This is a genomic window from Frigoriflavimonas asaccharolytica, from assembly GCF_013294015.1.
Taxonomy (GTDB): Bacteria; Bacteroidota; Bacteroidia; order Flavobacteriales; family Weeksellaceae; genus Frigoriflavimonas; species Frigoriflavimonas asaccharolytica.
The window spans coordinates 1-57,671 of the sequence record NZ_JABSNO010000015.1 but is presented as its reverse complement, the minus strand read 5'-3'; the positions used below and the strand labels follow the sequence as shown (position 1 = coordinate 57,671).

The 57,671-nt window shown below is 33.7% G+C and carries 41 protein-coding genes (1 of these 41 running past the window's edge); 21 read left to right on the top strand and 20 right to left on the bottom strand.

The features are described from left to right. The 6 genes from HNQ03_RS10425 to HNQ03_RS10400 form a co-directional block, all read right to left on the bottom strand. On the bottom strand, positions 1-129 hold the beginning of the coding sequence (locus HNQ03_RS10425; RefSeq protein ID WP_173779623.1) for a YdcF family protein. It extends 438 nt beyond the left edge of the window; the window shows 129 of its 567 coding nt (coding positions 1-129); it begins with the start codon at positions 127-129; its stop codon lies off the left edge, out of view. Between the two features lie 394 nt (positions 130-523). After that, on the bottom strand, positions 524-1,888 hold the full coding sequence (locus HNQ03_RS10420; RefSeq protein ID WP_173779622.1) for a M20/M25/M40 family metallo-hydrolase: 1,365 nt from the start codon (positions 1,886-1,888) through the stop codon (positions 524-526). 158 nt (positions 1,889-2,046) lie between these two features. Next, a complete protein-coding gene (locus tag HNQ03_RS10415) occupies positions 2,047-3,288 on the bottom strand; it encodes a DUF1015 domain-containing protein (RefSeq protein WP_173779621.1) in 1,242 nt (413 codons plus the stop codon). Continuing rightward, the gene (locus HNQ03_RS10410) at positions 3,289-4,254 is read right to left on the bottom strand and encodes a D-2-hydroxyacid dehydrogenase (protein ID WP_173779620.1); all 966 of its coding nucleotides are present in this window, start codon (positions 4,252-4,254) and stop codon (positions 3,289-3,291) included. A 33-nt stretch (positions 4,255-4,287) separates the two neighbouring features. Next, a complete protein-coding gene (gene serC / locus HNQ03_RS10405; RefSeq protein ID WP_173779619.1) occupies positions 4,288-5,343 on the bottom strand; it encodes a 3-phosphoserine/phosphohydroxythreonine transaminase in 1,056 nt (351 codons plus the stop codon). Between the two features lie 79 nt (positions 5,344-5,422). Continuing rightward, entirely contained in the window at positions 5,423-5,773 is a 351-nt protein-coding gene (locus HNQ03_RS10400; protein WP_173779618.1) for a 4Fe-4S binding protein, read from the bottom strand. A 60-nt stretch (positions 5,774-5,833) separates the two neighbouring features. On the opposite strand from HNQ03_RS10400, the gene HNQ03_RS10395 reads away from it, so the two are divergent. Continuing rightward, positions 5,834-6,868, top strand: coding sequence for an acyl-CoA reductase (locus tag HNQ03_RS10395; RefSeq protein ID WP_173779617.1), 1,035 nt, complete (start codon positions 5,834-5,836; stop codon positions 6,866-6,868). 64 nt (positions 6,869-6,932) lie between these two features. Here the strand turns inward: HNQ03_RS10395 and HNQ03_RS10390 are convergent, their stop codons facing one another. From HNQ03_RS10390 to HNQ03_RS10375, 4 genes are all read right to left on the bottom strand, one after another. Next, the gene (locus HNQ03_RS10390; RefSeq protein ID WP_173779616.1) at positions 6,933-7,181 is read right to left on the bottom strand and encodes a DUF6952 family protein; all 249 of its coding nucleotides are present in this window, start codon (positions 7,179-7,181) and stop codon (positions 6,933-6,935) included. A 63-nt stretch (positions 7,182-7,244) separates the two neighbouring features. After that, the gene (locus HNQ03_RS10385) at positions 7,245-7,553 is read right to left on the bottom strand and encodes a thioredoxin family protein (RefSeq protein ID WP_173779615.1); all 309 of its coding nucleotides are present in this window, start codon (positions 7,551-7,553) and stop codon (positions 7,245-7,247) included. A 4-nt stretch (positions 7,554-7,557) separates the two neighbouring features. Next, a complete protein-coding gene (locus HNQ03_RS10380; RefSeq protein WP_173779614.1) occupies positions 7,558-8,202 on the bottom strand; it encodes a peroxiredoxin in 645 nt (214 codons plus the stop codon). Between the two features lie 192 nt (positions 8,203-8,394). Then, positions 8,395-9,588 carry a pyridoxal phosphate-dependent aminotransferase gene (locus HNQ03_RS10375; RefSeq protein ID WP_173779613.1) on the bottom strand — a complete coding sequence of 398 codons (1,194 nt, stop codon included), beginning with the start codon at positions 9,586-9,588 and terminating at the stop codon, positions 8,395-8,397. A 267-nt stretch (positions 9,589-9,855) separates the two neighbouring features. On the opposite strand from HNQ03_RS10375, the gene rsmG reads away from it, so the two are divergent. After that, a complete protein-coding gene (gene rsmG / locus HNQ03_RS10370; protein ID WP_173779612.1) occupies positions 9,856-10,491 on the top strand; it encodes a 16S rRNA (guanine(527)-N(7))-methyltransferase RsmG in 636 nt (211 codons plus the stop codon). A gap of 217 nt (positions 10,492-10,708) precedes the next feature. Further along, positions 10,709-13,414, top strand: a complete 2,706-nt coding sequence (locus tag HNQ03_RS10365) for a PD-(D/E)XK nuclease family protein (protein ID WP_173779611.1) — start codon at positions 10,709-10,711, stop codon at positions 13,412-13,414. Between the two features lie 107 nt (positions 13,415-13,521). Here HNQ03_RS10365 and HNQ03_RS10360 read toward each other — a convergent pair whose 3' ends face one another. The 5 genes from HNQ03_RS10360 to HNQ03_RS10340 form a co-directional block, all read right to left on the bottom strand. Then, positions 13,522-13,731 (bottom strand): hypothetical protein, encoded by a 210-nt coding sequence (locus HNQ03_RS10360; RefSeq protein ID WP_173779610.1) that lies wholly within the window; start codon positions 13,729-13,731, stop codon positions 13,522-13,524. 1 nt (position 13,732) lies between these two features. After that, positions 13,733-14,914 carry an acyl-CoA dehydrogenase family protein gene (locus tag HNQ03_RS10355; RefSeq protein WP_173779609.1) on the bottom strand — a complete coding sequence of 394 codons (1,182 nt, stop codon included), beginning with the start codon at positions 14,912-14,914 and terminating at the stop codon, positions 13,733-13,735. Between the two features lie 111 nt (positions 14,915-15,025). Next, positions 15,026-15,829: an enoyl-ACP reductase FabI gene (locus HNQ03_RS10350; protein WP_173779608.1), complete on the bottom strand. Its 804-nt coding sequence runs from the start codon at positions 15,827-15,829 to the stop codon at positions 15,026-15,028. 100 nt (positions 15,830-15,929) lie between these two features. Then, complete coding sequence (locus tag HNQ03_RS10345; RefSeq protein WP_173779607.1) at positions 15,930-16,196, bottom strand: hypothetical protein; 267 nt, start codon at positions 16,194-16,196, stop codon at positions 15,930-15,932. Positions 16,197-16,301: 105 nt separating this feature from the next. Further along, positions 16,302-16,643 (bottom strand): hypothetical protein, encoded by a 342-nt coding sequence (locus tag HNQ03_RS10340; protein WP_173779606.1) that lies wholly within the window; start codon positions 16,641-16,643, stop codon positions 16,302-16,304. 82 nt (positions 16,644-16,725) lie between these two features. On the opposite strand from HNQ03_RS10340, the gene HNQ03_RS10335 reads away from it, so the two are divergent. After that, positions 16,726-17,283 carry a DNA-3-methyladenine glycosylase I gene (locus HNQ03_RS10335; protein WP_173779605.1) on the top strand — a complete coding sequence of 186 codons (558 nt, stop codon included), beginning with the start codon at positions 16,726-16,728 and terminating at the stop codon, positions 17,281-17,283. Positions 17,284-17,321: 38 nt separating this feature from the next. Then, positions 17,322-18,143, top strand: coding sequence for a hypothetical protein (locus tag HNQ03_RS10330; protein ID WP_173779604.1), 822 nt, complete (start codon positions 17,322-17,324; stop codon positions 18,141-18,143). 13 nt (positions 18,144-18,156) lie between these two features. Here the strand turns inward: HNQ03_RS10330 and HNQ03_RS10325 are convergent, their stop codons facing one another. The 3 genes from HNQ03_RS10325 to HNQ03_RS10315 all read right to left on the bottom strand — a co-directional run bounded on the left by HNQ03_RS10325 (position 18,157) and on the right by HNQ03_RS10315 (position 20,329). After that, positions 18,157-19,011, bottom strand: coding sequence for a mechanosensitive ion channel family protein (locus tag HNQ03_RS10325; RefSeq protein WP_173779603.1), 855 nt, complete (start codon positions 19,009-19,011; stop codon positions 18,157-18,159). A gap of 2 nt (positions 19,012-19,013) precedes the next feature. Further along, positions 19,014-19,868 carry a nucleoside phosphorylase gene (locus HNQ03_RS10320; protein WP_173779602.1) on the bottom strand — a complete coding sequence of 285 codons (855 nt, stop codon included), beginning with the start codon at positions 19,866-19,868 and terminating at the stop codon, positions 19,014-19,016. A 125-nt stretch (positions 19,869-19,993) separates the two neighbouring features. Further along, a complete protein-coding gene (locus HNQ03_RS10315) occupies positions 19,994-20,329 on the bottom strand; it encodes a translation initiation factor (RefSeq protein ID WP_173779601.1) in 336 nt (111 codons plus the stop codon). 193 nt (positions 20,330-20,522) lie between these two features. Between HNQ03_RS10315 and HNQ03_RS10310 the strand changes: the two genes are divergently transcribed. The 7 genes from HNQ03_RS10310 to HNQ03_RS10280 all read left to right on the top strand — a co-directional run bounded on the left by HNQ03_RS10310 (position 20,523) and on the right by HNQ03_RS10280 (position 29,662). Further along, positions 20,523-22,361, top strand: a complete 1,839-nt coding sequence (locus HNQ03_RS10310) for a cytochrome-c peroxidase (protein WP_173779600.1) — start codon at positions 20,523-20,525, stop codon at positions 22,359-22,361. Positions 22,362-22,480: 119 nt separating this feature from the next. Continuing rightward, positions 22,481-24,631: an alkaline phosphatase PhoX gene (locus tag HNQ03_RS10305; protein ID WP_173779599.1), complete on the top strand. Its 2,151-nt coding sequence runs from the start codon at positions 22,481-22,483 to the stop codon at positions 24,629-24,631. 55 nt (positions 24,632-24,686) lie between these two features. Next, positions 24,687-25,586: a leucine-rich repeat domain-containing protein gene (locus HNQ03_RS10300; protein WP_173779598.1), complete on the top strand. Its 900-nt coding sequence runs from the start codon at positions 24,687-24,689 to the stop codon at positions 25,584-25,586. 80 nt (positions 25,587-25,666) lie between these two features. Next, positions 25,667-26,290, top strand: a complete 624-nt coding sequence (locus HNQ03_RS10295; RefSeq protein WP_173779597.1) for an ABC transporter ATP-binding protein — start codon at positions 25,667-25,669, stop codon at positions 26,288-26,290. Between the two features lie 2 nt (positions 26,291-26,292). Then, positions 26,293-27,084 (top strand): ABC transporter permease, encoded by a 792-nt coding sequence (locus HNQ03_RS10290; RefSeq protein WP_173779596.1) that lies wholly within the window; start codon positions 26,293-26,295, stop codon positions 27,082-27,084. A gap of 301 nt (positions 27,085-27,385) precedes the next feature. After that, a complete protein-coding gene (gene gpmI / locus HNQ03_RS10285; RefSeq protein WP_173779595.1) occupies positions 27,386-28,915 on the top strand; it encodes a 2,3-bisphosphoglycerate-independent phosphoglycerate mutase in 1,530 nt (509 codons plus the stop codon). A 63-nt stretch (positions 28,916-28,978) separates the two neighbouring features. Beyond that, complete coding sequence (locus HNQ03_RS10280) at positions 28,979-29,662, top strand: HupE/UreJ family protein (protein ID WP_173779594.1); 684 nt, start codon at positions 28,979-28,981, stop codon at positions 29,660-29,662. Positions 29,663-29,732: 70 nt separating this feature from the next. Here HNQ03_RS10280 and HNQ03_RS10275 read toward each other — a convergent pair whose 3' ends face one another. Beyond that, complete coding sequence (locus HNQ03_RS10275) at positions 29,733-31,028, bottom strand: tetratricopeptide repeat protein (RefSeq protein ID WP_173779593.1); 1,296 nt, start codon at positions 31,026-31,028, stop codon at positions 29,733-29,735. A 162-nt stretch (positions 31,029-31,190) separates the two neighbouring features. Next, entirely contained in the window at positions 31,191-33,260 is a 2,070-nt protein-coding gene (locus HNQ03_RS10270; RefSeq protein ID WP_173779592.1) for an alpha-ketoacid dehydrogenase subunit alpha/beta, read from the bottom strand. A gap of 189 nt (positions 33,261-33,449) precedes the next feature. On the opposite strand from HNQ03_RS10270, the gene dnaE reads away from it, so the two are divergent. From dnaE to HNQ03_RS10225, 9 genes are all read left to right on the top strand, one after another. Next, positions 33,450-38,057, top strand: a complete 4,608-nt coding sequence (gene dnaE / locus HNQ03_RS10265; protein WP_173779591.1) for a DNA polymerase III subunit alpha — start codon at positions 33,450-33,452, stop codon at positions 38,055-38,057. Between the two features lie 294 nt (positions 38,058-38,351). After that, positions 38,352-41,816, top strand: coding sequence for a fibronectin type III domain-containing protein (locus tag HNQ03_RS10260; protein WP_173779590.1), 3,465 nt, complete (start codon positions 38,352-38,354; stop codon positions 41,814-41,816). A gap of 509 nt (positions 41,817-42,325) precedes the next feature. Then, positions 42,326-46,381 (top strand): fibronectin type III domain-containing protein, encoded by a 4,056-nt coding sequence (locus HNQ03_RS10255; protein WP_173779589.1) that lies wholly within the window; start codon positions 42,326-42,328, stop codon positions 46,379-46,381. Positions 46,382-46,583: 202 nt separating this feature from the next. Next, positions 46,584-49,292: a fibronectin type III domain-containing protein gene (locus HNQ03_RS10250; protein WP_173779588.1), complete on the top strand. Its 2,709-nt coding sequence runs from the start codon at positions 46,584-46,586 to the stop codon at positions 49,290-49,292. A gap of 133 nt (positions 49,293-49,425) precedes the next feature. Next, the gene (locus HNQ03_RS10245; RefSeq protein WP_173779587.1) at positions 49,426-50,028 is read left to right on the top strand and encodes a TetR/AcrR family transcriptional regulator; all 603 of its coding nucleotides are present in this window, start codon (positions 49,426-49,428) and stop codon (positions 50,026-50,028) included. Position 50,029: 1 nt separating this feature from the next. Then, positions 50,030-51,361 (top strand): TolC family protein, encoded by a 1,332-nt coding sequence (locus HNQ03_RS10240; protein WP_173779586.1) that lies wholly within the window; start codon positions 50,030-50,032, stop codon positions 51,359-51,361. A 20-nt stretch (positions 51,362-51,381) separates the two neighbouring features. Next, the gene (locus HNQ03_RS10235; protein WP_173779585.1) at positions 51,382-52,632 is read left to right on the top strand and encodes an efflux RND transporter periplasmic adaptor subunit; all 1,251 of its coding nucleotides are present in this window, start codon (positions 51,382-51,384) and stop codon (positions 52,630-52,632) included. Positions 52,633-52,961: 329 nt separating this feature from the next. Continuing rightward, positions 52,962-56,510 carry an efflux RND transporter permease subunit gene (locus tag HNQ03_RS10230; RefSeq protein WP_173779584.1) on the top strand — a complete coding sequence of 1,183 codons (3,549 nt, stop codon included), beginning with the start codon at positions 52,962-52,964 and terminating at the stop codon, positions 56,508-56,510. A gap of 326 nt (positions 56,511-56,836) precedes the next feature. Beyond that, entirely contained in the window at positions 56,837-57,349 is a 513-nt protein-coding gene (locus HNQ03_RS10225; protein ID WP_173779583.1) for a hypothetical protein, read from the top strand. The last annotated feature ends 322 nt before the right edge of the window (positions 57,350-57,671 follow it).

Genomic DNA, 57,671 nt, shown 5'->3' with positions numbered 1-57,671 from the left:
AACAATCGCAACATCCGCTTTTGTATTTTTATCGTGCAAACCGTCGCAGATTATGTAGATAGAGTGCAGACTGAACCAGAGGAGCAGAAATAATAATAATGTTTTTAGTATTTTTATAAAGGCTTTCAATTGATATTTTTTAAAATTTTATGTCTATCCGTAATTTATCATCTGAAGCTATTTATACAGTTTTTTGTCATTCCATAGGAATCTAGCGTTCTGTTTGACAATGCGTTGAGATTCCTACGGAATGACAAAATTGTGTTGATTTAGTAATGTTATTGCTAAAAACGGGCATACATGAAAATTTTAAAGGCTAACCTTAATATTTCATAAGCTCACCTAAATATTTGATAGGTGCGCCTAAACATTTCATAGGCTCACCTAATCATTTGGTAGGTACGCCTTAATATTTGGTAGGCTCACCTTAACATTTGGTAGGTCGACCTTACTATTTGGTAGGCTCACCTTAACTTTTGGTAGGCTCGCCTAAACATTTGGTAGGCGATCCTAATTTAAAAATCTACCACCTTTGATCAATCATGTAAACAATCTGCGCAATAGAAACTGCACCCAACATTAATTCTCGTCGGTTTACTTTATCAAAAGTATCTTCTGAAGTATGGTGAATGTCAAAATATCTTTGCATATCCGGTACCAACTCTGCTAGCGGAACGCCAAGCTTTTTGAGAGGAACAATGTCTTGTCCGGCATATTCTTCATCAAAATTATACACGCCATACGGTAAAAATAAATCTTTGAAAGCAAAAATCAATCTTCGCCTTTGTGCTACCATATCCAAAGAAATACCACGAGGTGCAAATCCTCCTGCATCACTTTCTATCGCGAATAAATGTTTTTCGCCTTTCTTTTTTACTTCTTCGGCATATTTTTCGCCACCATGAACTCCATTTTCTTCATTGGCAAAAAGTACAACTCTTATGGTATGTTTATTTTTATAGCCCATCGCTTTGAAGGCGCGCAAAACTTCTAGACAATGCACAACGCCAGCTCCATTGTCATGCGCTCCTTCAGAAATATCCCAAGAATCTAAATGTGCACCTATTAAAATAACGCTTTTATCTAAAGTTCCAGGGATTTCTCCAATTACATTATGGTTGATGGCTGTTCCTTTTGTGCCAGAAGTTGTGTTTATTTTCGCAAAAACCTTCTGTGTTTTTAAGAGTTGTTCTAGTTCGTCTGCACTTTTTGCTCCGATGGTAATTGCAGGAACCTTGTTTAGTTCATCTTTATCATAATACATACTTCCCGTGTGCGGTACATCGTCAAAAGCGGAAGTTGCTGATCTTGTGATTACTGCTTTTGCGCCTTTTCTGCTTACCAAAGATGGTGTAGTCCATCGGTATTTTCCTGCGATATTATAAGCATCTGCTGGATTTACGATAGATTGATCAAACGCGAAATTGAAAAAAACGATTTTATCTTTTACATCATTGGAAAATAGTTTGTTGAACTCCGTTAGGTCTTTCACAAAGAGGATTTCTCCCGTTAAATCTTTGCCATTTGTACCTTCGGAACCACCTAAAGCAAGCATTCTTATGTTTTTATAATTTCCTTTTTCGGTTTTTATTTGCAGAGATTCTCTTCCTCTTTTCCAAACGGGAACTACAACTTCTTGTTTGTAGATATTTTGAGCTCCGTATTGTTTCATTTTTTTTTCTGCCCAATCCGTTGCTTTTGCATAACCTGGTGTTGCGCTAAAACGTGGGCCAACATCTTTGGTCAATTCTCGCAAATCTTCGTACACTTTGCTATTCAGTAGTATTTCTGTGGAAATAGTTTTGAACATATCTGCATCGCTGATGGTCTTTTGTGAAAATAAAATTCCACCCAAAAAGAGCGGAATGATGGTAAAGAGTTTTGTCATTTATTTAAATTTTGATAAAATGATCATCAATAAAAGTTAATTTTAATATTGAATATATCTTTTGAAAATGCGATAATTTGCAGCCCGACTTGAGTGGAATTCCTTTTTTTGCAAAAAAAGAATGGGAACGGAAGGCGGATTTTGCTGCCCAAATAAATCTATTTCATATCATACATTAGCAATGCCGTAATCAGTTTTGGTTCTATATAGGTGCACTTTGGTGGCATCGTAATTTTATTATCAGATATTTGTAGAATTTCCTTAAAACTCACGGGATATACTCCAAAACCTGCTGCAAAATCGTTTTCGTCTACAAATTCTTTTAATTTTACGATCCCATCTACGGTAGAATTTCCTTTTAGATAGGTAATATCTTCGCTTGCATCTGTGTTTTCTATACCGTAGATATTTTTAAAAATTAGCGTATCTAATAAATGATGATCTAAATGATTGATGTCTATTTCTTCTGATCTCAACTCGTGTTTTACGTGCAAAGAGTAGAATTTGCCTTCTAAGTACATAGAAATGTGAAACTTTTTAGACGGGAAATAAGGAGTTTCGCCTTTGTCGTAAATATTGAATGATGTTTCAAGCTTTTTCAAAAATTCTGCGGCAGTGAGACCGTGTAAATTTTTTGCAATTCTATTGAAATCGTTTATTTTAATAGATTGATTGGAAACGATAAAACTATAGACAAAATTGTAATGTTCTTGCCCTGTATGTTTTTTATTTTTCTCTTTTTGAAATTTTGCGTTGAGTGCAGTAGAGCCAATTCTGTGGTGTCCGTCTGCAATATAAAAAGCATCAATATCTGCTATTGCTTCTTTCAACTGTTGCATTTTCAGTCGATTATCTATTTTCCAAAGTTTGTGCTTAATGTTTTTACTATCTTCATAACTAAATAATGGAAGATTTTTTTCTTCATGATTCATCAATAATTCTACCCGAGAATTAGATTGATAAGTGAGTAAAACTGGCTCCGCTTGAAGGTTGACCTTCTCTAAATAGTGCGCTAGTTTCGCTTTCTTTTTCTTAATAGTGCTTTCGTGTTTTTTTATTTTTCCGTCGATAAATTCTTCAACACTCGTCAATCCAAGTAAACCGCGAAAAACCGTTTTGTTGGGATAAATTTGTTCATAGAGATAATAGGAAGAATTGTCTTGCATCAATTTTTTATCAGCTACCAATTCTTCATAATTAGTTCTGATTTTGCGCAAATTTCTATCTACATCTTTAGATTTACTTACCACATAAGGTTTTATCATCTGCACATAAGAAGAATCTTGTTGTGCTTTTTTGTTGATTTCTAATTGGGAATAATTATCCAGCGGATGTGTAGGAAAAATATCTATATAATTTTCCTGCGGTCTAACTCCACGAAATGGCTTGAAAATAGGCATTTAATTCTGTAATTTCTTATTTATTGCAATGATTTGTTCAGCGAGTTCTAGTCCAATTTTTTCTTGAGCATCCAATGTATTACCGCCCAAATGTGGGGAAAGCGAAAGGGAAGGATTCATTAATAATGCTAATTCTGGTTTCGGTTCGCTTTCAAAAACATCTAGAGCAGCACCTGCAATTTTCCCATTAGATATAAAATCTACCATAGAAACTTCATTGATAACGCCACCTCTTGCGGTATTAACGATGAAAACACCATCCATCATTTTTTCAAATTGTGGTGTATCCAGAATATACTCGTTCGTTTTTGGTGTGTTTAAGGTAATGAATTGGGTATCTTTCAAAAATTCATCCCAATTATTGGTAGAAGTTATCTCGAAATTTACCTTTTGTCCGTCAAAAAAGTTCAACGTTAAAGTTTCAGTTTTAGGGTTTCTTGTTAATACTTTAACCTTCATTCCTAATGATATACCGATTTTCATCACTTCTTGACCAATTGGGCCAAAACCAATAACTCCTAAAGTTTTACCTTCTAATTCTACAGCATTGCTGAATGCTTTTTTTAACTTTTTAAAGTCTGTATCTCCTTCTAATGGCATCAATCTGTTGCACTCGTGCAAATTTCTTGCAAGTGTAAAGAAGTGCGCAAATACCATTTCTGCTACAGATCTGCTAGAAGCTAAAGGTGTATTTATTACATGAAGACCTTTGTTTCTGGCATATTCTACATCTATATTATCCATACCAACACCACCACGTCCAACAACCTTCAAAGTAGGGCAAGCGTTGATCAAATCTTCTCTTACAGTAGTTGCGCTTCTTACTAGAAGAACATCTACCTGATTTTCGTTGATAAAATTTGCTAATTGCTCTTGAGCTACTGTATTATCTAGAAATTCAAAACCTGCATCTTTCAATGCATTTTCACCAGCTTTAGAGATTCCATCGTTTGCTAAAATTTTCATTTAATTATTTTAAGAATTAATCTTCAATTTTTATTAAAGAGATTTCATCACATTTACCAAAACTTCTACACTTTCAATTGGCAATGCATTATACATACTTGCTCTGTAACCGCCCAAACTTCTATGTCCGTTTAATCCATTGATGCCTGCTTCTTTCCAAGCTGCATCAAAAGTTTCTTTTTTAGATTCATCTATTAATTTGAAACCAGCATTCATTGTAGATCGATCTTCTTTTGCGCAGAAACCTTCAAACAACGGGTTTCTATCTATTTCATCATAGATTAATTTAGCTTTTGCATTATTTTTAATTTCTGCTGCTGCAATCCCACCATTATTTTCTAGATGCTGCAACGTTAGTAGCGTAGCATATACTGGAAAAACTGGTGGCGTATTGAACATTGATTCTTTTTTGATGTGAACCTCATAATCCAATATGGATGGTATATCTCTACCAGACTTACCTAGAATTTCTTTCTTCACAACGACTACAGTTACACCTGCAGGTCCCATATTTTTTTGTGCACCAGCATAAATAAGATCAAATTTTGAGAAATCTAACTGGCGAGAAAAAATATCTGAGCTCATATCGCAAACCATCAAAGTATCCACTTCTGGAAAATCTTTCATTTGCGTTCCATATATTGTATTGTTGGATGTACAATGGAAATAATCATATTCCGAACCTACAGAATAATCTTTCGGGATGAAAGAGTAATTTTCTTCTTTAGAACTACCTACTACATCTACATTTCCAAATCTTTTGGCTTCTTTTATAGCATTTGCTGCCCAAGTTCCTGTATTTGTATAAGCTGCTTTTCCGTTTGTAGAAAGCAAATTGTAGGCAACCATCAAAAATTGCATGCTTGCACCACCACCTAAATATAGTACTTCATAATCGTCATTTAGGTTCATCAATCTTTTTACGATTGCTCTGGCTTCATCCATAACGGCTACAAAATCTTTGCTTCTGTGAGACATTTCCAAAAGAGATAGCCCACTTCCGTTGAATTCTAAAATTGCATCTGCAGATTTTTGGAAAACTTCTTGTGGCAAAATACACGGACCTGCACTAAAATTATGCTTTTTCATGTTTAGTTTTTATTATATGAATTAAAATTGAAAAATTTTTGATTGATTTTTAAAAGAATAGTCAAATTTGTAAAAAAATTTATTCTTGATGCAAAAATTGTTTTTTTGCTAGCAAGCTTTCTTCGGTTTCTACATGATCTTCATCAGGAATACAGCAATCTACTGGGCAAACTGCCGCACATTGTGGTTCTTCATGAAAGCCCATGCATTCGGTACATTTATCTGCAACAATGAAGTAAACATCGTCACTCACGGGTTCTTGTGGAGTATCTGCATCGGTTGTTAAGCCAGATTTCAAAGTTACCATTCCCTTCAATGCGGTACCTTCGGAAGCCTTCCAATCTACTGCACCTTCATAGATGGCGTTGTTCGGACATTCTGGTTCACATGCACCACAATTAATACATTCGTCTGTTATTATAATAGCCATTGCTAATTATTGTTTTAAATTTACACAAAATTACAAAAATTAAAGCAAATTCTGACCATAATGAGCACTAAAAATCAAATTTCTGGCTTGGTAAAACTAGGAAACTACATCAATTTATTTTTAAATGGAAAAAATGAAAATTTCACAAAAGATGAAGAAGAATTTCAATCAAAATTAAACCGTGCTGAAGTAGAAAATAGATGGTTTTCTCAAGAGAATTTAAGATTTTGTTTGAAAAATTGGGCAGATCTTTTCACCCAAGAAAATTTAGAAAATTGGATTTCTACCTATGAAATATCTAAAAATCCTAAAAAAGTTGGGTTGATTTTGGCTGGGAATATTCCTTTAGTGGGTTTGCATGATGTGCTTTCTGTTGTATTTAGTAACCATATAGCGCTCATCAAATTATCTTCAAAAGATAAAGTGCTTCTGCCTTTTTTATTAGAAAAATGGGAGGCTTTCTCTGCAGAAAAATTGCAAATAGAATATGTTGAAAGATTGATAGAGAATGACGCTGTAATTGCAACCGGCAGTAATAATACAGCGAGGTATTTAGAATACTATTTTAAAGATAAATTGAGCATTATCCGTAAAAACAGAACTTCGATCTCTGTCTTGAAAGGCGATGAAACCAATGAAGATTTGCAGCTTTTAGCAAAAGATATATTTAAGTATTTTGGTTTGGGATGCAGAAATGTAACTAAATTATTTATTCCAGAAGATTTTAAACTCGATAGGTTGTTTGAAAATTTTTTCGAGTACAGCGAAATTATTAATCATAATAGTTATGCCAATAATTACGATTATCACAAAGCAATTTTATTATTGAATCAAGATGTTTTTTGGGATAATAATTTTGTAATGCTGAAAGAGGAAACTTCGCTTTTTAGTGCGCTTTCCATAATTCATTTTACCAGATATAAAAATATTTCAGAAGTTGAAAAATTTATTGCTGAGAATAAGGATCAAATTCAATGCATTGTCGCGCAACCAGAATTAAACTTAGATTCTATTAATTTCGGTGAAGCACAATATCCAAAATTAGACGATTATGCAGATAATGTAGATACGATGAAGTTTCTGGAAGTTATTTAAAATAATATAATAGAAAAGCAGTACCTCACGATTCTGCTTTTTCTTTTGTATTTCTGAGTGATAATTATTTATCTATAGATCCCAAAACTTTCTGTGCAAAACCATTCAAAGCATCTTTCTCTGCCATTCCATTGGCAATACTTGCATGAACTTCCATTGCTCCCAGCATATTTGTAATCAATTCTCCAGCTACATTTAAATCTTCTTCCGACGTTCCTCTAAACTCTGAAAAGCTCTCCAAAACTTCTACTGCTTTTTCTAAATTTTCTACAGATTGTTCTCTCACAAACTGTCTAATAATAGGTATTTTCATTATATTTATTTTAAAAAAAAACCTTCCAGTTTTTTCTGGAAGGTTTTCAATAATTTAATTTATTTATTGTGCATTATTGAACAAGTTGTTCAAAACTTCCGCCTGATTGGTTTGTGCTTGCTCTACCAAAACTCCATTTTTGAATACTGCAAAGGTTGGTAAATTATCCACTTTTGCTAATTTTCTACTTTCTGGTAATTTTTCGGCATCTACATAATAGAAAGGAATGCTTTCGTGTTCTGCAGCCAATTTTTTAAATTTTGGCTTCATTATTCTGCAGTTTCCACACCAAGTTGCCCCGTATTGAACAATGACCTGATTATTTTCTGCCACAATATTTTGCAAAGTATCTTCTGCTAATTCTTGGTACATACTATTAATTTTTTGCTGCGGTGGATTGTAAATATTCTGCAACACCTTTTCTATCTGCATTCATGGCAGTTTTTCCTTCTTCCCAGTTAGCTGGACAAACTTCTCCATTTTTTTGAACGTGGGTGTAAGCATCGATCAGTCTCATGAATTCTTGTACATTTCTACCAAGAGGCATGTCATTCACAGATTCGTGGAATATTTTTCCATCTTCATCTATTAAATATGTTGCTCTGTAAGATACGTTAGATCCAGTATAAATTTCGTTGCCTTCATCATCGTAATCGAAATCTTGATCTAAAATTCCTAATATGTTGGATAATTGTCTATGCGTGTCTGCTAAAATTGGATAGGTAACACCTTCAATTCCACCATTGTCTTTCGGCGTGTTCAACCATGCAAAGTGTACTTCATTGGTATCACAAGAAGCTCCGATTACGATGGTGTTTCTCTTTTTAAATTCTGCTTGAGCTTCTTGAAAAGCGTGTAATTCTGTTGGACAAACAAAAGTGAAATCCTTTGGATACCAGAATAATAATACTTTTTGTTGATTGTTTTTCGCTTCTTCGAAAATGTTAATTTTTAAATTGTCTCCCATTTCAGAGATTGCATCTACTGCGATGCTTGGGAATTTTTTTCCTACTAATGACATAATGTTTTATTTTTTTTTGAATATTTATAGTGCAAAGATACAATATTTCATCTATCAAAAAAAAATTCATGATTTATAAAATCTATTAAACTTCTACTTAGTTTCTATTGATCAATTGTTCAATCATTAAATAACTACTAAAAATTGTTTTTCGTTATTATCTTAGAAATAATACCTTAGAAAAATTTAATTTTATACAAACTTATCCATTAATTCTTTAATTCTGCGCATTGCTTCTACTAAATCTTTTTGAGAAGCTGCGTAAGAAAACCGAATGCATTCTGGACTGCCAAAAGAGGTTCCACCAACACTACCAACGTGTGCTTTCTCTAGAATAAACATAGAAAAATCGTCTCCATCTTTTATAAAGGTGCCATCTAATGTTTTGCCAATGTAATGAGAAATATCTGGAAATAGGTAGAACGCAGATTTTGGTAAAGTGATTTTAAATCCAGAGATTTCTTGCATTAATTTAAAAGTAAGATCTCTTCTTTTTTTAAATTCATTAGTCATGTATTCGTAATGAGATTGATCTTCCTGCAATGCAGTTATTGATGCTTGTTGAGCAATGGTATTGGCACCGCTTGTAGTTTGTCCTTGTATCTTTTCGCAGGCTTTTGCCAACCATTCTGGACAAGCAGAATATCCAATTCTCCAACCAGTCATTGCAAATCCTTTGCTCATTCCATTTATAACCGCTACCTGATCTTTAATTTCTGGAAATATTGCTATCGAAGCATGTTTTGATTCGTAATTGATATATTCATAAATCTCATCTGAAATCACCGTGATTTTAGGATATTTAACAATAATATTTGCAATTTCTCGCAATTCTTCTAGAGTATAATAACTTCCGGATGGATTGCAAGGCGAACTAAAAAGCAATGCTTTTGTATTAGGAGTAATTGCAGCTTCTAATTGTGCAGCCGTCATTTTGAACTCGCTTTCTATAGTAGTCGGTATTAAAACAGATTTTCCGCCTGCCATTTTCACCATTTCTTCGTAGCTTACCCAAAATGGAACGGGCAAAATTACTTGATCGCCGGCATTCAAAATTGAATACAAAATATTGCTGATCGCTTGTTTTGCACCATTAGAAACGCAAATTTGGGTAGGTGCGAAATCTAAATCGTTATCGCGTTTTAATTTACTAGCAATTGCTTTTCTCAACTCCAAAAATCCCGGAACTGGCGAGTAATGGCTAAAGTTTTGGTCGATAGCAGTTTTAGCAGCTGCTTTTATATTATCTGGTACATCAAAATCTGGTTCGCCCAAAGTGAGACTTATAACGTCTATTCCGTTGGCTTTCATTTCTCTAACTTTGTTTGACATTACAAAAGTTTGTGAAAATCCTAAATTTTTAACTGTGTTTGATAATCTTTCCATGAAAATATGTTTAAAAACAAAGATAAAATTTTATTAACATTCTGTTCATATTATAAGTAAATAATAAAATTTTTTTTCCATTTCGTTTACTTTTAGGAAATAAAATCTATTAATGTTTGGTGACTAAATTTTAAATTTTACTGCAATTGCATATTTTACTGTATTTTTTTTTATCATCTTTCAAATCTTCATTGTCAATTTGAATTTTAGTAATTCAATTTTGAAATCACTCTAAAGAAAAGTATTTTTGTAAAATACAATCCATCTATGAAAACCGAACTCATTTTAAAATATTTCCCAGAAATAACTGAATTTCAAAAATCTCAATTCGAAAAATTAGAAGCCGTTTATACAGAATGGAACGAAAAAATAAACGTAATTTCTAGAAAAGACATGGATTTTTTATACGAAAAGCACATTCTGCATTCGCTAGGAATTGCAAAAATTATGGAATTTGCTCCAGGTACAAAAATTTTGGATGTAGGAACAGGTGGTGGTTTTCCGGGAATTCCTTTGGCAATAATATTTCCAGAGGCACATTTTACCTTGATAGATTCTATCGGAAAAAAAATAACTGTTGTAGAAGCAGTTGCAGAAGAAATAGGTTTAAAAAACGTCAAAGCAATTCACGGAAGAGCAGAAAAAGTGAAAGACAAATTTCATTTTGTGGTAAGTAGAGCTGTAACCAGAATGCCAGAATTTCTATTTTGGTTGCGAGGAAAGTTTGAAAAGCAACAAATTAATACAAAACATAACGGAGTTCTATACTTAAAAGGCGGAGATTTAGGAGATGAATTAGCAGGATTGAAATGCGAAATTTTTAATTTAAAAGATAATTTTGAAGAAGAATTTTTTGAAACCAAAAAGGTGGTATATTTATCCAAAGGGAATTTTAATTCTTAATTTTATGTAACATAGTTTTGTCATTCCGTAGGAATCTCACGCCAGAATTTCCTTATGTTGAGATTCCTACGGAATGACAAAGTGGGTGTTTTTTTTACTTCGAATATAAAAAATTTTTAAATAAACTTAAACATTATTCTTCAATAAATCAAATCGAAGATTCGACGAAATCAAAAATTTCTCTCGTCCAAAAGACGAGATTTAAAAACACAATAAGATGAAATTCCTCAATAAAATAATCACCGAATTACTTTCTCAAAACGAAGATCTTTCTGCGTTCAACATTATTCTGCCCGGAAAAAGACCAGTTGTTTTTATTAAAAGAATTTTGGAACAAGAAAATTATTCTGGTTTTTTGCCAAATTTTTTCACCATTGAAGAATTGATACAGCAAATTGCGGAAAAGCAACAACTGCAGGGAATTTCATTGTGGTTATTTGCCTATTCTATCTACGAACCGCTTCCTTTAATACCAAAAGACGATTTTGCTAGTTTTTTAAAATGGTTTCCCACATTATTGAAAGATTGGGACGATATGATGAAGTTTGCCAATGATGATCAGGAAGTTTTGGAGTACATGTTCAAAGAGGAGCGCATCAAAGATTGGGCGCAAGATTTGGGAGATGAAGAAGATACACCTCGGAAAAAATACCTCAATTTTTGGAGAAATATGAGCGAATTTTTGCCCATTTTGAAACAAAAATTGCAAGAAAAAAATTGGGCAACTGCAGGAATGATTCACCAAACTGCGCGAAAAAATTTAGAAAAATTTGTAGAAAATACTTACGGAAATTATGTTTTTTGCGGCTTCAACGCGCTAACTTTAGTTGAAAAAAAATTGATGAGAAGCTTGTTGCAAGTTGATAAAGCGCAATGTTTTTTTCAAGCAGATGAGTACTACATCAATGATAAAAGGCAGAAAGCGGGAGAGTTTTTAAGAGAAACCATTTTATGGAAAGAATTCAACGAATATAGAAATTTCCACTGGATAGAAAATGATTTTGTGAAGCCGAAAAATATTCAATTGTATGAAGTGGCGGGCAATATTTCGCAGACAAAAATTTTACCAGAAATTCTTAAAACCAACGATTCTGAGCAAGATTTATCTGATACGGTAGTTGTTTTGCTAGATGAAAATCTTTTGCCAGCAAGTTTGGATGCTTTGAATTTAGTAGAAAATATCAACATTACGATGGGATTTCCTTTGGGAAATTTAGGTTTTAGCAATGCGATAAAGCATTTATTTAGACTTCAAAAACAGTTGGAAAAAAGTTCGTCTTCTTATTATTACAAAGATGTGCTTGCAGTTTTGGAAGAATTGCCAAATGATGAAGCCGATGCAGAAATAGTTTCCAATTTCAAGGCCTATTTGGAAGAGTACAACATTGTTTACATCAGCAATAAATATTTGAAGGAGCAACTTTCATCGCTTTCTTATTATTATTTATTACTAAAACCAGAAAACGTACTTTCATTTTTAAATGATTTACAAAATTTCTGTTACCAATTAAAATTCAGAGAGTTAGATGATATTTTGTACGAAAATATCTCTCATTTTGAAAATGCTTTTCGCGTCATAAAAAACCAAATCTCACTTTATACGGTTAATGTTTCAATCGAAATTTTGGAAGTATTGTTGAGTCAGTCAATTGGTTCAGAAACAATTGATTTTCAAGGAGAACCATTGCAAGGTTTGCAAGTAATGGGACTTTTGGAAACTAGATTATTGAATTTTAAAAATGTAATCATGCTTTCTGTGAACGAAGGAAAATTGCCACTCGGAAATTCGCAGAACACTTTTCTTCCTTTTGATGTAAGAAATTATCATGATATCCCAACTTTTCTAGATAATGATAGTATTTATGCCTATCATTTCTACAGATTGCTGCAAGATTCTGAAAATATTTCGATGATGTTTAATGCTTTGAGCTCTGGCGCAAATACTGGCGAAAAGAGCAGATTCATCACACAATTAGAAATAGAAAGTCCGCACAATTTGGAACATACGATTATTGAAAATACCTCGGATCCAATATTGGAAAATTTAATTACGATAGAAAAATCGCCAGAAGTTTTGCAGAAATTGGAAGAATGGAAAGGCAGAGTTTCGCCTTCACATTTAACGTCTTATTTATACGATCCGATTCAGTTTTATCTTCAAAAAATATTGGGAACTAGGGAAGGAGCGGAAGTGGAGGAAGAACTATCTTCCCGAAATTATGGAAATTTGGTGCATTATTCTTTAGAATTTCTATATAAACCGTTTTGCGGAGAAATTTTAACTGCAAGTAATTTAAAATCAGCTTTATTAAAAGTAGACGAAGCAATTGCGCATGCTATTGAAAAATTAAAACATCAATCTGAATATTACGACAAAAGCATGAACTACATCCACAAAGCGATTGCAAAAAAGGTGATAGAAGATATTTTGACTTTTGACTTGCAATTAGTTGCAGATGGAAACTCTTTAAAGTTAATTTCCGTAGAATCTAATTTTGAAAAAATTCCTTTCTATTTGGATGAAGAAAAGACGAATAAAGTTCAGTTTTTCGGCTACATCGATAGAGTAGATGAATTGAATGGCGTAACAAGAATCATTGATTTTAAGACCAAAAAAGTTGATAATTTAAAAATAAATATTACGGAAAAAAACATTGAAAGTTATTTTTGTAATGTTTCTAATATCATGCCGATGCAATTGTGCATTTATCAATATGCTTTAGAAAATTCGCCGGAATATAAAAATAAAAAGATAGAAACCGGAATTTGGAGTTTCGCTGGTGCAAAAAATGGAGTAGTGCCTTTGGAAATTACCACAGGAAGCTTGGACGATGCTATGGTTTCCATTAAAAATTTGATTTTGGAAATGCTGAATCCGGAGTTGGAATTTTCTGAGAAAGTGGTTTTTAAAGTGGATGTGTAGTAAATATTATTTCTAAATTGTTGCACAAATTTTTCACATAATTTTGTCATTCCGCAGGAATCTCACACTGCTAGATTCCTGCGGAATGACAAAATGATGTGTAAAAATTACTTATTTAAATTCTTATTTCTAAAAGTAGCAATCGCAGTTCCGTAACCCATTAAAAAATAAATTACAAAAAATACGATATAGTATAGAATAGGTCTTTGCAAAGAATCATCAATAACAAAATCGTAAAATAAGGAAAGACCAGCGAACAATGTTCCAGATAATAAACCTATAAATAGTGCATTTTTATTTTTTGATAGAAAATTCATTTTAATTAAAAGCATTAATCCCAGTAATATCCATACCGGTTATCAGCAAATGTACATCATGTGTTCCTTCATACGTAATTACAGACTCTAGGTTTGCAGCGTGGCGCATCATTGGAAATTCGCCCATTATTCCCATTCCACCAAGTATTTGTCGGCTTTCGCGGGCAATGTCGATCGCCATTTTCACGTTGTTTCTTTTTGCCATAGAAATTTGTGCTGGCGTAGCTTTGTGAGCATTTTTCAAATTTCCTAATTGAAGACAAAGCAATTGTGCTTTTGTGATTTCAGTAAGAAATTCTGCCAATTTCTTTTGCTGCAATTGAAATCCTGCGATCGGTCTTCCAAATTGTTTTCTTTCTTTTCCGTATTGTAAAGCAGTACAATAGCAATCTATGGCTGCACCAATTACGCCCCAAGAAATTCCGTAACGTGCAGAATTTAAGCAAGAAAGCGGTCCTTTTAATCCAGAAATATTTGGTAGAAGGTTTTCTTTTGGTACTTTCACATCAGAGAAAACGAGTTCTCCAGTTTTGGAAGCTCTTAAACTCCATTTGTTGTTGGTAGTTGGCGTGGTAAATCCTTCCATTCCACGTTCTACAATTAATCCACGTACTTTTCCTTCTTCATCTTTTGCCCAAATAACGGCAATATCGCAAACTGGGGAATTGGTGATCCACATTTTTGCTCCATTCAATAAATAATGATCGCCTTTATCTACAAAATAAGTTTCCATAGAACTCGGGTCTGATCCATGATTTGGTTCCGTCAATCCGAATGAACCTATCATTGTTCCAGCAGCTAATTGTGGTAAAAATTTCTTTTTTTGCTCTTCAGAACCGTATTCGAAAATAGGAAACATTACCAAAGAACTTTGTACAGAAGCTGCAGAACGAACTGCGGAATCTCCACGTTCTAATTCTTGCATGATGATTCCGTAGGAAATTTGATCCAAACCTGCACCTCCATATTCTTCTGGAATATAAGGTCCTAAAGCTCCAATATTTCCCAATTCTTGCATCAAGTTTGGAATATCTGTATGGTTTTGTGCGTGCTCATCAATTACAGGCATTACAAAACTTTCTACCCAAGATCTTACAGATGCTCGTATTAATAAATGCTCCTCAGAGAGAAGCGCATCCATATTGTAATAATCTGGTATTGTGGTAAGTGGATAGTAGGACATATATAATTATTGATAAATAAGGATTGATAATTGATTTTGAATGCTAGAAAAATATTAAAATTAAATTTCAAAAAATTAAATTAAAGATTTCCAACTTTGAACGCTTGATTTTTATTCGAATTTTTCTATAATTTTATTAGAAACACCTGTATTACTAAATCCACCATCGTGGAAAAGATTTTGCATGGTCACCTTTCTGGTAAGATCTGAAAACATACTTACACAATAGTTTGCGCAATCTACAGCATCTGCATTTCCTAAGGGAGACATATCGTCTGCAAAATTGAAAAATCCTTCGATGCCTTTCACACCTGCACCAGCTTTTGTCATCACTGGAGATTGAGAAATAGTATTTACACGAACTTTCCTTTCACCCCAGAAATAGCCGAAACTTCTTGCAATACTTTCTAGATAAGATTTATTATCTGCCATATCGCTATAATTTGGGAATGTTCTTTGTGCAGCAATGTAGGTAAGCGCTAAAATAGAACCCCATTCATTCATAATATTTTTGTCCCAAGCAGTTTTCATCACTTTATGGAAAGAAACAGCAGAAACATCCCAACCTTTTTCTAGAAAATCGTAATTAAGATCTGTATATGCTTTTCCTTTTCTAATATTCACAGACATTCCAATAGAATGTAGAATAAAATCTAGTTTACCAAATTTTTCTTCTGCACGAGCAAATAGTTTTTCCAAATCTTCCATAGATGAAGCATCTGCAGGAATTATTTCTGATCCTGTTTGTGCAGCCAAATCATCTAATTCTCCCATTCTCATCGCGATTGGAGCGTTGGATAAAATAAATTCTGCACCTTCTTCATGGCATCTTTCCGCCACTTTCCAAGCGATGGATTGGTTGTTTAATGCACCGAAAATTATTCCTTTTTTACCTTTGAGTAAACCGTAAGACATAGTATTTGTTATTTAAAAACAAATATAAGCAAAATCTTGTTTTAGGCATAAAAAAAAGGGAACTGATTTATCAATTCCCTAAATTTTAAAAGTACAACTATTAATTTGTGGCTTTTTTTACTTCTGCTTCTGCATCTACAGCTGCATCTTTTGTTCCTTCCCACGCGTTGGAAACTGCATCTTTCGTATCTTCCCAAGCATCTGCTACATTGTCTTTTGCACGTTCTAGCCAACCTTCGTGGGTTGCTTCTTCGTCGTTATCTCTTTTTTCGTTAATGTAAGCTTTTGCTCTATCTGCTAAATCTTCAGCTTTCCATTTTACTTTGTCTACTGCGTTTTCTGCTTTGTTGTAATCTTGATTGTCCATCTTGTAAATATTTATGTTATTAAACTATTGTAAAATTACTTTACTTTACACAAAATAGTTTACAGCATTTTTGTAAAATTTAATATTTTTTTATTCTGATAATCATTAATCTTTGGTAATGTTTTTCTCGTCCCAAGATTTTTTCACGTCTTCCGCTGCATTTTTTGCTTTTTCTGCAACTTCACTTGCTGCAACTTTGGTTTTTCCCCATATTTCCTGCGATTGTTCTTTAGTTTCGTCTGCAAGATTTTCTGCTATATGTGCAGCATCTTTTGCCACAACTTTGGTTTTTTCCCATACTTCGCCAGATTTTTCCATGGCATCGTCTGCGAAAATTTCTGCTTTGTCTTTCAATTCTTCGGCAACTACTTTAGCTTTATCAAAGGTTTCTTCCGCTTTGTCTTTCAGTTTCTCAAAAAATGATTTTGATTCTTCACTTGTGCTCATAATTTTGTATTTTTAAATTATTAAAAAATAAATTTACGATATTATATTGTAATTTTAATATTAAATCTCTTGTAAAAAAAATATGGATGTAAAACGCTGTTCTTGGTGCGAAAAAGATGATCTCTACAGAAAATATCATGATGAGGAATGGGGGAAACCGGTTTTTGATGATGAAACCTTGTTTGAATTTTTAGTTTTAGAAAGTTTTCAAGCGGGACTTTCTTGGTATACTATTTTGGTAAAAAGAGAAAATTTTCGGAAAGCTTTTGATCAATTTAATTATGAGAAAATTGCAGATTATAATTTTGCCAAAGTGGAATCATTAATGCAAAATTCTGGAATTATTAGGCATCAATTAAAAATTCTAGCAAGCATCAACAACGCGAAACAATTTTTAAAAGTTCAAAAAGAGTTTGGCAGTTTTTCTAAATATTTGTGGAATTTCGTAGATGTAAAACCAATTGTAAACCAGCCGAAAACAATGAAAGATGTTCCTGCAACTACAGAATTATCAGATTTAATATCAAAAGATTTAAAGAAGAGAGGTTTCAAATTTTTGGGTTCTACTACTGTTTATGCTTTCTTGCAAGCAATAGGAATGGTAAATGATCATGTGCATGATTGCTTTTGTAAATATTAGTTTTAAAAACTATTTTTGATGAAATTTAATATATTAAAATGAGAACAAGTTTATTTTCTTTATTACTAATGTTTGTAACTTTTAGTAGTGTTTTCGCTCAAAAAAAAGATGAATACAGAAAAGCGGAAATATTTATGAATGATGGTACCAAATTAAATATCCTTTTTGTAGGTTACACTTATCCGAATGGAAATTTTTTAAGCAATTTTGCCACATCAAACGTATACAAATTTGAATATAAGCTTACTGAAGATTCTAAAATTGAAAAGGTAGATGCAAAAGACGTACAATCATTAACTATATTTGATGATTCTGGCGATGTAACTTCGAAAATATATAAATTAGATTTGAAAGCAATCAACACAAAGGGAGAATTGGTAGATAAATCTCGAGATTCATTTCAGCCAATTTTGTATGATGGGAAATTACAGATTTATGGTTCTAACATTTTTGCTTGCGAAGGTAATGGAAAATCCCTTTGTAGGTATGCATATTCTGTTTTTTACATTAAAAATAGCAAAGAGCAATATGGTATTATGCCAGTAGATTTTGATCGAATAAACTTATTCAATCTGGGATCTATTCCAGAAAAAATGGTAGAAGCATTTAAGTATGTTGGTAAAGATTGTCCAGAATTTCAACAGTATTTAAAAGTTTTTGAAGGGAAAGTGGTAGAAAAATCTTATCAAAAAAAAATGAAAGAGGATTATAAAAATCTTTACAATAAAGCAAATGAAGAAGCAAAAAAATCTGGAAAAAGTTTCGGAGAATCACAACAACTTTTTGGAGATTATATGCTAGAATATTACTTGGACTTCTACAAAGGAATAGTAATGGAGTATGAAAAAAACTGTAAGTAAGAAATAAAATTTATTATCCCTTGTCAACATTTGTTAAAGCAACTTCCACAATATCAGAAGGCAATCTGTAGCCTTTGTCTAAAATTGTTTTATAAACTTTAAACATAATGTTGCTGCGCAATTTTAATCCTGGTGCTCGTACATCGGTGGTCATTATCCAATATTGAGCTTTCACATTTACGGTGCTAGTTGCCAATTCTTCAATAAAAACCAAAGGTTCTGGATGTTTTTCTACCTGCTCAAATTGTTTGATGGTGTTTTCAATTAATACAATAATATTGTCTACATCGTCGTTATAATCCAAACCGATCAAAAATTCTTGACGAATATAATTATCAATGGTGAAATTTTGCAGCGGATTTTTTAGAATTAAACCATTTGGAATGTAAATATCTCGTCCGTCTAAAGATTTTATCGTAGTTTCTCGCAAAGACATTTTGATTACACGACCGCGCAAACCTTCTATTTCTATCAAATCACCGGTGCGAAATGGTCTGCTAAATGCCATTAAAATTCCTGCAAGAAAATTTTCGCCGATATCTTTTAAGGCAAAACCAATCACGAAAGTTCCCAAACCTGCTCCAGCAAGTATTTTATTGGTCAAACTTCCCCAACCAATCACACTTAAGCAAAGCACCATAAGAAAAATACTTAAAATGATGGAAAGCATATTTACCAAAAAACTGCTTACCAAAGGATCTTTAGATTTGGAATCTATTATTTTGTATGCATTTTTGCTGATGAATCTGATGACAATAATTCCAACAATTCCTATCATCATCGCTAAAAGGATAGAGGGCAAACTTTCTAAAAAATTTGCCCAAGAATCCGTCAAAATTTGTCCGATATCTTTTACCTCTGTTTCCATTTTTATTTTATGATTCTATCTAAAACCCATTCAATCATCATTTTTTCGGATGTGTGATGGTCTGCAGAAAATTCCCCACGTCTTCTGTTGGCGATTACGCAATTTACTGTCAATGGTTTGTGTCCCAATAATTTAGAAAGTGCATATATTGCAGATGTTTCCATTTCAAAATTAGAAACTCCTAAATCATTTAAGGTTTCTAGAAATTTTTCGTCGATGGCTTTCAAACGCAATTGTCTTCCTTGTGGCGCGTAGAAACCAGGGAAAGTTGCGGTGTTTCCAAAATATTTTGCGTCTTTATAATAATCCGAAATTTCTTCTGCCCAATCTGAGAAATAGAGCATAGGTTTTACTTTTTCGTAAGGGAATTTTGCCAAGAAATTTCTAGAAAATTCATTTTCAAATTCATAGTCTGAATAGAAATGCAACAAGCCATCTAAACCAACCACATTTTGTGTTACCAACATCTGATCTACTTCTATATCTGGATTCACGCTGCCGCAAGTTCCCATTCGGAAAAGTTCTAAAGACGTTTTTTCATCTTTAAATTCTTTATTTTTTAAATCTATGTTTACCAAAGCATCAATTTCGTTCATCACAATATCGATGTTTTCTGTACCAATTCCGGTGGACATTACCGTGATTCTCTCTCCACGTAAAATCCCTGTATGCGTATAAAATTCTCTTTTATTTTTCTTTACTTCAATCTTATCAAAATATTTAGAAACTTTTGGAACGCGATCTGGATCTCCTACCAACATTATTTTGTGCGCCAATTCTTCTGGCAAAAGATTGAGGTGATATACACTTCCGTCTGGATTTAGCACCAATTCTGATGCTGCTAATTTATTGATCATAGTTAAATGTTATTGATTATTGATGAATGATAATTGATTGAGTTGAATGGCGCATAGATTTTTTGTAGATCAATAATTGAAGAAGTTTTTATATCAATCATCAATGATCGTCTATCAATTACTTTTCAACCACCAACTCGTTTTGTTTTATAGCCCATTTCTTTCAAAATCAGCATTATTTTATCGCGATTATCGCCTTGTATAATGATGATTCCATCTTTCTCTGAGCCACCAATTCCTAATTTTATTTTAATTTTTTTCGAGATCGATTTTAGTTCTTCCGCATTCCCCTCAAAACCTTCTATTATCGTTACAGGTTTTCCGTTTCTGCCTTTTTTTTCAAATTTGCAAACGAGCGGTTCTATTTGCTCAAATTTCTCTTCCCCAAATTCTGAAGGCAATTCAAAATCTTGCTCTTCGTGTGTTGGAAATAAATTTTGAAGTTGATCTCTGATATCCATATCTCAAAAATAATACTTTTATATTAAATACAATCAAAAATTTAAAACTTAAGCGCTTTTTAAAAATTAAAACTGCTTATGATAATGGAATCAGCAGATTTTTTTTATAAAACATCGCTAATGAAATGTAAAAATTAATTAATCCATTGTTCAAACTCTCGTAATATCTAATCTATACTTTCGTAGAAAAAAAATGACCTTCAAAAATATTTTTATTCTTCTCATCGTATTTGCATTGGTTGCGATGTCTTTTCAATCTGTGGATAAAGGTTTTAAAGCAAAAAGTACTGTATTAAGCCAAGGTTTGCTTCACTTTAAAAAAGAGGTTGAAAATTTAAAAATTGATGCCTATCTTTTTTCAGAAGATAAAATCTCTATCTCAACATTACAAAATACATTAAAAACAACTAGAAATTCTTACAAAGAAATTGAGTTTTACATCGCATATCATTATCCAGAATTTGCAAAAACCAATCTAAATGCAGCGCCATTATTCCATATAGAAGCTGCGGGAACTTCTGCTTATACACTTCCACCAGAAGGTTTGCAGGTTTTGGATGAATTGATTTTTTCGGAAGATGCAGCAAATGAAAAAGATAAAATCATAGAAATCACAGATTTTCTTTTTAATAGTTACAACAATTTTTTTCTTAGCACTTTGCAAAACGGAATAAGTGATGGCAAGAATAAAACGCTACCATTACGAATAGAATTGATAAGGATGTATACGCTTGGTGTAACGGGTTTTGATACTCCTGGTTCATTAAATGTTTCTGAAGAAGCGAGCCACGCTTTTCTAGGGATGAAAAAATATGTAAATGATGACGCTTTCTTCAAAAATTTCAATCTGCAGAAATCTAATGAAATTTTAGATAATGGTATCGTTTATCTTTCAAAAAATAAGGATTTCAATACATTTGATCGCATAGAGTTTTACAAAAATTACATTCAACCTTTATATGAAGAGTTTGGAAATTGGGACAATAGTTCAGATGATCTTAAAAATTTTTCTGGGTGGAATGTGGATAGTAAAAATCTTTTCGATAGCGATTTTTTTAACCCTTATTTCTACACCATTTTAAAAGCTGAAGAAGATAGTAAACTCTTGCAAAAATTGGGTGAAGACCTATTTTATGATCAAAATGTGAGCGATAACGGAAAAATGAGTTGCGCAACATGCCATTTGCCAGAAAATGCTTTTACAGATCATAAACAAAAATCTTTGAGCAATGTGGAAGGTAAAAATGTTTTAAGAAATTCTCCTTCTTTATATAATGCTGTTTTTGCAAAGAGATTTTTCTACGATATGAGAGCATTTTATCTAGAACAGCAAGCCGAACACGTAATCTACAACGAGCAAGAATTTAATACGAGCTATGAAAGAATCATCAAAAAACTAGAAACAAAGCCGGAATATAGAATTGGTTTTAAAAATGCATTTAAAGATGGCAAAATTTCTAAGCAAAATTTCTCGAAGGCGTTAAGTTCTTATGTAGCTTCTTTGTATTCTTTTAACAGCGATTTTGACCAATTTATGAGAAATGAAAAAGATATTTCTGCCGAAGCTAAAAGTGGATATAATCTATTCATGGGAAAAGCAAATTGTGCGACTTGCCATTTTGCGCCGCTTTTTTCTGGTTTGGTTCCTCCTTTTTTTAATGAAAATGAATCTGAAGTTTTGGGTGTAACGAAAAATCCTATCCAAATTTTGCCATTAGAAATTGATGCCGATAAAGGAAGAATTAACAGCAATGTAACAAAAGAAAAATCCTGGATTTATGAAAATTCGTTTAAAACAATGACCGTCAGAAATATTGCATTAACGAAACCTTACTTTCATAATGGGGCTTTTAATTCTTTGGAAGAAGTTTTGGAATTTTATAATGAAGGAGGAGCGGAAGGTCTAGGATTGAATATTAAAAACCAAACGCTACCCGCAGATAAATTGAACTTAACACCAGTTGAAATAAAACAGCTGATTGCTTTTTTGAACACGTTAACAGATATAAGTAAAGTGAAAATTAACAAATAGTTCATAGCTTAACGTTGAGTTAAAAATTTGTTAATAGTGCGCAAAGTATTATTAATACTCGCTTAATAGAATTGCTTTTTTAAAAAAATAGTTTTGCAGTGTTGATTTAAAACAATAAAATGAAAAAACAATTACTTACAATCGCGGCTTTAGGATTAATGATTAATTCATTTTTCAATGCACAAACCACAATTTTTGATCAAGGTTCTTCTTGGAGCTATGAAGACAGCAATGTAGCACCTGTTAGCACTTGGAAAAGCTCTAACTTTGATGTTTCTACTTGGTCTGTAGGAAACGGGCCATTAGGATATGGAGATCCTGTAACAACTACTATAAATAGTGGTTTGCTTACAGCTTATTTTGCAAAAGATTTCACTGTAAATCTTGCAGATCTTACCACCACAATGGATTTGGGGATAAGAAGAGATGATGGTATTATTGTTTATCTAAACGGTGAAGAAATAGTAAGAGATAATATGCCAACAGGAACTGTAACACACGGCACTTTCTCTAATACAACTATAGACGGATCAGATGAAACTACATTTAATATTTTTTCTATTCCAAAAAGTAAATTTGTACAAGGAGTGAATAGAATTTCTGTAGAATTGCACAATAGAAGTGCAGGTAGTTCAGATTTATCGATAGATGCTTATCTAAAAAATACAGTAGTTATCACGCCACCAGTTTCTACAACCTGTACAGGAACTCACATCAGCTGTTTTACATCCATTATTCCTACTTCCCAAACTTCAAAATTAATTATTCCTGCTGAACATAAGTTTCAGATGATTTTGAAAGAAGGGGATAATTATACAGATGGTGGAGGTTTAGTAGGTGGACAAAATGATTTCACAGCTTATGTTGCAAAGAATGCAAGCAGTACAGATGGATATCTTTCTGTAAATCATGAAACCAATCCGGGAGGTGTTACGATGGCAGAGGTTAATTACAATGCTACCACCAAACTTTGGGAGCTTACAAAATCTAGAGCTGTAGATTTTTCTGCGCCAAGTCTTGTACAAACAATTAGAAATTGTTCTGGTGGAATTACACCATGGGGAACCATCATAACCGCAGAAGAATCTGTAACTTCAAACGATACCAATGCAGACGGTTACAAAGATTATGGATGGTTTGTAGAAATAGATCCTGTCACAGCGCAGGTTATTTCTCAAAATACAGATGGATCTAAAGGTAAACTTTGGCAGATGGGAATTATGAATCATGAAAATGTAGTGATTAATAATGCAGGAACTGTAGCTTATTATGGAGAAGATGGCGGAACAAATATGGTATATAAATATGTGATGGATACGCCAAATAACCTTTCTTCTGGAAATTTATTTGTTTTAAAATTAGATCAAGGCATTACTGCGGGAGATCCTGTTGGAACTACTGCAACATGGATTCAAGTTCCAAATAAATTACAAGCAGATCAAAATAATACCAGAACAATAGCGCAATCTCTTGGTGGCACATCGTTTAATGGCATTGAAGATGTAGACATCAGTCCTTTAGATGGTAAAATTTATTTTACGGCAAAAGGTTTAAGTAAAGTTTACAGAATGCAGGATGATGGAACTACTGCTTCCCAAGTAGAAGTTTTTGTAGGAGGTTCTGCAACTCAATATTCTTTCAACACAGCAGAAGGTGTAAAATCTGAAACTTGGGGATCTGGTAATGATAATCTTACTTTTGACGAACTGGGAAATCTGTGGGTTCTTCAAGATGGCGGAAAAAATTATATCTGGGTTATAGCGCCAAACCATACTCAAGCCAATCCACAAGTGAGACTTTTCGCTTCTATGCCTGCAGGTTCAGAGCCAACTGGTCTTACTTTTACACCAGATCATAAATTTGGTTTCTTTTCAGTTCAACATCCAAATTCTACTATTGCAACCGATATAGATGCTACTGGAAATACAATTGATTATAAAGGAAAATCTGCAACTATGGTGGTTGCTCTTCAGCAATTCTTAGGAACAAATGCTGTATTAGGAACCGCAGAAAACATCGCAGTAAATTCTGTAACCGTTACACCAAATCCAACATCTGGAATCGTGCAATTGAATGCAACAAAATCTTTAAAAAATATTGAAATTACCGCATATACATTGGATGGTAAAATCGTCTATCAAAAAAGATTTAATGGCAGCAATTCCGCTTTGGAGCTAGATTTCACGAAACAACTTCAGTCCTCTAGAATGCTTATTTTAAATATAGAAGCAGAAGGATTTCAAAAAACTGTAAAAATATTAAAAAAATAATTCTCTAATTTTAATTTCTACTACCGGCAGATCTTCTGTCGGTAGTTTTATTATTATGAAAAAAATAATATTCGCATTAGTGGTAATTTTTTGCGTTCAAATAAATGCGCAAATCGATCCTGTGAAATTCCCAACTTTCACAAATATGGAGGCCGCCTTGAAAAGTGAAAATCCAGTGTATAGTTTAAGTTTTAGAAATAAAAGTTTTTACAATCTACCACAAAATATTGTAAAACTAGATTCTCTATTTTTCCTAAATGCGATGGGCAATCATTTTGAAAAAATGGATTCTGAAATATTCCTCTTGAAGCAATTAGAAACTTTAAATTTAAATGAAAACAACATCAAATATATTCCAGATGAGATTGGAAACTTGCAAAAATTAAGTACATTTTCAATTAATATCAATAGTCTCACCAATATCAATCCCAATCTTGCCAAACTTCAAAATTTGAAAGTTGTTCATTTTGAGGCAAACAATTTAAATATTTTTCCCGAAGCTTTATTAAAGATACCAGCTCTAGAAGAAATTAATTTACAAGGAAATCAAATCAGTTTCATATCAGAAGATCTTGAAAATATTACAAATTTGAAATTTTTAAATATCTCTAGCAATCAAATTAATGATATTCTTAATGTTAAATTTCCCTTACAATTAAAATATTTGGAATTGCAACAAAATACAATCTCTCAGCTTCCAAATCAGATGTACAAATTACAAAATTTGGAATTTTTGAATGTTAGCAATAATATTATTAAAGAAATTTCGCCAAAAATTATCGGTTTGAAAAATTTGGTAAGCATTAATTTAGCCAATAACCAATTGAAAAAGCTTCCCAAAGATTTTAGATATTTAAAAAATTTAAAAACGCTCATCCTTACAGGTAATCCTTTGGAAACGAAAGAATTAGAATATCTTAGAACAATCTTACCCAATTGTACTATTTATTTTTAAAAATTGTAGAAAGAATTTTTAAATAAATTTATTCAGATAAATTTTCAAAGACTAAAGACAAATCGTAATTTTGATTTCTAATGATGAATTCAATTATTCAATTTGATGAAGTTTCTGTAAAATATGGAGATGTAGAAATTGTAAGTAATTTTTCCGCTGAAATTTACAAAGGAGAAAGCACTGTTTTTTCTGGTGTTTCTGGGTCGGGAAAATCTTCTTTATTAAATGCTTGTCTTGGTTTTGTGCCAATTTCTGCAGGCGAAATTATTATTTTAAATAAGAAAGTAAATTCAGAAAACATCCACGAAATTCGCAAAGAAATTGCTTGGCTTCCGCAAGAATTATTTTTCGATATAAAAAATTGCAGAGATTTGGTGCAATTGCCATTTCAATTTGAAGTCAATAAAAAATACCAAGCTTCAGAAAAAGATCTTCAGAAAATGCTTGCAGATTTGCTTTTACCAGATCATATTTTAGAAAAAAAACTTTCTGAAATTTCTGGTGGGCAAAAACAAAGATTGCTTCTTGCATCTTTATTATTGATGCCAAAACCAATTTTAATTCTAGACGAACCAACTTCTGCTCTGGACGAAATATCCACAGAAAGTGTTTTAAAAATCATAAAAAAACAAGGGAAAACTTTGATCAGTGCTTCTCACGATTCTGTGTGGAATGATAATATGGACAAGATAATTACAATTTAAAAATGGGAGCGCAAGATATTTCTTGGTGGGATTTAAGTTTAGGCTATATTTTGGTTCTAATTCCCATCATTGTTTTCAGTTACTTCAAAACGGGATTGGTGAAACCAACATTAATTGCAACTGCGAGAATGACGGTGCAATTGTATTTAATTGGTTTGTATTTAGAATATATTTTTACTTTAAATAATATTTGGATCAATATCGGTTGGGTGATTTTGATGGTTTTAATTGCATCTTTCACTGCCATAAAACGGAGTTATCTGAATAGAAAAATTTTCCTCTTTCCAATTTTTTTATCCATGTTAATCGTAATTTTTGCGGTAGATTTTTATTTTCTAGGAGTTGTGGTTAAATTAGATTTTTTGTTTGATGCCAAATATTTCATCCCAATTACAGGAATGTTGATTGGGAATTCTATGTCTAATAATATTGTGGCTTTCAATACTTATTTTGATAGCTTAGACAAAAACCAGACGCAATATAAATTCGCATTGGCGAATGGTGCAACAAAACTAGAAGCTTTGAAGAGTTTTATAAAAGAGGCTTTGGTAAAATCTTTGAGCCCAACAATAGCCACAACTTCTGTGGTTGGTTTAATTTCTCTTCCGGGAATGATGACGGGGCAAATTCTGGGTGGACAAAGTCCGGCGGTTGCGATAAAATACCAGATTATGATCATGATTACAATTCTTGTAACTTCTATGATGACGGTTATTTTGTCAATTTTAATTTCCAACAGATTTATTTTTGATAAGATGGAAATGCCTTTGAAGAATTTATACTCAGGGAAATAGTTTTTCTACTGCATATTTGCAGTCATTGCGATCCCGATAGCAATCGGGAGAAGAAATATCCGCAATGACAGAATCTTTTTTGTACTTAAAAAATTTGAAATCATTGCGAAACTTTGCGCCCCGACTTGAGTGGAAATCCTTTTTTATCCGCCTCGGCGGATAGAAAAGATTGGGAACGGAAGGCGGAAAAAGGCGCCCAAATAATTTGCTTACGAGATTGCTTAATTCCTCGCAATGACAGAATTGAAATTATCATATTCAGAGCAATTTTCGTAAATTTACAATCATTAAAATAAAAATCATGTCAAAAAAAGCAATATTAGCCATACTAGATGGTTGGGGAATTGGAGAAAATCCAGCAGTTTCTGCCATAGCACAGGCAAATACACCATTTATAGATTCTTGTTTAGAAAATTTTCCCAATACAACTTTGGAAGCGAGTGGAATTGCGGTTGGCTTGCCATTTGGACAAATGGGAAATTCTGAAGTTGGGCACATGAATTTGGGCGCAGGAAGAGTGGTTTATCAAAATTTGGTAAAACTAAATATGGCGGTGGAAAATGCAACTTTAGGTAAGGAAAATGTGATTACAGATGCCTTTCAATACGCGAAAGATCATGCAAAAAAAATCCATTTTATCGGGTTGCTTTCAGATGGAGGAGTGCATTCTCACATCAACCATTTAAAAGGATTATTGACGGCTGCAGCGGAATTTGGTCTGCATGAAAACGTTTTTGTACACGCTTTTACAGATGGAAGAGATTGCGATCCGCATTCTGGAAGAGGTTTTGTGCAAGAATTATTGGATCATATGAAAATTTCTACAGGGAAATTGGCTTCTGTAACAGGAAGATATTTCGCGATGGATAGAGACAAACGTTGGGAGCGCATAAAATTGGCCTACGATGCAATGGTGAAAGGAATTGGAACGGAAACATACGATATTCTTGCGAGCATACAAAACTCTTATGATGAAAATATTACGGATGAATTTTTGAAACCATTGATTTGCCAAGGTCAAAATCATTTACCTATTGCTGTAATTTCGCCAGATGATGTGGTGTTTTGTTTTAATTTTCGCACAGATCGTGGAAGGGAAATAACGGAAGTACTTTCTCAGACAGAAAATGAAGAATTTGGAATGAAGCCGATGCATTTGTATTACGTAACGATGACAAACTACGATAAAGAATACAAAAACGTGCACGTAGTTTATGATGAAAAAGTGCTGGAAGAAACAATGGGCGAGATTTTGGAAAGAAACGGAAAAACACAGATCCGCATCGCTGAAACAGAGAAATATCCTCACGTTAGTTTTTTCTTTTCTGGTGGAAGGGAAGAGTTGTTTGTGGGAGAGAGAAGATTGCTTTGCCCAAGTCCGAAAGATGTTCCCACATACGATTTCAAGCCAGAAATGTCTGCTTACGATATTGTTGAAAAGATTTTACCAGAAATTGAAAATGAGACGGCAGATTTTATTTGTTTAAATTTCGCAAATACAGATATGGTTGGTCATACTGGTGTTTTTGCGGCGGGTATAAAAGCTGCAGAAGCTGTAGATGCGTGCATTCAAAAAGTTGCAACCATGGCTTATGAACATGATTATGCTGTGTTTATTTTGGCAGACCACGGAAATTCTGATGTGATGATCAACCCAGATGGAAGCCCAAATACGCAGCACTCTACGAATTTAGTTCCGCTAATTGTGATGGATAAAGATAAAAGCTGGACTTTAAAACCTGGAAAATTAGGTGATATTGCTCCTTCAATTTTGAAAGTGATGGGAATTGAAATTCCGGAAATTATGACTGGTGATATTTTGGTGAGCTAGATTTTATAAACCAATACTTCTTAATTTTCGTAAATATTCAAAACTATTTTAGCAACACTATTTATGATCAACCCAAAAGTAAACTCTCCATTTTTCAAAATTTTTTCTAGCTTTTTCTTTCTATTTTTTGGGTTGCAATTTTTTTCTGCTCATGTCGCTATTGTAGATTTAGAAGATATGTCTACCACAGATTCAGTTTTACTCTATATAAAATTGGGATTTGAGCACATTATTCCATTGGGTATAGATCATATTTTGTTTGTGCTTTGTCTATTTCTTTTAAATCCAAAATTGAAATCTGTACTGTGGCAAGCATCTGCTTTTACAGTAGCTCACACCATTACTTTAGGTTTATCCATGTATCAAGTGATCGATCCGCCGAGCGAGATAGTAGAACCTGTGATTGCGATTTCCATCATGTATGTAGCGATGGAAAATATTTTATCTAAAAAATTGAAACCATCTAGAATTGGTGTTGTTTTTCTATTCGGATTGATACACGGAATGGGTTTCGCAAGTGTTTTGAATGGTTTGGGTTTGCCAGAGAAGTCTTTCCTTACTTCACTATTAATGTTTAATGTTGGTGTGGAGCTTGGTCAAATCTCTGTGATAGTTTTGGCGTATTTTATATTGGGTAAATTTTTTGGAGACAAACCTTATTACAGAAAGTATATTGTAATCCCTATTTCTGCAATTATTTTTTTAATTGCAACATTCTGGACAGTTGAACGGATATTTTTTACCTAAATTTTCCACAAAAAAAAGTTTACTAAATACTAATAGTAAACTTTTTTTTTGCTTTCTAAAGAATTATTTTCTACAATCTATCTTCCAAATCTCTCATAAGAGCAGGGCTTAGATCATACTTGTTTTCATCCGCAGCTTTGTAATATTCTTTTGCATTGTATCCTTTTTTGCTTGCCTCCATCAATCTTCCCATGTAATATAATTCTAAAGCTTCCAAAGGTTGACCTTTAATGTGTTTATTGTAAATTTCGTTTGCTTCTGCTAGTTTATTATTTTCCATCAATGCAAAGGCATACCAACTGTAAGTTTGCGGTGTTGCTCTTGTTTCCAATTCTTTTTTTGCGAGCATTTCTGCTTTTGCAGGATTTTTTAGGCTTTCTGTGTAGATTTGAATTAAATATTTATGGTACATATTTTCATAAATAGCATTGCTTGCTATTGTCTCAAATTCCGTCGCATATTTTAATTCTAAATTTTTGTCTTGCTTATGTTGAGCCAGCAAAATCATTTTATACAAAGCGTCTGGAGATTTGGATTTAGACTGTACAAACTTAAATATTTTCTCTGCCAAAGCTTCATTATTATCTTTCATCATTGCAATCATGCCGATTCCCATCATGCTGTGAAGATCAGCGCTGTTTGCTTTTAAAGATTTTTTGTAGCTTTTAAAAGCTTCGTCCAATTTTCCGGCATGGTTGTAAAGATCGCCAACATTTGATAAAGCGATGGATTGTAAAACGGCATTATCTCCTGCAAGATGTGCGGCTTCTTCCATTCTGCTGGTAGAAGCATCTAAATCTCCTTCATAATGCGCCATTTTTGATTTCCGAAATTGATAAGCGTAGCTTTTGTCATCCTTCATCTTTTCCAAATTTTCTTTGGCAGCTTTTATATTTCCCAGTTCAAATTCTACATCAAAAGTATTGGCGTAATTTTCTAAATCTTTAATTCCCAAAGCTTTTGCTTTCTCTAAATATTCTTTAGCTTTCAAAAACCTGTGCTGCAAAATGGAATAATGTACCAAGGTCAAAAAGGCGTAAGCTTCTTTATTATTCAATTCTTTTTCAACATTTAGCACAATGCTATCTGCATCTTTCAAATCTTGAATATCACCAGTAAAACCAAAACGAGTAACCAATTGTGAAGCATATTTTTGAGTGCTTACATGATCGAAATTTTTGTTATTTTTAATTCTGCTTTGCCAGAAATTTAGTTCATCATTATTAAATTTTGCAGCTTTTGAGGTGCTGTAATTGGCTATCAAACTATCTGCATAAGATTCTGAAACCAATGGATCTCCAAATTTGTTGCATTGTACTAAAAATGAAGTGCAGATGGATAAAAGAAAGATTTGTAGAGAGCGCATATTTATATAAATTTTCTCAAAGATAGGTTTATTATCCTCTTATATGTTTGAATATTTAAGACTATAATTACAATATTTTATAAAGAATTTAAGTTGATTGCTATTTACCAAACAACTTATAAACTGTAATAATAAGATTATTCTTTGCGTAACTATTTGTGTTTAAAATGCAAACAATTCCTCAATTTTAGCAGCAACTTTTTCTGCATTTGGAAGCATTTCTTTTTCTAAAATTAAATTGATAGGTACTGCAGGCAAATTTAGCGAACCGATGGTTTCTACAGGTGCATCCAAATATTTAAAACATGCTTTGGTAATGCGATGTGCAACTGCCTCTGCAAAAGAATTTTGTATTTGCTCTTCCGTCAAAACAATGCATTTACTGTGCAATTTCACCCTTTCAAATATTAATTCTTCGTCCAAAGGGATTAATGTTCTTAAGTCTATAACTTCAATTCTTCCTGAGAAATTTTTCGCAGCTTCTTTTGCCCAAAAAACTCCCATTCCATAGGTTATAATTACCAGTGTTCTGCCATTTTTTATTTCATTTTCATCAGCTTCTAGTACTAAATTTGCTTTCCCGAAAGGCAAAATATAATCTTCATCGGGTTCTACCGTTTTTGCATCATCCGTTCCTGGTACTTTGCTCCAGTATAAACCTTTGTGTTCTAGCATTACCACGGGATTTGGATCATAGTAAGCTGCTTTTAATAAACCTTTAAAATCTGCAGCATTACTTGGATATGCGATTTTGATACCTTTTATATTGCACAAAATACTTTCTACACTTCCACTATGATATGGTCCGCCTCCTCCGTATGCTCCTGTAGGAACGCGAATGATATTGCTCACAGGAAACTTACCTTGACTTAAATAGCAAGATTTAGAAATTTCTGTAATTAATTGGTTTATAGCAGGATAAATATAATCTGAAAATTGAACTTCTACGATAGGTTTCAATCCAACAGCACTCATTCCAATTGTAGAACCAATGATGTATGCTTCTTGGATGGCGGTATTGAAAACCCTTTTGTTCCCAAATTTCGCACCCAAAGTTACAGCTTCGCGAAAAACACCACCAATTCTTTCTCCCACATCTTGTCCGTAGAGCAAAGCTTCAGGATGTTTCCACATCAATTCTTGAATAGCATGGATAGAAGCATCTACCATTACAATCTTTTCGCCGCCTTCTGGTTTTCTAATTCCTTTTTCTTCCGTAATTGGAGTAGGTGCAAAAACGTGATTGCTAACAGAATCTGGTGTTGGATCTTCAGCTTCTATTGCTCTACCAAAAGCTTCTTCCGCTTCTTTTCTGCAATTTTTTTCTATTTGGTTGAGGTCATTTTCATTAAAGTTTTCTGAAAGCAAATAATTTTTCAAAATTATGCCTGGATCTTGTGCTCTGTGTTTTTCTAAATCTTCTTCGTCTCGGTAAAATTCTCTACGAACACCAGAAGTGTGATGTCCTATCAAAACGGTACTTGCGCAAACTAAAATCGGTTTTCTCTCTGTTCTCACAAAATCAAAAGCATCTTTCATGCATTCGTAACTTTCTACGAAATTGGTACCATCTACACGAACTCTATTAAGACCAACAAAACCTGCAGCAAAATCGTAAGCATCCGATGTTCTGGCTTCTTCTTTGGTTACAGAAATTCCCCATTCATTATCTTGTACTAAAAATATAATCGGTAATTGATGCAGTGCAGCAAACTGAAAAGCCTCACTTACTTCGCCTTCTGTTATAGAATTATCTCCAAAACTACAAACTGTAACAGGATTATTTTTAAATTCTCTTAATTTAAATTCTTCAATATATTTAATGCCTTGCGCAACACCAGTGGTTGGTATTGCTTGCATTCCCGTTGCAGAACTTTGGTGGATGATGTTTGGTTTATCATCTCCAATATAAGAAGGATGAGAGTAATACGATCTTCCGCCAGAAAAAGGATCTTCCGCTTTTGCAAGAAGTTGCAACATCAATTCATAAGGCTGAAATCCGATTCCAAGCAAAATGCTTTCATCTCGGTAATATGGAGAAACCCAATCTTCATTTAATAATTGATAAGCAGTTGCCAATTGTATGGCTTCGTGCCCGCGAGAAGTACTATGCACATACTTTGTAATCGCTCTATTTTCCTCATAAATATCTGCCATTGCTTTTGCCAGCATCATGTGGTTGTAGGCTTTTAACAAAACTTCTTGTGCAATTTTTTCTTTCGTACTTTCCATAAATTCAAAGATAACAAATATTAAATCTTTGTACAAAAAAATGTAAAATTGAATACATTTTTCATTAAAAATTATTTTTCTAGAAATTGCTTTCTGAGCTTTTTTAAATTTGAATTGCAGCAAAATTTCATTCAAAATGTATTTTTTTTAGATTTTATTTGTACTATTTTTACAAAAATTTATTAATAAATGTACTTAATTTTCGATACCGAAACTACCGGATTACCAAAGAACTTCAACGCTCCGCTCACAGATTCAAACAATTGGCCTAGAATGGTACAGATTGCTTGGCAATTGCATGATGATGATGGTACACTTTTAGAAAACGAAGATTACATCATCCAGCCAGATGGTTATGATATACCCTTTAATGCATACAAAATACACGGAATTTCTACCAAAAAAGCGCAAAGTGAAGGGAGAAATTTAGTAGATGTACTAATAGAATTTGCAGATGTTTTGGCAAGAACGAAAGTGGGTGTCGGACATAATATTGAGTTTGATTATAATATCGTAGGTGCAGAATTTTTGCGCTCCGGTTTAGAAAATCCTTTGCAAAATGTGCCCAATGCAGATACAATGCATTTAGGTACAAATTATTGCGAGCTTCCTGGTGGTAGATATGGAAAATTTAAATCTCCGAAACTTACCGAACTTTACGAAAAACTTTTCAGTACAAAGTTTGATGAAGCGCACAATGCTGCAGCAGACGTAAATGCTACTGCGCAAATCTTTTTTGAATTGATGAGGTTGAATTTAATACCTACAGAAAATTTAAAAATAACAGAAGAGAAACTTCAACTTTATATTACTTCCCATCCGCAAATTACCAAAGCTTTTGATATAAAAATTAGAGCGCAAGTTGGTAATAGTAAAGGAAAAAAAACAGTAAAATCTTCGGGAAATACTGATGATTTGGACATCGGAAAATATTTCAATTTTCATAATCATAGTATTTTTTCTTCCTTACAATCTACTTCTAGCATTGCTCAATTGATAAAAAAAGCTGAAGACAATAATTTTCCTGCCGTTGGTTTGGTAGATATGGGAAATTTGATGGGAGCATTTAAATTCATCACCGAAGTAGAAAAATATAATAAAAATTTAGAAACCGCCAATGCAACTATTACGAATGAAAATGAAATAAAAAAACCTTTAATTCCAATTTTAGGCTGTGAATTTTATGTTTCTGATCGTCCGGAGCAAAAACAATTTACCAAAGACGATCGCGATAGACGAACAAATATGGTATTGCTTGCCAAAAATTTTGAAGGGTATAAAAATTTAGCAAAACTATCTAGTGTTGGTTTTGTAGATGGATTTTATTTTGGAGTTCCTAGAATTTCTAAAAAACAAATAGAGCAGTACAAAGAAAATTTAATTGCCGTTTCCTCTGGTATTACTGGAGATATACCAAGTACGATTTTAGAATTTGGTGAGCAAAAAGGTGAGGAGGTTTTCCTATGGTGGAAAAAAACATTTGGAGAAGATTTTTACGTTCAAATTCAAAATCACAATGTAGAAGAAGAAGTGTACATTAATGAAGTCTTGACAGGTTTGGCCGAGCAACATGAAGTGAAAATTCTTGCGCAAAATGAAACCTATTATTCCGAAAAAGAAGATGCACCCATTCAAGATATTTTGGTTTGTATAAAAGAAGGTGAAAAACTTTCTACGCCCATTGGAAGAGGATTTAATAAAAGAAGCGGACTTACCACATCTGAATACTATATAAAGGATACAGAAAATTTAAAAAAAACTTTTCAAAATTTTCCAAATGCGTTTGAAGCTTACGCAGAATTTTTAGAAAAATTTAAACCATACAGTTTAAAACACGATGTTTTGCTACCAAAATTTAATATTCCTGAAGAATTTTTGAATGTAGAAGATGAAACTGACGGCGGAAAACGCGGAGAAAATGCCTATTTAAGATTTCTAACTTACGAAGGTGCAAAGAAAAGATATGGCGAAATTTCTCCAGAATTAATAGAAAGATTAGATTTTGAACTAGAAGTAATTGGTAATACCGGATATCCTGGTTATTTTTTAATTGTTCAAGATTTTTGCAACGAAGCAAGAAAAATGGGAGTTTGGGTTGGTCCGGGAAGAGGATCTGCTGCAGGATCTGTGGTTGCATATTGCACGGGAATCACGAATATTGATCCTATTAAATATGATCTGCTTTTTGAGCGTTTCTTAAATCCTGAAAGGGTTTCTATGCCCGATATTGATATAGATTTTGACGATGAAGGGCGAGAAAGGATAATAAAATGGGTGATAGAAAAATATGGAAAAGAAAATGTAGCGCAAATTATTACCTATTCTGTTTTGGGCGGAAAATCTGCCATCAAAGATGCAGGTAGAGTTTTAGATTTATCTATTGCAGACACAAATGCCATATCTAAATTGATTCCTTCTGTTCCAGGAATGAATATTAAAAAAGCATTGGCGAAAATTGATAAACTTCGTCCAGAAGATCAAATTTTGGCGAAAGAAATGCAAGCGATTTTGAACAATCCAAGTGATGAGCGATTCGCTGTATTGAATAGTGCCTATAAATTGGAAGGTTGCATTAGAAATACCGGAATTCATGCTTGTGCAGTCATCATTACGCCAGAAGATATTTCTAATCTAATCCCGATTACGATTGCGAATAAAGACGCGAACATTATCGTTTCTCAATTTGATAATTCTGTAGCAGAAAATGCGGGATTATTAAAAATGGATTTCTTGGGATTGCGAACCTTAACCATCATAAAAGATGCAATAAAAATAATTAAAGAAAAACACGGGATAGATATAGATCCAGATGCGATTCCGTTGGATGATGAAAAAACCTATCAGCTCTTCCAAGAAGGAAAAACGGTTGGTATTTTTCAATATGAAAGTCCAGGAATGCAAAAATATATGCGGGAATTGAAACCCACAGTTTTCGAGGATTTAATTGCCATGAATGCTTTGTATAGACCAGGACCAATAAAATACATTCCAAATTTCATCAATAGAAAAAATGGCTCGGAAGAAATGCAATACGATTTGCCAGAATGTGAAGAATTTCTATCCGAAACCTACGGAATTACCGTTTACCAAGAGCAAGTAATGCTTCTATCTCAAAAATTAGCCAATTTTACAAAAGGTGAAGCAGATACTTTGCGGAAAGCGATGGGTAAAAAAGACCGTCCAACATTGGACAAAATGTATCCCAAATTTCTTGAAGGTGGACAAGCGAATAATCTTAATGAAGAAAAACTAAACAAAATTTGGAAAGATTGGGAAGCCTTTGCAGAATATGCTTTTAATAAATCTCACTCCACATGCTATGCATTTATAGCATATCAAACTGCCTATTTGAAAGCGAACTATCCTGCAGAATATATGAGTAGTGTTTTGACGCACAATCTAAATAATACCAAGCAAATTACCCTTTTTATGGAAGATTGTAAAAATGTTGGTATAGATGTTTTGGGTCCAGACATTAATGAAAGTGCTTATAAATTTACAGTAAATGATAAACACCAAATTCGCTTCGGTTTGGGAGCGATAAAAGGAATTGGCGAAGGACCGAGTGAAGCGATTGTGGAAGCCAGAAAAGGACAAAGATTTAATACCATCTATGAATTTTTTGAAAGAATACCCGCAAATCAAATGAATAAAAGGGTAGCGGAAAGTCTTGTTTATGCGGGCGCTTTTGATGAGGTTGAAGAATATAACCGTGCACAATATTTTGAAAATGATTTGAGCGGCAGAAATACCCTCGAAAAATTGATGAAATACGGGCAAAGCTTTCAAGAGAGTAAAAACCAGATAGAAAATTCTTTATTTGCAGATTTCGCCGAAGAACTATCTATTAAAACGCCAGAAATTCCCGATGGTCCAGAATGGCAAAATATGCATAAATTAAATAAAGAACGAGAAGTGATCGGTTTTTATCTTTCTGCGCATCCGCTAGATGAATTTAATTTTCAATATGATTTTATAAAAGGAACGTATTCTAAGAAAGTGGTTTTGGATGATAATACAGACAAAGAAACAGAATTTAAGGAAATTATTCTTGTTGAAGAAATTGATGAAGAATCTACAGAAACAGAAATTGTAGATGAGGTTGTAGATTTGGATGGAGCAGAAGCGGATGAAATACTAGAGCAAGAAATAAAAAATGTAGAACCACGAGGTCAATTTGGCTTTTTGCAATTAGATGAATTGGATGCCTTCCGCGATGCAACCTATAATCCAGAACAATTGAGATTGTTTGAAGAGAAAGATTACAAAGCGAAAAGAGCACACAATGATGGCAGCAAAGAATATATGGTTGCCGGATTAATAACAGAATTTACGGTGCGAGATGGGAATAATAGTGGCGAAAAAGTAGCCTTCATGACCTTGGAAGATTATTCTGGAAGCTATAGTTTTCGTTTGGGAGATCGGGATTATATGAGGTTGAAAGATCAGCTGGATGTACAGAGATTTGTGATTTTGAAAGTAAAATTTAGCATATCTAAAGATCACAGAATATATTTGAATGTAACGGATGTAATAGAATTAAAAGAAGCATTGGAAAAATTTGCAAAAAGCATATCTGTGGTTTTGGATGTTCAACATTTTCATACAGATGATGCCTTGTTTTTAAAAAAGAATCTGATGGGCAAAAATGGAGAAGGAAAATTAAAATTCTACATGAAAAATGAAGATAATAATTCTTTTATGGATTTAGAAACATCTACTAAAACCCTTTCCATAGACCAAAATCTACTTCAAATATTGAATAATCAACAAAACTTCAAATTTTTCTTGAATTGACAATATTTTCTAATTTATTGAATTTGAGTAAATACAACCTTAAACTTTCATTACGAATAGAATTTGCTATTTTTTTTTCGATATAGATAAAATATAAGCTTATAATTATTTATTTGTTATAATTTACTATGCATATCTAACCTTTGTTTTTATGAAATATTTATATAGGGTTAATTATATTTAAGAGTATTTTAATTTCCTGAGATTTTTCATTTAAAATTTGTAAAAATTAATTGTAATTATATAATAATTTATACATTTGCTTATAATAAATATATTAACTAAATAATTTTTATGAAAAAACTTTACACAAAAACGTGGCATTGGTGCCGCGGTTTTAAGAAGGCGGGAATATCTGCGCTTGTTCTGTTTGGGGCGGCTCAAACTTTTAATGCACAAGTAAACTTATATACCTTTTCGCAAAGTTCAGGTAGTTTTAATAGTATTGCGTCTACTGGTACTTTAGTTACAGGAAGTGATGCTACTACTACAAACACTAATGATACTGCTGGTTGGACGATTGCAATACCATTTACGTACAATTTTAATAATACAAATTATACATCTTTGTATGCAAATTCAAATGGAGGTGTAACTTTTGGAGCTACAACGTATTCCAGCAGCTCACTAATTTCAACTTCGACTGCTTACAGTGGTTCAATATCTGTAATGGATAGAGATTTATGGGGTGTATTTTATTCTTCAGGTGTTACTACTTCTGGATCCAACGTTATCACAGGTGTAACATCCTTTCTTGGGATGGAAGTAGGCAAATTTTTAAATAGTGCAAATGGAATACCTACAGGTGCTACAGTTACAGCTTTTGATGCTGGTGCAGGTACTATTACAATGTCAGCAAATGCTACATCTAGTTCTGCAACAGCTGCAATTAGATATGGTACTGGGAAAATTTTAACCTCTGTAGAAGGTACTGCTCCAAATAGAGTTTTTGTTGTAGAATGGATCGGGTATAATGATTACTCTTCATCTACTACTGCACAGTCTTTTCTTAATTTTCAATTGAGACTAGAGGAGACAACCAATAAAGTAAATATTGTATATGGTTCGCAATTTAATAATAGTACTGGCTCTAAAACAAACCAAATTGGATTAAGAGGTGCTACAAATGCAGATTATAATAATAGATTAGGAGCAGTTGCAAATCCTTGGACTGCAACAGCTGCTGGAACTTCTAATAGTTCTTCTGTTTCTAGAGATAATACAAATTTTCCTGCTGCTGGTTTAACTTTTACGTGGTCACCACCTACTTGCTTACCTCCTAGTACATCAGTATATAGTGGAACTACTTCATCGAGCACAAACATAAGTTGGAATGCTTCAAGTTCTGCTCCTGCAAATGGATACCAATTGTACTATAGCACAACAAATGTAGCTCCTACTTCAGCAACTGTTTTAAACTCTACAAATTCTGTTTCATCTGCAACCAATATGGTTTCAATAACAGGTTTAAACACAGCTACTAATTATTTTGTTTGGGGAAGAGCTGTTTGTAGTTCTTCTGATAGTAGTATTTGGAGTTCATTTAATAATTTTACAACGCTTTGTACTGCATTTGCAACACCATATTCCCAAAATTTTGACACAACGGCGACTGGAACGTCCACTGTAAATAATGCTCCAACCTGTTGGACTTATCTGGAAACTGCAGGTAGTGCGGCTTATGGTTATGTAAGTACTTCGAATAATCAATCTGCTCCTAATAGTTATTATTTGTATAATTCTAGTGACAATGCAGGTAATGTAATGTTGGTTTCACCACAAACAACCAATTTATCTGATGGTACGAAAAGAGTAAAATTTAGTGCAAGAGCAACTGCTGGATACATATTAGAAATTGGAACTGTTTCTAATGTTGCAGATCCTGCATCTTATACAGCACTTTCATCTGGAGCTACAATTACTCTTACAGCTGCTTATGCACAGTATATTGTAAATATTCCTGCAGGTGGTTCTAATAATCTAGCTTTTAGACATGGTTTGGGTGGAACTTATAGAGGTATATACTTAGATGATATTACTGTTGAAGCAATTCCTTCTTGTATTGCTCCAACTGCAGCTTCTATTACAGGAGCTACAGCAAGTTCTTTGAGTGTGGCTTGGACTGCGGCTTCTCCCGCACCAGCATTAGGATACCAAGTGTATTACAGCACAACAAATGCTGCTCCAACTGGTGCAACTGTATTAACTGCATCTAATTCAGTATCTTCTGCAACAACTACTGCAACAATCTCTGGATTGCCTGCTGATGTTGTACAATATGTTTGGGTAAGATCCAATTGTACTACAGGTGATCAAAGTGCTTGGGTAAGTGCAGGAAGTGCTAACACAGGATATTGTCTACCAAGTGCATCTGGAACAACTTATTGGATTAGTAATTTTTCTTCTACTAGTGCTGCTACAAACATCGCACATACTGGTACTGCTACAGGAGCTGGTGGATATAAAAATTTAACTGCTACTTCTAAAATAGCAAATTTTGCAGGTAGTGTAACTCCAATAAATATATCTCTTGGTTCAGGAACAACTCCTACTGCTGGATTTGCAGTGTGGATTGATTGGAATAATAACTTATCTTTCGAAGCTAGCGAAAAAGTGTATGGTACAACAAGTTATATCAACTCAACTTCTGGAGCAACTATAACTGTACCTGCTGCACAAGCATTAGGAAATTATAGAATGAGAGTTGCAGCTAATTATAATAGCTCAACGGTTGTGGATCCATGTGCGGCAATTACAAATGGCGAATATTTAGATGCTATTTTTGAAGTTGTAACTCCACCAACTTGTACTGCACCAAGTGCAGTTGTAGCATCAGCTATAACTACAACAACTGCAACAGTTTCTTGGACAGCTCCTGCTACAGCTCCTGGTATTGGTTATGATGTATATTACAGTACAACAAATACTGCTCCTATGGCTTCTACTACACCTACGACAACAGCAGCAGCAACAACTGTAAATTTATCGGGCTTAACGCAATCAACTGTTTATTATGTTTGGGTAAGATCTAGTTGTAGTAGCGCAGATCAAAGTACTTGGACAGGTATGCCGTCATTTACTACGGTTACACCTGCTCCTATTAATGATAATTGTGCTGGAGCAATTGCGGTAACGCCAGGTGCAATTGTATCGCAAAATCCTGTAACTAGCTCAACTGTTAATGCAACAACAGATTCTGCACCAACATGTGGATTTAGTGCAAATAGAAATGTATGGTTTAGTATAGTAGTACCAGCAAGCGGAAATGTAACAATTGAAACTACTTCTGCCACTGGATCTACTTTAACAGATACAATTTTAAATGTATATACAGGAATTTGTGGCGCTTTAACATCTATAGGTTGTAATGATGATATTTCTGCTGGATCAAATAATTTTTCTAAAGTAGTGCTTACAAACCAAGCTCCTGGAAGTACAATTTTAGCTAGTGTTTGGGCTTACTCAACGGGTGATGGTGCATTCAGAATTTCAGCTTATGACGGTTCATTAGCAACTGGAGAATCTTTTGTGAAAGAAAACGGAGTAAATATTTACCCAAATCCTTTCTCAGATTTCATTAGAATCTCTGATGTGAAAGATGTTGTTTCTGTATCAATTGTTGATATGGCAGGTAGAATAGTGAAAACTGTGAAACCAGCTAACGAAATTAACCTTTCATCTTTGAAATCAGGTATGTATTTAATTAACCTTACTATGAAAGATGGTTCTGTGAAAACAGTGAAGTCTATCAAAAAGTAATTTTTTAAATAAATTATCTTTATAATAAGAGCGACAGAAATGTCGCTCTTTTTTGTTTTACAAAATCTATTGCATACAGATTAAACTTTAAAACAAATTTTATTTAAATCTCTATCTAAATAGAGATGGAAGAGATATTATTTTAATAAGTAAAATCATTAAAATTTATGTGGGTTTTGTCCAAAGTAACGCTTTTTGCTCAAAATTATACGAAGTGACATATCTATTTAGTTGTCAGATAGATAATGCATTTTAGAAGAATGAGTAATCTCCAGTATTTTAAATATATTCTACTAAAAGGATATGCATTTCATTGGATAAAATTTCCGCCAGTTTACTGTAAAACAAAAATAAATAAGTCTATTAATATGTTATGCATAATAATTGAATCAATTAATTTTGCATTATAGATATAAAATATTAAATAAAAATTCATTATTAATTGTTTTTACCCGAAATTTTGATAATTAATTAAATTTTTGTAAATTTCGAATAATAAAAATTTATTTATGAAAAAATTATATCTATTTATGATGTTTATGGTCACATCATTTATTGGAGTTTTACACTCACAATGTACAACTCCTGTCCCTGTGCCATTTACTGAAACTTTTGACAATGGCGCGTTACCGGCATGTTGGGTTAGTCAAAATCCAACCAACGCAACCACGAATTCTAATCTGAACTGGAAATTTACGGGTACCACTGGTTATGGTACTGTTACAGCACTTAATGGAAGACCTTATGGAACTTTCGCTTGGGTAGATGCAAGTTCGCCATACACAGGTGAACATACGGTAGAACTAATTACTCCACAAATAAATCTTGCAGGACTTACAAATCCTTACATACAGTTTGATTGGTTTAAAAATCATTCTAATAGTACTGCCGGAACTGGAGGCTCTACTTATGATGACAACAAAATAATAGTCGCAGTTGATGATGGAGGAGGTTATGTTACTATTTTTACTGGTACAACAAATTCTTCAGAGTGGAGAACGGAAGGTGTCGCTCTAGCAGCATCATACATTAACAGAACTATTACAGTTAAATTTACAGTTGATAAAGATGTAGCTGGTAACGGTTATTTCTATGATGATCTACTTTTAGATAACGTACAAGTACGACAAGCGCCTACCTGCTTCATTCCTTCAACAGTTGTAAGTAGTAATCCATCAACTACGACTGTAGATTTGACATGGATTGCACCAAGTGTAGTTCCTGCTTTGGGATATGAAATATATTATAATACTACTAATGTTGCTCCGATTTCTACGACCACACCTTCTGTTACGGGTATAAATACAGCATCAGCTACAGTTGGTGGTTTGGTACCATCTACAACGTATTTCATTTGGGTAAGATCTAATTGCTCTTCAAGTGATAGTAGTGATTGGGTTTCTGGTACATCTTTCAGTACAAATTGTGTTGCCTTCAATGTTCCTTATTCAGAAAATTTTGATACAACAGCCACTGGAACGTCATCAAATAACAATGCACCGCAATGCTGGAGTTACTTAGAGTCAGCAGGTTCTACTGGTTATGGATATGTTTCCTCATCAAATAGCAATTCTGCGCCTAATAATTTTTACATGTATAATAGTAGCGACATAGCAGGACACATGCTGTTGGTTTCACCAGAAACAAATAATTTAGCTTCTGGAAATAATAGGGTGAGATTTTTTGCTAGAGGTGCTTCCGATGGTTTTCCTATTCAAGTAGGAACGCTATCGAATCCTACTGATCCGACTAGTTTCACGATGATTGGATCTCCAATAATTCTTACAAATGTTCATACAGAGTATACAGTAGATTTACCAGCTGGAACAAATAAATTTCTTGCATTTAGACATGGTATGGCTACTACTTATGACGCAATTTACATAGATGATATAAACGTAGAAGCAATTCCATCGTGTGTAAGACCTACAGATGTCATAGTTGCGAGTGTTACAGCAACTTCAGCGGATTTAAGTTGGATAGCTCCCGCTGTTGCGCCCGCAAATGGATACGAGGTTTATTATTCAACAACTAATACAGCACCTACTGCTGCAAGTGTTGCTCAAGTATCTAATATTAACAGTACTTCTGCAACTATTACTGGACTTACTGCTGCTACAACTTACTATTTTTGGGTGAGATCAGTTTGTGGTCCTTCTGAATCAAGTATTTGGACAACTGATGTATCAGCAACTACGAATTGCGTGGCTTTTACGATACCTTACTCAGAAAATTTTGATACTACTTCTACAGGAACTACTACTAATAATAATACACCACAATGCTGGAGTTATTTAGAAACACCTAATTCAGCTGCGTACGCTTACGTTAGCACATCGAATAACAATTCAGCTCCTAATAGTTTTTATATGTACAATAGTACAGATGTGACAGGGGATATGATGTTGGTTTCACCAGTAACTACAAATTTATCTTCTGGATTAAATCGTGTGAGGTTTTTTGCTAAAGGTTCTGTTGCCGGTTACCCGTTAGAAATCGGTACGCTATCTAATTCGCTTGATCCTTCAACTTTTACAATTATAGGATCACCGATAATTCTTACGACTACACAAACGGAATATACAGTTGATATACCAGTTGGAACAAATGTTAATCTTGCATTTAGACATGGAATGAATTCTACTTACGACGCAGTTTATTTAGACGACATCAATGTAGAAGCTATCCCATCTTGTGTAAGACCGACTGTACTTGTAGTTGCTTCTACAACGGCAACTTCAGCAGATGTAAGTTGGACTGCTTCCGCTTCTGCACCAGCAAATGGTTATCAAATATATTATTCTACAACCAATACGCAACCAACAGCAGGTAGTATTCCACAAATAACTAATATTACTGGAACTTCAGCTACTATTTCTGGCTTATCTGCTGCTACAGATTATTTTTTCTGGGTTCGCTCTGCTTGTAGTACATCAGATTTGAGTTTCTGGACAGATGCTGAAACATTTACAACTCAATGTAGTGTATTCACAGCACCATTTTATGAAGGTTTTAGTAATGGAACTATACCAAACTGTTGGACAAATGTTAATCCTACTACAACATCTACAAGTGCAAATGTACTTTGGAAATTTATAGGTTCACCAGGTTATGGTTCTACAAGTAACGGAAGACCTACTGGATCTTATGCATGGGTAGATGCAAGTACGCCAAATACAGGCGAAAATACAGTGCAGATGATTACACCAATGATTAATCTTACACCACTTACGACACCGTATGTACAGTTTGATTGGTTTAAAAACAATGAAAATGCTGGCTCTGATAATGAATTGAAGGTAGCTATAAATGATGGAACTGGTTGGGTAGATATTTTTACGAGTACAACAAATGATCCTAGCTGGAGAACAGTTGGAATACCTTTAGCAGCTTCTTACATCGGCGCTACTGTGCAATTAAAATTTAATGTAAACAAAGATTTTGCAGGAGCTGGAAACTTTTATGATGATTTACTTGTAGATGAGGTAAGAATTATTGATACTCCTACATGTATACAACCAGGTGGAGTTTCTACCTCAGGAATTACAGGAAATTCTGCAACTATTAATTGGATAGCACCCACACCAGCACCAGCTTCTGGTTATGATGTTTATTACAGTACCGTAAATGTGCCACCAACAGCTTCTACAACGCCAAATTTATCTGGTGTGATGGCTTTGAATACACCAATTTCAGGATTGACTGCGCTTACAGATTATTACGTTTGGGTAAGATCAAACTGTTCTGCAGCAGACCAAAGTGTTTGGGTGGGCGGTACTTTATTTACAACTGGATGTGCTACAATTGTACCTACTTATGTTAATGATTTTGCAACGTTCCCAGGAACTTGTTGGGAAAGAGCATCGGGAGGAACACCAGCTACTGGTCCAAATGGAACAACAAACTATTGGTTAGCAGATGGGTTTTTAAATAATGGAACAAGCGGATCAGCAAAAATCCAATTATTTTCAAATGTTAGAACTGGATGGTTATTTTCCCCAACCTTTGATTTAAGTTCTGGTACTTATAGACTAAAATTTGATTATGGTGTAACGGAAACTACAGGAACTGCAAAATCCTCTATGGGATCAGATGATGTTGTTCAAATATTGATGTCTGTAAATGGAGGCGCAACTTGGACTGCAATGCAAACTTGGGATGCAAACACAGGACCTGGAGCAACTTTGAATAGTTTTAATATGCCAATTAATACAAATTCTAACCAAGTTAAATTTGCTTTCTATGGTACAGATGGAGCTGTAGATGATATTGAAAATTATAACTTCTATGTAGATAATTTTATGGTAGAATCTCAACTTGCAACTGTTGAAATTGCAAAAGATGATCTGCTCCAAATTTACCCAAACCCTTTCACAGATTTTATCAGAATATCAGATGTGAAAAATGTAGAAACTATTTCTATCATAGATTTGTCTGGAAGATTAATTAAAACTATGAAACCAACAAATGAAATTAACTTATCATCTTTGAAAGCAGGGATGTATTTAATTAATTTGAAAATGAAAGATGGATCTGTGCAAACAGTGAAAACAATCAAAAAGTAATTGTAATAAATTAAATTCTTATTAATGAGAGCGGCAGAAATGTCGCTCTTTTTTTATTCGGCGATTTATTTTTCAAATTTTTAAATCCATTGTAATTTCAATATTTTATTAAATAAGACGTATTATTTACTATAATTCATACCTCATAATTTGTTAAAAACATATAATTTTATTAAATTGCGGTAAAATAAATATTTATATTATGAAAAAACTTTTACTATTGTGTATGCTTATTCTCGGAATAGGCGCATCTGCACAAATCGTAGTCAACGAAGGCTTCGAAAATACGGTAACCCCAACGGGTTTTGTGTATAGTTCTATCTCTAGAACTACAACAGCAACAAGAGTTTGCACTGGTACAGCAGCAGTAGGCGTTAACTTGTGGAGTCTTACAACTACGGCAAACTTGGTTTACTCTTCTACTGCATCCAATGCAACAGCTGTAACTGTATCATTTAATTACAGCACGCAAGAATATTTTTCAGGTGATGGTGTAGGTTTATTAGCCAAAGTGGAATACTCTGTAAATGGAGGAACTTCCTATACGCAGTTAGGTTCAGATATTGTGTTAACAGGAAATAAACCTTGTACACAATTTTTGGAAACTATTCCTACTGGAGCAGTACCTTTAAATGCAAACTTTAAATTTAGAATTACAGGAAATCACACATCGGGAGATTTTTACTTTAATGTAGATGATCTGAAATTGCAACAAGTAGTGTCTTGTTCAGCGCCATTGTCTGCAAGTGCATCTGCTGTTACAATTACAAGTGCGGCGGTAAATTGGGTAGCACCTGCAACTGTACCGGCTTTAGGATATGATGTATATTACAATACTACTAACGTAGCGCCTATTTCTACAACTATACCAAATTTAAACGTTCCAACAGGTAATTCTACTACTGTTTCAGGATTAATGCCTGCAACCACCTACTATGGATTTGTAAGAAGCAGGTGTTCTGCAGCAGATCAAAGTAATTGGATTGCTACAAATGTTTTTGTAACACCATGTACTATTTTTTCTGCTCCTTTTTCAGAATCTTTCTCGTCTGGAGCATTACCGAATTGTTGGACTAACTTAAATCCAACAACAACTTCAACATCACTGAATGTATTTTGGAAATTCGGAACTGGCGTAGATTATGGAGCTGCAGGTAATGGTAGAACCGCAGGAACTTATGCTTGGGTAGATGCTAGTTCACCTTATGCTAATGAAAAATCAGTAGAATTAACTACACCTTCAATCGATCTTACAGGTCTTACAGCACCTTTCGTACAGTTTGATTGGTTTAAAGTTAATGCAACCGATAATGCAGGAACAACTCCTTCTACGTATGATAATAATAGCTTGACAGTTGCCGTAAATGATGGCACTGGTTGGGTAGATATTTTTACGAGTATGAGTAATGCTACATCATGGAGAACAGAAGGTATTGCGTTGGCTGGTAGTTATGTGAATAAAACAATACAAGTAAGATTTACAGTTAATAAGAATACCGGTACTAATCCTTATTTCTACGATGATTTACTTTTAGATGAAGTAAAGGTTATCAATGCACCATCTTGCATTCAACCGTCTGCAATAGCTGCATCTAGTATCACACCTACATCGGCAAATTTAATGTGGACTGCACCTACACCTGCACCTGCTTCTGGATATGATGTTTATTACAGTACTGTAAGTACTGCTCCTACAGCAGCTACTGTTCCTACAAATGCAGGAGTAACCGCAACTACGGTTGCAGTGTCCAACCTTACGCCAAGTACACAATATTTTGTGTGGGTAAGAGCAAAATGTGATGCTTCCACCAATAGTGATTGGGCAAGTGGAGGTAATTTCACTACAGCTACATTTTGTCCAGTAATAACGGTACCTGCAAACAATGCAGCTTCAGTTTCTACTACACCTACTATCACATGGACGGCCGTATCTGGCGCAACTGGATACAGAATTACCATGGGTACTACAGCAAACGGAACAAATATTTTGAACAATGTAGATTTAGGAAATGTAACTACGTATACATTAGCAACAGTATTATCTAACAGTACCCAATATTTTTACAGAATAAACGCGTACTCTCCGACAATTACTACTTCATTAAACTGTACAGAAAGAAATTTCACTACAGCTTGTGCTCCTATTACACCTACCACATACACCAATGATTTTGCTACAATTCCAGGTACTTGCTGGGAAAGAGCTGGTGATGGAACTATTGCAACAGGACCAACCTCTACTGGTACATTGTGGAGAGCCTTAGGGTTTTTACAAGGAACCGGAAGTGGATCTGCAGCTATTAATTTGTACACGACTGGTAGAATAGGATGGTTGATCTCTCCTACATTCAATTTAGCAGGTGGTGGTTTCACAATGTCTTTTAAATACGGCGTAACCGAATATAATGGAAGTACTGCTTCTGCAATGGGTAGTGATGATGCTATAGATGTATTGATGTCCACAGATGGTGGTACTACATGGGCAAGTATTAAAAAATATACTGCAGCAGATAATGTAAGTAATACCTCTAATTTATTCACATATCCAATTACTTCTACATCCAATCAAGTAAAATTTGCTTTCTTGGGAACAGATGGAACTGTAGACGATGCAGAAGATTTTGAATTTTATGTTGATGACTTTCAAATAACAAATGTTTTAGCTACTAGCGAAACCTTAGCATCTGCTTCAAATTTGACGATTTCACCAAACCCTTTCAAAGATTTTGTAAGAATATCTGACGTGAAAGATGTCGTTTCTATATCAATTGTAGATATGGCAGGTAGAATGGTGAAAACTGTGAAACCAGCTTCTGAAATCAATCTTTCATCTTTGAATTCAGGTATTTATTTAATAAACCTTAAAATGAAAGACGGATCTGTGAAAACAGTGAAAGCAATCAAAAAGTAAACTTTTTAAGTAAAATATCTTTTATATAATGAGAGCGACAGAAATGTCGCTCTTTTTTTTATGCAAAATATCATATTGGAAACCAGGAAACTTATTTTGTTTTTAAGTTTTCTTTTTTATCTTTGCAAAACCAATGACCGATAAAAACCAATTTTTACAGAAAGTTTCAGAACTATTCTACGAGCAAGGTGCAAAATCTTTGACGATGGATGATATTGCCAAAGAATTTTCTATGTCCAAGAAAACGCTCTATCAGCAATATACCAAAAAAGAAGAATTGATCGCAGAAGTGCTGCAATTTATACTAGATGAGATGGTTAAAAATCTGCAAATAGATCAAATTGAAGATGTGAATCCCATTGCAAATATGTTTTGTAGAGAACAAAATATGCAAGAGTTTTCCAAAAGTAATAGAACTCTTTTTATCCGTCAATTGCAGAAATATTACCCAAATTTATTTGAAAATCATTTGGTAGAAATGGATAAAAAAATTTCAACCATCATTGTTGGAAATATTGAAAAAGGAAGAAAATTGAATTTATATAGAAAAGATTTTGATGCCGCTTTTTACAGCAAATTATTGTTGCATTTATTTATTTCTGTAGAAAGTTCGATATTGTTTGAAGGAGAAAATTCAGACAAACAAAGAGAAGAAGAAAAAAATGAAATTATGAAATTCTTTTTAAATAGTATTGCAACAGAAAAAGGGACAGAAATTTTAAAAAACTATAATTAATATGATAAAGAAGTGGATTTTTAGTTTAGCTGCACTCGCGTTTTTTGCTCACACAAATGCACAGCAAGCTCTTTCTATAGATGAGGCGTGGCAATACGCTTTTGATAACAATGCAAATGTGAAGAAGGCTAGAATTGATAGAACAATTGCAGATCAAAAAGTGAAAGAAACTATCGGTATTGGTCTTCCGCAGATTTCTGCGCAAGGACAATACAATTATTTCTTGAATATTCCAGTACAATTACTCCCTGCAGAATTTACAGGTGGCGAAGCTGGTACTTTCACACCTGTTCAATTTGGGCAAAAGCAATCGCTTTCTGGCGGAGTTACTTTGCAGCAACTTCTTTTTAATGGTTCCTATTTAGTTGGGTTGCAATCTGCAAAAGCCTTTAAGGAAACAGCACAATTAGCAGAAGAAAAAACAGAGATTACTATAAAAGAAGCAATCCTTTTGGCTTACACAGGTGTTTTGGTTACTGATGAAAATCTAAAAACATTAGAAGAAAATAGAAAGGTAGCCGCAAAATCTCTTTATGAAACAGAGCAAACGTATAAAGTAGGTTTAATAGAATTGCAAAATGTAGAACAACAGCAATTTAGTTATAAAAGCATCATCACCAATCAGCAAAATTTCCTTAGAACACGAGAAAAATTGATCATGACTTTAAAATATCTCTTAGGTTTTCCCCTAGAGCAAAATTTAGTTTTGACTTCAGATTTGCAAGATATCATCACAAAAAATGAAACGTTGGTTTCGCTAAATGAAAATCCAGATGTTTCTAATCATATAGACGTAAAATTAAGTCAAAATTCTCTTAAAATTAAAGAACTACAACTAAAGTTACAACGTTCTAAATTTTTACCAACATTAGGAGCAGCAGTTTCTTCCACATACAATGGATACGGAGATAAATTCAATTTTTTGAATAGTGCACAACAATACTTCAATACCTCTGTGGTTGCAGTACAATTAGACGTTCCAATATTCAGCGGATTTCAAAGAAAATGGCAAACAGAGCAAGCGAAATTAGATGTAAAAAAAGCAGAAATAGATGTTTCTGAAAAAGAAAGAGAAATTAAAAATACTGCCTTTTCCGCTTCTGTAGATTATGAAAATGCTTACACTTCTTACAAAAATGCGCAAGAATTAGTAGCATTATCTTCAAGCATTTTCAAAAAACAACAAATCAAATTTCAAGAAGGTTTGGGTACAAGTTTAGAATTGCAACAAGCAGAAACGCAATTGTATCAATCTCAAAATCAATATTACGAAGCTGCTTTAAATTTAATTCAATCCAAAACTAAACTAGATAAAGCACTCGGAACACTTTAGTAACCATAGAAAATTTCATTATGAAAAAAATTATATTACCCTTATTACTTCTAGTCACGCTTGCTTCTTGCAAAAAAGATGGCGATAAAGTAGATCAAAAATTAGCAGATCTAATTGCTGCAAAAGATATAAAAGGAATTCAAGCTTACAAAGAACGCCAGAAATTTAAGATGGATTCCATCAATAATGTGATGGCGCAAATCGACAAAAATTTGAAAGCTCTTGGAGTTTCCCCATTAGCAAGTGGTGTAGTTTCTGTCGTGAAAATGGAATCTTCCAATTTTGTACATTCCGTAGATATTCAAGGGAATGTGACTACAGATCAAGATGTAATGGTGCAACCCCAATTTTCTGGTATGCTCACATTATTCGTAAAAGAAGGTCAAAATGTTAGCCGTGGACAAGTAATTGGTCGCGTTTCAGATGGCGGTTTAAATGATCAATATCAACAGGCAAAAATACAAGTAACCACCGTACAAGCGCAATTGCAACAAGTAAAATCTTCTGCAAATTTGGCAAAAATCACTTTTGAAAAGCAATCTGCTCTTTGGAAACAAAAAATAGGATCAGAATTTCAATATTTGCAAGCAAAAACAAACTACGAATCTGCACAAAAGCAAGTTGCAGCTGCACAAAGTCAAGTTTCTGCAACTCAAAAAGCCGCAGATGCAGTAAAAACAAGTTTAGCTAGAACAGCCATTACCGCACCGTTCAGTGGAGTAGTAGATCAAGTTGTTACTCAAAACGGACAAGTAGTTTCGCCGGGAACCAATATCGTAAAATTAATCTCTCTCGGACAAATGAAAATACAAGCAGATGTGCCAGAAAATTATTTAGCAAAAGTGAAAGTTGGTACACCAGTGAAGGTTTTTATCCCAACTTTAAACAAAACCATCTCTTCCAGCATCAAATTGGTGGGTAATTTCATCAATCCAGACAACCGAACATTCAAAATAGAAATTCCCGTTTCTGGTCAAACTGGCGTGAAACCAAATCTATTGGCGCAAGTTCAGATTCAAGATTACATCAACCCAAATTCTTTGCAAGTTCCCGCACAATATGTGTACGAAGATGGTGAGAAAAAATCCTACGTGGTTATTGCAAACAATATCAATGGCGAAGATGGCATTGCAAAAAGAGTGTATGTGCAATTGGGAGAGCAATCTCAAAACGCCGTAGAAATTACCACAGGCCTGAAAACCGGTGACATGGTGATTACAGATGGAAGTAAAAATTTAACAGACGGACAGAAAGTAAAAATTTCTAATTAAGATAGAAAAACTAAGTTTTTGGGCAGCATTTTGACCTTGTCGAATGTCAATCTTGAAATTTTTTGGGCAGACATTTCCGCCTTCCGTTCCCGCTTTTTTATATTTTTTTATTCAAAAAATATAAAAAGAGCTTCACTCAAGTCGGGCTGCAAATTTTACAAGATATAAAAAGTGTCGCATTTTTCAAGATAAAAACGCACTTTGCAAGATGAAATCGAAGATTAGACGAAGTCAAATGCAGCAGCGAAATTATTAATAAGAGATCGGTAAAAAAATCTCTGTGAACTTCGCGTTCAAAAACCTTAGAAATTCATAAATATAAAAGAATTATGAGCGAAAATAAACACCATCAAAAAGAATTTTGGCTTTCCAGTTGGGCAGCAGAAAACAGAACTACAGTTTTCTTTCTTACTGCAATCATCCTACTTTTAGGTGCATTTTCTTACAATGCAATGCCAAGAGAAAGTTTCCCAGAGGTTGTGCAAAATAATATTTATATCTCTTCAGTTTTCCCAGGAAACTCGGCAGAAGACATAGAAAAATTAATCACCAAAGAGCTAGAAACAAAATTTAAAAATGTTTCTGGAGTTCAAAAGGTTACATCCAATACTTTTCAAGATTATTCTTTAATTATTGTAGAGTTTGATGCAAATTTAACGGTAGAAGAATCCAAAGTCCGAATCAAAGATAAAGTAGACGAAGCAAAAGGAGACCAAGATTGGCCCACTACAGATTCCGGATCAAAGGTAGATCCTAGCGTTTTTGATTTAAATATTTCCGAAGAAGTTCCTATTCTAAATATCAATTTGAAAGGAAATTATCAATCTTTCACCATGAAGCAATTTGCCGAAGATTTGAAAGACGATTTAGAAGATATTCCACAAATAAAAGAAGCAACCATCGTTGGTGCAGACGATAATGAAGTAGAAGTTGCCCTAGATTTATTCAAAATGAATGCTGCCGGTGTTAGTTTTGATCAAGTAATAAACGCCATCAAAAATGAAAATATAACCATTTCTGGTGGTAATTTAGTAACCGATGGAAACAGGACCAATGTAAGAATAAAAGGTCAGATCACTTCGCCAACAGATTTAAATAATTTTATCGTAAAACCTGGCGTGAAACTTCAAAATATTGCAACGGTAGAATTTAAAGAAAAAGAAAAAACCACTTTTGCAAGGGAATTTGGGACTGATGTAGTAATGATTGATTTGAAAAAACGCTCTGGTACAAACATGATTGAAGCCATAGACCAAGCGAAAATTAAAATCGAAAATGCACAGAAAACCTATCTTCCACAAGATTTAAATGTAAGTCTTACTTCAGATCAATCTGATGATGTGACGCACCAAGTAAACGAATTGGCAAATCATATTTTGATTGGTATTTTATTGGTAATGTTTGTATTATCCTTTTCAATGGGCTTAAAAAACGCCTTGTTTGTAGGTACAGCAATTCCATTATCCATGATGATTGCCTTTGCAGTTTTGCAAAATGCCGGCGTTACTTTGAATACGATGGTACTTTTTGCAATGGTAATGGGACTCGGGATGTTGGTAGATGATGGTATTGTGGTGGTAGACAACGTGTACGCCAATATGGAAAAAGGTTTACCGAGATTATTAGCCTCAAAATATGGAATTGGAGAAATTGCCGTTCCCGTAATTTCTTCTACTTTAACCACCGTTTTCGCATTTTTACCAATGCTATTATGGCCCGGAATAATGGGAGAATTCATGAAATATTTCCCGATCACGATTTCGGTTACCTTATTGGCTTCACTTTTTGTCGCATTGGTTATCAATGCCGCAATGACGAGCAGCTCTATGTCTTTGGAAAATAAAAATTTGTCTAAAAGCGGAGCGCAGAAGTACACCATTATTTTTGGAGCTTTGGCTGTAGTTTTTGGAATATTGAGAATTGTTTTTGGAGTTCCATTCTTTTTAGGAATCACCACTTTTTCTGTAATCGCAATTGGTGCAATTTGGCTATACAAACTATGGATGCACGATAAAATTGAACATTTTCAGCATACTTTTTTCCCAAATTTAGCAAAGAAATATCAGAAATTTTTGCGTAATCTTTTGGTGGGCAAAAAACCTCGCTATTGGTTTCTAGGTGTTTTTGGAGTCTTGGTATTTTCCTTCGTTTTGTATGGCGCAATGATGGGAATCGGACGTTCAAAAGTGCTCTTTTTCCCAGAAAATATGCCAAAACAAACCTTCATTTATATGGAATATCCACAAGGAACAGATATTTCTAAAACCAATGAGGGAACTAAAATTGTGGAACAAAAAGTCATTAATGCCTTAAAAAAATATGACGAAAAAGGTAAAAACTGGTTGGTAGAATCCTTCGTTACGCAAGTAGGAAAAGGTGCTATCAATCCGCAAGTAGATGCTGGTTCGCAAGCAGAAACGCCTTTTAAATCAAAAATTACAGTTACTTATGTAGAATTTGCAAAAAGACGTGGCGTAAATACTTCAGACGTGATGGAAGAAATCCGCAAGGCAGTTCCAGATGTTCCAGGTTTGACGTATACTGTAGAAAAAGATGCAAACGGACCACCAGTTGGTTACCCTGTTTCTATCGAGTTGAAAGGAGATGATTATGATGCTTTGCTCGCAGAATCTGGCAAAATGATCAAATTTATCAATGGGCAAGGAATTTCTGGAATCGAGAAATTACAAGCAGACATCAATAAAGAAAGTCCAGAATTAATCATGGATATCAACCGAGAAACCGCCGGAAATCTAGGTGTTTCTACGGCCTACACAGGAATTACTTTAAGACGTGCACTTTTCGGACAAGAAATTTCTACCTTCAAAGATGTGAATGATGATTATGATATCGCTATCAGATTAAAAGAAGATCAACGCCAAAATAGAAGTTTGCTCTTCAATCAGCCAATTACTTTGCAAGGAAAAGATGGCCCAGTGCAAGTTCCAATGTCCACATTTACAACCATAAAAGACGAAAATACCTTTAATAAAATTAAACGTAAAAATAATACAAGAACCATCATGGTATATTCTGGAATCACCGGAGATGCCAATTCTAATGAAGTAGTAGCAAAAATTAAAACTTCACTCGCAAATTATAAAACACCAGAAGGAATTTCTTATACTTTCGGTGGAGAGCAAGAAGAGCAAGGAAAAAATTTAAATTTCCTACTGTTCGCTTTGTTTCTAGCACTTTCAGCAGTAACGGCAATCATCGTGTATCAGTTTAATTCCATATCCAAAACATTGATAATAATGGTTACCATATTATTAAGTTTTGCAGGTGTTTTCCTTGGTTTGGCAATCTTCGGGATGGATTTTGTAATCTTGATGACGATGATGGGAATTATTTCCCTCGCCGGAGTTGTAGTAAAAAACGGAATCGTATTGATGGATTTCTTCGTGCTCAAATTAGATGAAAAAATAATCGAAGAAGGTGTAGAAACACACGACGATTTGACCTTGGAAGAAGTAAAAGAAATCATCATAGAATCTGGAAAAGAACGTTTGCGTCCGGTATTATTAACGGCAACCACCGCTATTTTAGGATTAATACCATTAGCAATAGGCTTAAATTTTGATATCGCGTCTTTCCTCACCACCTTAAATCCACATTTCTCTTTAGGAGGCGACAATGTAGCATTTTGGGGACCATTAGCTTGGACGATTATCTTCGGATTAAGTTTCGCCACATTCCTTACTTTAATAATAGTTCCAGTCATGTTCTACATGATATCTAAAAGAAAAATTGCCCGTCGCACAAAATATCTAGCAAAGCATTCTCACGATGCAGAAGATAGCGCAGCACAATTGCAAAGAATGAAAGAACTCTATCCAGATGAGTTTGAAAATCTAGAAACCGGAAACGAGCTATAAATAATGAAACCACTTTCGAAAGAGAGTGGTTTTTTTTTTGGGCGTGCCTTTTCTTTTTTTTAAACAATTGTGCGGTTGTAAAAAAAAAGAAAAGTCGGTATCCGGTTCCCACTTTTTTCTTCCACTTTGTTTCAGAAAAAGAGTTCCACCTACTACCTCACGCAGGTTTTCGCTTTGGTTTTAGGGTTTTTAAATTTGAAAAAGTTTGCAACAAATAAAAAGCCCTTTTGATGATTTATAAGATATTATTACTATATTTGATATTAAATAAAGTATCACTTCTATGATACATATCTCTACAAATTTGAGTGGATATGTATCATTTTATGATACATATATACAAGTTATCTACAAAAATCACTAAAATTATTTATAAATTAGAAACTATGAAAAAAACTTTAATCATTTGCTCTTTACTATTATTAATATCTTCTTGTCGAAACGCAAATGATAATGAAAACTTAACAAAAAGCGAAAACCTAATTGGCGTTTGGCAGCAAACTAAAAGTGTTATCTATAGCGGAAAAGATAATTCTGTTCTTGGTACTTATCCAAATGATGATCCATGTGAAAAAAATGCAACATCAGAATTTAAAAGTGATGGAAAATTAATAATTAGCGAATTTTACACAAATTCAAGTAATGTTTGTGTAGCTCGTCCAATAGTTATTAAAAACTATACTTTTGATTCTACAACAAAAAAACTGACAGTCAATAATAAATTGGAAGGCGACATAACTAAACTAACAAATTCTACTTTAGAGTTGACCGCAGATTATCATTATGACGATAACGGTGATGGAACACCTGACATCTATATAGATTACTATCAAAAATAATAAAAATTTCTGTAGATAATAACTAAGCTTTCGTTTTGTCTGAAAGACAAGAAATGAAAGCCCGTTGAACGGAACCTTCGGTAGCTTTTGCTCCCCACTTGGTAACCTTATGGAGTTATCGTTTTTAGAATTTAGATATACGAAGCAGTTTTTTAGAAGAACTGCTTTTTTTTGGTTCTGACGTGAGATTTTTTGAAGCTATCACAAGCTTTTTCTTATTTTTTAATCATAAAATCCCTTACCCACAAAATTATTTTGCAGACATTGTAGAAAATACGCCAAGGTATCTTTCTGGCGGTCCTTTATTGCCGAAAATAGCGAG

What these genes read in the sequence shown, in the direction of transcription:
- HNQ03_RS10335 (WP_173779605.1), top strand. Translation starts at nt 16,726, where the DNA reads ATGGATGTAAAACGCTGTTCTTGGTGCGAAAAAGATGATCTCTACAGA.
- HNQ03_RS10325 (WP_173779603.1), bottom strand. Translation starts at nt 19,011, where the DNA reads ATGGAAACAGAGGTAAAAGATATCGGACAAATTTTGACGGATTCTTGG.
- HNQ03_RS10350 (WP_173779608.1), bottom strand. Translation starts at nt 15,829, where the DNA reads ATGTCTTACGGTTTACTCAAAGGTAAAAAAGGAATAATTTTCGGTGCA.
- HNQ03_RS10320 (WP_173779602.1), bottom strand. Translation starts at nt 19,868, where the DNA reads ATGATCAATAAATTAGCAGCATCAGAATTGGTGCTAAATCCAGACGGA.
- HNQ03_RS10300 (WP_173779598.1), top strand. Translation starts at nt 24,687, where the DNA reads ATGAAAAAAATAATATTCGCATTAGTGGTAATTTTTTGCGTTCAAATA.
- HNQ03_RS10400 (WP_173779618.1), bottom strand. Translation starts at nt 5,773, where the DNA reads ATGGCTATTATAATAACAGACGAATGTATTAATTGTGGTGCATGTGAA.
- HNQ03_RS10295 (WP_173779597.1), top strand. Translation starts at nt 25,667, where the DNA reads ATGATGAATTCAATTATTCAATTTGATGAAGTTTCTGTAAAATATGGA.
- HNQ03_RS10310 (WP_173779600.1), top strand. Translation starts at nt 20,523, where the DNA reads ATGACCTTCAAAAATATTTTTATTCTTCTCATCGTATTTGCATTGGTT.
- rsmG (WP_173779612.1), top strand. Translation starts at nt 9,856, where the DNA reads ATGAAAACCGAACTCATTTTAAAATATTTCCCAGAAATAACTGAATTT.
- HNQ03_RS10275 (WP_173779593.1), bottom strand. Translation starts at nt 31,028, where the DNA reads ATGCGCTCTCTACAAATCTTTCTTTTATCCATCTGCACTTCATTTTTA.
- HNQ03_RS10410 (WP_173779620.1), bottom strand. Translation starts at nt 4,254, where the DNA reads ATGAAAATTTTAGCAAACGATGGAATCTCTAAAGCTGGTGAAAATGCA.
- HNQ03_RS10230 (WP_173779584.1), top strand. Translation starts at nt 52,962, where the DNA reads ATGAGCGAAAATAAACACCATCAAAAAGAATTTTGGCTTTCCAGTTGG.
- serC (WP_173779619.1), bottom strand. Translation starts at nt 5,343, where the DNA reads ATGAAAAAGCATAATTTTAGTGCAGGTCCGTGTATTTTGCCACAAGAA.
- HNQ03_RS10255 (WP_173779589.1), top strand. Translation starts at nt 42,326, where the DNA reads ATGAAAAAATTATATCTATTTATGATGTTTATGGTCACATCATTTATT.
- HNQ03_RS10245 (WP_173779587.1), top strand. Translation starts at nt 49,426, where the DNA reads ATGACCGATAAAAACCAATTTTTACAGAAAGTTTCAGAACTATTCTAC.
- HNQ03_RS10235 (WP_173779585.1), top strand. Translation starts at nt 51,382, where the DNA reads ATGAAAAAAATTATATTACCCTTATTACTTCTAGTCACGCTTGCTTCT.
- HNQ03_RS10305 (WP_173779599.1), top strand. Translation starts at nt 22,481, where the DNA reads ATGAAAAAACAATTACTTACAATCGCGGCTTTAGGATTAATGATTAAT.
- HNQ03_RS10345 (WP_173779607.1), bottom strand. Translation starts at nt 16,196, where the DNA reads ATGGACAATCAAGATTACAACAAAGCAGAAAACGCAGTAGACAAAGTA.
- HNQ03_RS10380 (WP_173779614.1), bottom strand. Translation starts at nt 8,202, where the DNA reads ATGTCATTAGTAGGAAAAAAATTCCCAAGCATCGCAGTAGATGCAATC.
- HNQ03_RS10340 (WP_173779606.1), bottom strand. Translation starts at nt 16,643, where the DNA reads ATGAGCACAAGTGAAGAATCAAAATCATTTTTTGAGAAACTGAAAGAC.
- HNQ03_RS10250 (WP_173779588.1), top strand. Translation starts at nt 46,584, where the DNA reads ATGAAAAAACTTTTACTATTGTGTATGCTTATTCTCGGAATAGGCGCA.
- HNQ03_RS10415 (WP_173779621.1), bottom strand. Translation starts at nt 3,288, where the DNA reads ATGCCTATTTTCAAGCCATTTCGTGGAGTTAGACCGCAGGAAAATTAT.
- gpmI (WP_173779595.1), top strand. Translation starts at nt 27,386, where the DNA reads ATGTCAAAAAAAGCAATATTAGCCATACTAGATGGTTGGGGAATTGGA.
- HNQ03_RS10390 (WP_173779616.1), bottom strand. Translation starts at nt 7,181, where the DNA reads ATGAAAATACCTATTATTAGACAGTTTGTGAGAGAACAATCTGTAGAA.
- HNQ03_RS10375 (WP_173779613.1), bottom strand. Translation starts at nt 9,588, where the DNA reads ATGGAAAGATTATCAAACACAGTTAAAAATTTAGGATTTTCACAAACT.
- dnaE (WP_173779591.1), top strand. Translation starts at nt 33,450, where the DNA reads ATGTACTTAATTTTCGATACCGAAACTACCGGATTACCAAAGAACTTC.
- HNQ03_RS10280 (WP_173779594.1), top strand. Translation starts at nt 28,979, where the DNA reads ATGATCAACCCAAAAGTAAACTCTCCATTTTTCAAAATTTTTTCTAGC.
- HNQ03_RS10260 (WP_173779590.1), top strand. Translation starts at nt 38,352, where the DNA reads ATGAAAAAACTTTACACAAAAACGTGGCATTGGTGCCGCGGTTTTAAG.
- HNQ03_RS10355 (WP_173779609.1), bottom strand. Translation starts at nt 14,914, where the DNA reads ATGTCCTACTATCCACTTACCACAATACCAGATTATTACAATATGGAT.
- HNQ03_RS10240 (WP_173779586.1), top strand. Translation starts at nt 50,030, where the DNA reads ATGATAAAGAAGTGGATTTTTAGTTTAGCTGCACTCGCGTTTTTTGCT.
- HNQ03_RS10395 (WP_173779617.1), top strand. Translation starts at nt 5,834, where the DNA reads ATGAGCACTAAAAATCAAATTTCTGGCTTGGTAAAACTAGGAAACTAC.
- HNQ03_RS10365 (WP_173779611.1), top strand. Translation starts at nt 10,709, where the DNA reads ATGAAATTCCTCAATAAAATAATCACCGAATTACTTTCTCAAAACGAA.
- HNQ03_RS10225 (WP_173779583.1), top strand. Translation starts at nt 56,837, where the DNA reads ATGATACATATATACAAGTTATCTACAAAAATCACTAAAATTATTTAT.
- HNQ03_RS10420 (WP_173779622.1), bottom strand. Translation starts at nt 1,888, where the DNA reads ATGACAAAACTCTTTACCATCATTCCGCTCTTTTTGGGTGGAATTTTA.
- HNQ03_RS10315 (WP_173779601.1), bottom strand. Translation starts at nt 20,329, where the DNA reads ATGGATATCAGAGATCAACTTCAAAATTTATTTCCAACACACGAAGAG.
- HNQ03_RS10270 (WP_173779592.1), bottom strand. Translation starts at nt 33,260, where the DNA reads ATGGAAAGTACGAAAGAAAAAATTGCACAAGAAGTTTTGTTAAAAGCC.
- HNQ03_RS10330 (WP_173779604.1), top strand. Translation starts at nt 17,322, where the DNA reads ATGAGAACAAGTTTATTTTCTTTATTACTAATGTTTGTAACTTTTAGT.
- HNQ03_RS10360 (WP_173779610.1), bottom strand. Translation starts at nt 13,731, where the DNA reads ATGAATTTTCTATCAAAAAATAAAAATGCACTATTTATAGGTTTATTA.
- HNQ03_RS10385 (WP_173779615.1), bottom strand. Translation starts at nt 7,553, where the DNA reads ATGTACCAAGAATTAGCAGAAGATACTTTGCAAAATATTGTGGCAGAA.
- HNQ03_RS10290 (WP_173779596.1), top strand. Translation starts at nt 26,293, where the DNA reads ATGGGAGCGCAAGATATTTCTTGGTGGGATTTAAGTTTAGGCTATATT.